The organism is Streptomyces sp. NBC_00984 (genome assembly GCF_045162475.1).
In the GTDB taxonomy this organism is placed as follows: domain Bacteria; phylum Actinomycetota; class Actinomycetes; order Streptomycetales; family Streptomycetaceae; genus Streptomyces.
The window spans coordinates 3,387,061-3,442,601 of record NZ_CP108734.1; the positions used below are offsets into that span (position 1 = coordinate 3,387,061).

The following is a 55,541-nucleotide window of genomic DNA, read 5'->3' on the forward strand; positions in this document are numbered from 1 at the left end:
CCGACGCCTGCCGCGCCTCCGGCGCCCACTAGTCAGCAAACAAAGGGAGGGTGTCTAAAATATTGGCCAAATTTCATCCACCCTGAGACTCCTTCACTGCTTTGCAGCAAATAGATCAGCGGCTGCCCGCCTTCGCCCGGTGCCCCCGAAGCAGCCACTGCGGGCGAGCCGGCAGGCGTACAACGCGCGTGCCCCGCCGACCGCCACCGCCACCGAGAGGAACAACCCGGCTCCGACGGCGGAGCCAGTCACACAGAAGCCCCGCAGCCACACACGGTCGACGACGGCGATACCGGTGAACCCCTGCCGCCGGATCGGTGGACGGCCTCCCGTCCGCTCCTCGACCACCCCGTGGCCGTCAGCGCGGCAGCATCACCCAGGACTTGATGCCTGCACGCGGCGAAGATGCCTCGCTGACGCCCCACTCCCCACCCCAGTCGTCCACCACGGCCGACAGCAGCCAGAGTGCCCGTCGACGCCGCGTCTCGCAGAGGGCGGCCAGGTCCGGTTCGGCATGGTGCGGGTGCTGGTCCCAGACGAGGAGACGGACCGCGTCCTCCCGTTGACGCAGGGATACGTAGAGCTCCCTCCCCGGGCTCATTCTGGCGGTGACCGCGACCAGCTCGTCCACGACGTGCGTGGCTGGCCAGACGTACGGGGTGAGCCCGTGTGCCTCCAGCGCGGCGGCCACCGCGGTCCGCCCGATGAACGCGCTGCGGACGTCACCCGGCAACGTGAAACTCAGCCCGAGCCCACGCCCGGAGTGGCCTTTGGGGCGCAGATAGGGCCGGGGGTGCGACTGCGAGTGCGTTCGCAGGGTGGGATGCGGATACGGGTGCGTGAACGGGACCGGCATACGTGTCTCGGCGGCGGCCGGACAGAGTGCGGCGATCGGAGATGAGTGCATGGCTGACTCCCCTGATACGGGCGGCGAGTTGGCGGTGTCTCTCGTTTCGCGTGGGCGCGCACGGGTGGCTCACGTTGTTGTGTTGTGGACGAGCAGTGGCCTGTCTCCCTGACGCGGGACCGCCCCTCCCAGGGCAGGAGGTTGCGGGCAGGACCGCGTGATGCACTTCCGGCTCGTCTTCACTGAGTGAGCGGTGCGTGACCTAACGTAGCGTCTGAAGGGCAAAATTACCCTCTCACATTGGAGAATGAACCCTTTCGTGGCCGAGTGACACGCACACGCGGCAGACTGCCGGTGACCGCATGCGGAAAGGAACGGCATGGCAGCAAGGACGTCTCCTACCGAACGTCAGAAGCGGCTCGGCGCCGAGCTGCGGAGAATGCGTACATCGGCCGACGTCTCCGCCGAGTTCGCGGCCGGCCTGCTCGGCGTGGACCGGGGCAAGATCTCGAACATCGAGGCAGGCACCCGTCCCATCAGCCCCGATCGACTGCGCACTCTGACCTGCAACTGCGACTGCACCGACGAGAGATACGTCGATGCGCTGGTCGAGATGGCTCAGTCAGGCGGACGCAACTGGTGGGATAGATATCGAGGTTCGCTTCCCCAGGGACTGCTCGACATCGCCGAATTGGAGATGCACGCGGTACGCATGCGGGCTGCGTACTCCGTGCACATCCCCGGGCTCCTCCAGACCTCGGACCACGCCCTGTCCCTCTTCCGCGTGGTAATCCCGCAGCTACCGGAGCGAGAGGTAGCGCTGAGGCTGGCACATCGCGTGGAACGGCAGGAGGTCCTGGACGGGAACGCCCCGCCTCCGTACACAGGCATCGTCCACGAGGCCGCACTCCGAATGCAGTTCGGCGGTCGTGCCGTGGCACGCGCCCAGCTGGACCACTTGTTGAAGAAGTCCGAGCAGTCGAACATCACCTTGCTGGTCATCCCGTTCGAAGCGGGCGCCTTCCCCGGTGCCGGACAGACCGTCCTGTACGCAGAGGGGCCTGTACCTCAGCTCGACACCGTGCAGATCGACAACTCTCACGGGCCCGCCTTCGTCCACTCGGACGTTCAACTGGCCAAATACCGGGCTCACTTGGACTGGATGGAAGACATCGCACTGTCACCGGACAAGTCGCGGGCCTTCATCCACAACATCGCACGCCAACTCTGAGGGGATGACCGATGTCGGACGTCAACTGGGAAGACTCGTTCTGCGGCGAAGGGAACTCCTGCTACCGGATAGGCACCGATGAACGGGGCAACAGCTACATCGCCGTCAGCGGCGCGGAGGAGCACTTCCTCACCGACAGCCGCGAAGCGCTCCAGCAGATGATCCGCGACATCAAGGCCGGCAAGGCCGACCACCTGCTGTAAGCGCAAAGGGCCCGGCACCGCGATGCGCTCGCGGTGCCGGGCCCCTGGTGTGGCGCGGTTCCTCAGGAAGACGTGCCGCGCGGGAAGGAGACCTCCACGCGGCGGTTCTTCTTGCGGCCTTCTTCCGAGCTGTTGTCGGCGATCGGGTACTGCTCGCCGTAGCCGCGGATCTCGAAGGTGACGGTCGATCCGAGGTCCTTGACCAGAACCGACTGCACAGCATTGGCGCGTTGCTTGGACAACACGTCTCCGTGTGCCGAGGAGCCGAGATTGTCCGTGAAGCCGAAGACCCGCACCTTGGCGGCCTTCTGCTTCTTGATCTCAGCTGCGATGGCAGCGATACGGGAATGGGCGGCGGAACTCAGCTTGGCGCTGTCCTTGCCGAAGAGGACCTCGGCCTGGAGCGCGAACTTGATGTCCGCGTTGGTGTCCTCGCGACGCTCCTCGCCGCCCTCGTCCTCGATCACCTGGACGATGTCGAGCACCTTGGCCGGCGCGAGCGTGCCCCCCTCGGGCATCTTCAGGTCGGGGTCCTTGGGGTCGAGCTCGACCGGGGGCACCGACGTCGCCTCGGTGCCCGGGGGCACGCTCGGGCCGTCGTCGGCGAGCGCCGGGGCCACCCCGAACAGCGTGGTGCTCGCGACGACCACGGCTGCCGCGACGGTGAGTCCGGCAGCACCGATGGGCTTCAGTCGGGTTCGGGTTCGGGTCTGGGTCATGTCGGCCGTCACCCTGAGATCTTCAAGGAGGTCGTCGCGAACGTCGGCAGGTTGAAGTCGACCTCCGTCGTCGTGCTCGGAGGTGCCGGGAACTGCATGAAGATCGGGGTCGACTCCCCCGGCGACACCGGGAGGATGTTGGTGGTGCAGAGACAACGGCTCTCCGTGTCCCGGAGAACGTAGTAGCGCTTCTTTCCCGCCTTGTCCACCAGCGTCGCACCGGCCACGGAGTTCGGGTTGTTCTTGGCAACCGAGCTCTCCGTGCCGGCCCACGCACTGGAGTTCTGCGTCCGGTCGCTCGCGTTCTTGATCTCGCCCTGAACCGTGACGAATCCCCCGGAGTCACGCTTCACCTGATTGATCACGAGAGTCAGTCCGCTTCCCCTGATCTCGGCGAGCTTCACATTCGGGTCCACGTTGTCCCCAGCAGCGGTGTCCTCCTTCTTGGCCGCCTTGTCACCGTCCGAAGGCTTGGACGGCTCGGAGGACGGCGACGAACCGACGTCGTTCGTCTTCTCGCCACCACCGCCAGTGCCGCAGCCCGTGACGGCCAGAGCCAGGGCGGCCGCCAGGGAGACCGCAGCCACTGCCCTTCGGGACTTGGTGGAGCACCGAATGCTCATGGATTCTGGTTCCTTTACTCGTCGTTCGCCGTCAGTTGTCGACCAGGTGCACGTCGTAGAGAGTCTTGCTCACCTTGGACCAGGGCGGCGGACTGGCGGGCTCGATTTCGAGCATCTCGCCGCCCCTGCAGGTGAAGAAGTACATGTCCTGGACGCCGTCGTCATTGAAGTCCACGGACTCCCAGTCGGGGCAGCGAAACTCGATGACAGCGGTGGCCTTGGCCTTACCCACCACGTTCTCCGTATCGCGAACGACCGGCGAGTCCACCGAATCACGCCCCTTGACCTCAACCCTGATCCGGTCCCGTTGACCACCGAGCGTCGGATAACAGCCCGTGACGGTTGCCCGATTCGCCGAGGCGAGCCCATAGGCCGCAGGGCAGCCGAGAATCGGGTGGGCATTAAGAAAAGGGTCCAGCATCTTCCCGGGCAGCGAAGCGTAGAACGGCGCCCCGAACTGCTCGCGGGTCGACTGCGCGGCAGCCAGGGCTGCGGCGTCCGCGGCCCCCTGGGCTCCATTGCGCAAGGCCGAGGCCTTGCCGACGGCAAAGAATGCGAACGCGAGGAAGAGCAGGCCCGCCACCATCGCTACGTAGATGGGGAAGGCCTGCCCTGCATCGGTACGAGTACGACGCCGCATTACTTGGTCGCGATAGTGTCCACGAGCTTCTTGATCTTGTCGCTGATCGCGCTGCCGATGCCCGTGGCCACGATCGCACCGATGATCGCCACGACCACCAGGATGATGCCCAGGTACTCGAACGCCGTCTGGCCGCGGTCCATGTTCTCGTAGCGCTTCTGCATCCGGCTCACGGCGGTGTTGGCCCAGCCGTTGATGCGAACGGCGGTCTTCAGGGTGATGTCCGACATGGTGTTCCCCTCCGGGTTCGGCCGACCGGTAGCCGGCCGACTCGCACGTTTCCTGGGTGCCGCCTGCGGTACCGGCTTCCTCCTGGCCGGTGCCGCTGGCGACATGAGAAACATACGGCGACGCACCACGCTCGCCGGAGGGTCCCAGGACCCATTCCCGGGCCCAAAGCATCAGTTGGGCCTCTGACGCCGGTGCTTGCGGGGCCCCACGCCCCGCACCCGTCACCGACGAACCGTTCTCCCGCTCAACCACGATGACCACCGGCTCCCCGCGTCCCCGGTCCCGCCGTGGGAGCCGTGCCGAGCCAGCGGGCGATGGCCTCGCTGCGGCTCGCGCTGTGCAACTTGGTGAAGATGCGGTTGATGTGGTTCTTGACCGTCTTCTCGCTGATGAAGCAGGTGGCGGCGATCTGCTGATTGCTCATGCCCGACGCGATCAGCTCCATGACCTCCACCTCCCGTGAACTCAGCCCGTATTGCTGCCTGTTGAGCGTCGTGACCGGTTCCCCGGTCATGGAAGACTGTGCCATAACTGGTTGCAGATGCGAAAGACCCTGAGATGACTGGATGGGGCGCGGCGCAGGTGGAGACGGTTCGGGCTTGGGCGCGTGTGCAGGCGCACCGTGTTGCTGAGCGGAACTCGGGGCGTGGCCGTCGTAGCCGGACCCCTGGGACGGAACGCCCGTGGTCAGAGCCGTCCCGAGCCCCTCGGGAAGCGGTCGTCCCAGCGGGCCTGGGCCCTGGCGCATGTGGGCCAGCAGGGCGTTGGCCGCGGTGGCCGTGAAGTGGGCGCGGCCGTCCTTCGTGTCGCGTACGGCCTGCACCAGCTGGTCGGCCGTGAATTCGCCGTGGACCAGATAGCCGCCGGCGCCGAGGCGCAGGGCCTCGTGGACGATCTCGCTCTCGCGGCTGTACGTCAGCATCATGACTGGTGCGACCCGTACGAGGTGGGGCAGCGCGGAGATGCCGTCGACGCCTGGCATACGCACATCGAGCAGGACGACGTCCGGGCGGTGCAGTACGGCCATGTCGTAGGCCTGGCGGCCGTCCGCGGCCTCCGCGACGACCTCGATGTCGTCGCGGCCGGAGAGCAGGACGCCGAGGCCGGCCCGGACCACCGGGTTGTCGTCGGCGACGACGACCCGCAGAGCTCCGGGCACGGGTATGGGCGGCGCGGGGAAGGGAGGCATGGACTCGGATGCCGCGGACTGCTGGGGGACGGGGGTGGTGAGCGCATACGAGCTGGGCTCCGGGTCGAGCGGAGTGACGTGCGAGGACGTGTGCGGGAAGGCGTGGTTCTGCGCTGCCCGGTTCTGGCCCGACGCGCGGGAGATGTCGTCCGGCATCTGCGACCTCCTCTCAGGGTGTCATGGGGGGTGAGGGTGGAGTAGGAACTGTTCGGTTCGATTGCTGTTCAGCCGAGTTGCTATCCAATTGCGGGGACATCGAGAGCGGCGATCGGAAGTTCCAGGCGTACTTCGGTGCCTTTGGCCGCCTGGCCCTTTCCGATACGGATGCGGGCGCCGATGGATGCGGCGCGTTCGACCATGCCCACCAGGCCGAAGTGGCCGGCGTGGCGAAGGTCGTCCAGGGTGATTCCCGCGGGTAGACCTCGTCCGTCGTCGTACACGCTGACGCGCAGGACATCACCCTTCACGCCTGCGAGTACGACGAGGTAGGTGGGTTGTGCGTGGCGGTGGGCGTTCTCCATCGCTTCGGAGGCGATGGTGAGCAGCTGACGCGCGACGGCCTGCGGGACGTGCGGGATCGGTGCCTCGTCGAGGAGTCGGAAGGTGGCCGTGAGGCCCTGACGCCGGGTGAAGTCCGCGGCTCGGGCACGAAGTTCGCGCACTACGTCCACGCCTCCGTCGAGTCCGGACTCGCGGCGCAGGTCGGAGAGGAGCTCGCGGGACTCGGCGGCGGCCCGGCGGGCGGCGCGGGCGACCAGTTCGGCCTGGTGCTTGACGACGAGCGGGTCCACGCGGTCGGAGGAGCGGGCCAGGCCGTCGGCGGCCAGGGCCAGACCGTGCAGGGTCTTGGCCACCGAGTCGTGCATCTCCCGGGCGAGTCGCGTGCGTTCGCCCTCGATGGCCTCGCTGACGGCGAGCCGGGCCCTGGTCTCGGTGAGGGCCTGGCTCGCCGTCCCGAAGCGGAGGAGCAGATTGCGCAGGGTGACGCCGACGGCGCCGGCGATCACGCAGAAACCGGGGAGCAGGAGCGCCGTGGCGTCGGCGGGCTGCAGTTTCGGGTTGGTTCCGTACACCCCGAGGACGATGACGATCTGGAGTGCGGCGAAGACCGCCGCCCCGCGCCAGCCGTAGACAAGTCCGGCCAGCAGGGGGGTGCAGACGGTGACATAGGCGAGGGTGGACTCGGGACTGGCGGTGATCAGCAGCAGGGCGCCGAAGAAGGCGTCTATGCCCAGCAGCCAGGGGTGGCGCAGGAGTACGGGGCCGAAGCGATCCCAGTCGCGGAACAGGACGTACGAGCCCATGAACGTGACAAGGATGGCCGAGCCGATCAGCCAGGTGGCCGGACCCGACGCGGTGTGGCCGATCGCGAACGGTGTGGCTATGGCGATCATTGCGAGCCGGAAGCCGAAGACCTGCCGGCACATCGCCTGGAGGGCGTTGAGCTGGATCGCGAACGCCGGGCGCGATCCGGGATCGGTGATGGCCCGGCGCACCTCCGCGTTCAGTCCGGTCTGGATGCCGCCGAGTTGGAAAGACATGAGCCTGTCACCTCCCTCTGACCGTCCTGCCCGCCGTCCGCGTCGTTCACGTCATCAGCCCGTGAGGAAGCTGAAGTCGACGTTGGCCCCGTAGACGAAGCCGACGGTCAGCAGCACCAGGGTGCCGGGGAGAAGGAAGGTGGTGACGGCGAAGGTGGCCTTGGGAACAGCCCTGGCCGCCTTCCGGCGGGCATTCTGGGCGTCCGTGCGCCGCATGTCGTTGGCTATCTGGATCAGTGTCTCGACGATCGGTGCGCCGAGTTCCTCACCCTGTTGCAGCGTGGTCACGAACATCGCCACCTGCTCCGAGTCATTGCGCTTGCGCAGCTGCTCGAACGCCTCACGGCGGCTGACGCCCATATCCATCTGGCGCAGTGTGATGCGGAGTTCGTCGGCCCAGGGGCCCTCGTACTTCTCGGCGACGCGTCCCAGAGCCTGGCGGAAGCCGAGGCCCGCCGACACGACGACGGCGAGCACGTCGAGGAAGTCCGGGAGCGTCCGGTCGATGTGGTCACGGCGGACGCGGACCGCCGACCAGAGGCCGACCTCCACCCAGAAGATACCGAAGGCGATCAGCACCAGGGAGAGAAAGAGCTGCCCACGTATGATCATCGTGAACGCACCGAGCCCGCCGAGGGCGCCGTAGACGGCGCGACGTGCGGCGTAGCGGTCGAGGGTCAGACCGCCCGGGTTACCCGCCATGTCGATCTGGCGGCGCTTCTTGTTGACGGCCTTCGGGCCCATCATCCGCAGGACCGCGGGGGCCCAGCGCATGCCCAGCCGGTCGATGCCGGAACCGACCGCGCTGGTGCGGGTCGCGCCGACCTCCAGAGCGATGGCCAGGTCACCGGGGAGCTTCGCGTCGGCCCGGTACATGCGAATGCCGGCGATGGCGCCGTACACGGCCAGAGCCATGCCGCCCGCGAGCAGCAGGTCCATGTGCGCCCCGCCCATCAGACGTCGATCCGGGACAGACGGCGGATCACGATGAATCCGATCGCGTAGAGGGTGATGGCGATGACCACCGCGACCTGGCCGATGAAGGCACCGGTCATGCGGTCGAGGGCACCGGGCATGACGGCGTTCATCAGGAGCATGGCGCCCAGGCCGAAGATGGGGACGGCGTAGGCGGTGACGGTGACCTGGGACAGCTGCGTCTTGACCTCGCGCCGGGTCTCCTTGCGCTCCTCCAGCGTCTCGGTGAGGTTGCGCAGGGAGCTGACGACCGTACCGCCGGCCCGGTTGGACAGGACGAGGGTGGTGACGAGGACGACGAGTTCGCGGGAGGGGAGCCGGTCGGTCAGCTCGCTCAGCGCGTCGTCGAGAGGTTCACCGACGGCGAGGCGCCGGGAGACCCTGGCCAGTTCCTCGCCCGCCGGGTCCTCCATCTCGTCCGCCGCCATGCTGATGGAGGTACGCAGCGCCAGGCCGGCCTGGGTGGCGTTGGCGAGGATGCGGGCGAGCTCGGGAAGCTGGTTGATGAAGCGTTCGGTGCGCTTGGTCCGCTCCCAGTTCAGGAAGGCGTTGGTGCCCCAGAGGCCGATCAGGGCGGCGACCGGGCCGAAGAAGCTGGCGAGCATCGACGAGGCGATCATCCAGAGCCCGGCCATCGCGGCGAGCGAGCAGACGAAGAACTCACCCGGGGTGATGTCGAGGCCGGTGGCGGCCAGCTTCAGTTCGAGCTTCCGGCCGAGGCCGGTCCTGCGCAGCCTGGCGTCGAGACCGCGGAACCGGCGGTGCCGCCCGGTCTCGGGGATGTGACCGGTGTACGACAGGCGGTCCACCATGGCGTCCCGGTCGGCCTTGCCGCCGGAGTAGGCGTGCAGGCCCATGACGCCCGTGACGCCGCAGAGCAGCGTGGCACCGATGCTGAGAAGAGGAAGATTCGTCATGGCACGTACCTAGTTGGCCTCTCGGGTGGCGAGCTGTTCGGCGGATTCGGCGACCCCGAAGGCCTGCGGGACGGGCTGGCTGGCCATGTAGAGACGCTCGGCGATCTTGCGCGGGATCGGGAGGTACTTGAACTCGCCGTGGATCCGTCCTTCGGCGTCCATGGGCTGGGCGTCGAACCGGGCAACGGACACGATGCGGTAGGGGTCCCTGCCGTGCGAGTCGAGAACGGCGATCTCGGTGATCTTTCGGGAACCGTCGGCGTGCCTGGTGAGCTGGACGATGACATCGACGGCGCTGTTGATCTGGTCGTGCAGCGCCTCGAACGGGATCTTGATCTCGGACATCGAGGCCAGGGTCTGCAGACGCATGAGCGCGTCCTCGGCGTTGTTGGCGTGCACGGTGGCGAGCGAGCCGTCGTGACCGGTCGACATCGCCTGGAGCATGTCGAGCGATTCGCCACCACGGACCTCACCGACGACGATGCGGTCGGGGCGCATACGCAGGGAGTTGCGGACCAGGTCACGGATGGTGATCTGGCCCTTCCCCTCCACGTTCGCCGGCCGGGACTCCAGCCGGATGACGTGGCTCTGCTGGAGCTGGAGCTCGGCGGAGTCCTCGATGGTGACGATGCGCTCGCTGTCGGGGATGAGGCCGGAGAGCGCGTTGAGGAGGGTCGTCTTCCCGGTACCGGTGGCTCCGGAGACGATGACGTTGAGTTTGGCCTGGACGAGTCCGGCCAGGAGGATCAGCATCTGCTCGTCGAGCGAGCCGACGTTGATCATTTCCTGGAGCGTGAAGGCCCTCGGGAACCGTCGGATGGTGAGCGTCGCGCCGGTCAGCGACAGCGGCGGGATGATCACGTTGACACGCTCACCACTGGGTAGACGCGCGTCGACCATGGGGTTCTGCTCATCCACACGACGGTTGACCGTCGACACGATGCGCTCGATGGTCTGCATCAGCTGCTCGTGCGAACTGAAACGCATGGGCAGTTTCTCGACCTTGCCGCTGCGCTCGACGAAGATCTGGTCCGGCCCGTTCACCATGATTTCGGTGATGGACGCGTCTTCGAGCAGCGGTTCCAGGATGCCGAGGCCGAGGGCCTCGTCGACGACCCGGCGGATCAGCTGGGTGCGTTCGACGGTCGAGAGGACCGGACCCTCACGGCTGATGATGTGACTGAGTACGCGCTCCAGCCGGGCCCGCCGGTCTGCGGCGGCGAGCGAGGACATCTCGGCCAGGTCGATCTCTTCGAGCAGCTTGGCGCGGTAGGACGCCACCATGTGGCTGTCTTCCCGCGCCCCGCCGTTCTTCTCGGGGGCGGTCATGCGTGCCCGCAGACTCATTGCGTAACTCCTCGCTCAGACGTGCTTGTGGTGCTCCGGTCGTGCGATGCGGGCCCCGCTCACCCTCGCGGCATGGTGGAACTGCGCTTGGCCCAACCCCAGTCGTCGATACCGGGCACAACGGAGGGGATCCTCACGCGAGTGGTGTACGTCACTTTTCCGGTCCCGCCGTGGCGACTGAACTTCGCGTTCTTGTAGCTGCCGAGCCAGTCACTCATCGCCTCGCGCCCCGCCCGCTCGGAGTCCCCGCGCGGCACGTCCTGGCTGGCGGAACGCGCCGCTGTGCGGGCGCCGGTGCCCGCCTGGCTGGCGGCGTACGCGGCGACCCCCAGCTGGATCGCGAAGAGACCCACCAGAAGCATCAGCGGGATGAAGCCCATGTACTCGATGGCGACCTGCCCGCGGTCCCGGCGGGACGCGGCGGTCCTCCGGCCCGGTGTGTGCGTGCGCATGCTCATCGCTCGGCCTCCAGCGGCGACGCGGCGTTGCCCTCGATGGTCATCGGCAGGTTGAAGACTCCGGGCACCAGGACCGGCACCCGCAGCTTCACCGTGGCCTTGTACAGCCCGGACGAGTCATCGCACTTCGTCCGCTTCATCGCCTCCCGCCACACCTTCGGCAGGTTCTTCTCGGCCGCTTCCCGGCAGGCGCGGCCCCGCGAGCCCTCCGAGATGGCCCCCGTGTGCGCGGCCTCGTCCGCCGAGTTCCCCGCCAGGGAGAACGTGTAGCCGATCAGCGCGCACTGCCAGAGCGCGACGCACAACAGGATGATCAGCGGCGTGACGCCCAGGAACTCGATCGCGGTCTGACCGCGGTCACGCCCCCGGCCGAGCAGCCGGGCGCGCATCCGTCCCTGTGTCAGGCCCCGCTCGGGCGGACCCGCCGGGGCGGCGTCACCGTAACGCCTTCCCCGTATCTCCGTGTCTTTCGTCTCGGTAAGTGCCATTGGTCAACTTGCCCCCTAGGTCGTCAACGGTTCCGGGAGTCGCCGTCACGGTCGCGTCGGCGCCCGATCGAGCCTCGGTCGTTCTTGAACTTCGCGCCGCTCTTCGCGCCGTTCTTTTCCGCCTTCTCAGGAACCTTGACGATGCCGAGCTCGCCCGCAAGGGCCCAGAGGGCCTGTTTGACGGTGCTCTTGGAGTCGAGTTCGTGCAGCCGGCCCGCGTCGACGACGCTCTGGAGCTCCTTGAAGTTCGCGGGAACGGCGGTGTTGGCCGTCGTGGTTCCGGTGATCTTCTCGATCAGCTGCGGCTGGATCTCGGTGTTGCGGATGAAGCGGTTGACAAGGGTGACCGTGTCCTCGGCCTTGCGGATCTGGAGCCGTTCCCACATCCGTACGACCCGCTTCGCACCGCGCACCGCGATCACATCGGGTGTGGTGACCAGCAGTGCCGTGTCGGCCATCTCGATGGCCGCCGCGCTGGCGCCCTGGAGCTGGCTGCCGCAGTCGATCACCACGACCTCGTAGCGTGAGCGCAGGGCGCTGACGATCTGCCGGGCCGAGCGGTCGCTGACCTCCTCGGCGCTCTCGCCCTCGCTGGGCGCCAGCAGCAGCGCCAGGCCGGTGCCGTGGCTGAACACGGCGTCGGACAGGACGCGCGGCGATATGTCGGTGATCGTCGACAGGTCGACGATGGAACGCCGGAACTGCACATCGAGGTACGAGCCGATGTCACCGGCCTGGAGGTCCAGGTCGACCAGGGCGACGTTGCGCCCGGACGTCTGGGCCGCCAGGGCGATCTGTACGGCGGCGACGGTGGTCCCGACGCCGCCCTTCGCTCCGCTGACGGTGATGACCGTACCGCCGGGGCCGGTGAAGACATCGGCCCCGGTGGTCAGGTGGCGGCGGACGCCGACGGACCATTGGGCCGCGGATTGAACCCTGCTGGCCAGTTCTTCGTAGCTGAGGGGGAGGGTGACGACGCCTCGCGCACCCGATTCCATCGCGGACGCGAACAGGCCGGGGGTGACATCGGCGGTGATCAGCACGACCCCGATGGCGGGGAAGCGCAGCGAGACCTCCCGGATCAGTTCCAGGGCCGGCACCGGTCCGATCCGCTCGTGGACCAGCACGACCTCGGGCAGATCGTCGAGCGATTCGCCCGCGAGCCGGGCGAGGGTGTCGATGAGCTGGGTCGAGTCGGTGACCGGAGCGGCCGGCTCGGCGTCGGGGAGCTGGCTGAGCAGGGTGGTGACGGATCTGGCCGCGTCGACGTCACCGACGGCCGGGAGGATCCTCGTGGTCATTCGATCCTCACTTGTCCTTGTCGAGCGTGTAGGTGCGGTCGCCCGGACGGATGGTGCTGTCGCTGCCGGAGGCGAGGAGCGCGAGGCGTACGTGCTCCGCGAAGGACTCGGCGTAGGCGATGCGCTGGGTGTCGAGCGTGTTGAGTGCGAAGGTGATCGGGACGGCCTCGGTGCCCATGTTGGACTTGCCGTCCTGGCTGGGCTCCAGGGCGGTCAGCTTGCCGACGTCCAGGACCTTGGCGTTGGAGACGATGACCTTCGACTGGGACGGGTCACCATCGCGTTCACCGGGGAAGGTGGCGTAGATGTTGACGGTGGCGCCGGGGGTGATCTTGCCCGCGACGCCGGTGGCGGCGTCGATCATGATGGCGATCTCCTGCTCCCCGGGCTGCAGTTCGGGGCGGCGCTGCATCATGTCGGACTGGAGCAGCGAGCCCTTGCGCAGCTGGGTGACGGCGATCTTGCCGTTCACCTCGGAGAGATCGGTGACCGCGTTGTGGGAGAGCCAGCGCTTGGGCATCGAGATCTTCTCGAACTGCCCGGAGGACAGCGCGGTATAGGGCGCCACGTCGGACCTCAGCTGGTAGGCCGAAACCTCGGGCCCCACCTTGGAGTTGACATCGCTGATCACCGAGAGCACGCCGGCGAAGGCGCCGAAGGCGCACAGAACCGACAAAAGCAGGAGTATCACGCCGCGGCGCTGACGGGAGTTCATGGGCCGGACAACCTCGTTCGATTCGGATGCGTGGGGCAGCGGACAGAAGGGCGTCTACGGAGGAAAGCGGAAGCGCTAGGACTGCGGTGGTGCGAGCGCTTCATGGCTGAGGACACCGGCGGTGTGCATTCGGTTCTCGGCCGCGGGTAGCGGGGAGGAGCAGAACCCGCAGCGATCACCGATGAGTTCCATTCGGCACCAGCGGCAGTTCTCACGGCGTACGGAGGACACCAATTGGTACAGGACGGAGATGTCTGGCAGGTAGGCGGCGAATTCCACCAGTTTTCCGGTTCCCCACCATGCCGGGGATTCGGACGGAAGTGCGGACTCATGAATGGACTGGACCTGCCACGCGGGCGCGAGGGTCTCCTTCACCCACTCCGACTGCGACTGCCCTTTGGCGGTCATCAGGTGGGTGGCGAATTCCGGACCGGTCGGCGGGTCGGCCTTCGGGCCGACCCTGACGAGCTGCGGCTCGGGTCCCGCGACCACGGCGAACTGGGAGCCGGGCACCCAGGACTTCGCATGGGTCCTGAGGTCGACCGGGACCCGGTCGAACTTGGTGACGGAGTGGAGCAGGGCGCCGGCGTGGATGTAGTGCGTCAGCAGCCGGGCGGCGGAGGCGACCACTCCGGGGCTGAAGTCACAGATGGACAGCTGGCGCAACTGCCTGACGAGTACGGCGACGCCCAGCGGCGGGAGGTCCACCTTGACCAGGGCGATGCGGTCGCTCTCCAGGACCGAGCGCACGGAGTAGAGCCGGCGCTCGTGGGCGGGCGAGATGCCGGTCGGGTAGACGGCCACGACATAGCCGTGCTGTTCGAGCAGCACATGCATGTCACCGATGGCCATCTCCAGCGCCTGGGCATCGGGCGCCTGCAGCAGGGCGGCTGTCGGTGTCTGCTGATCGGTCGGAGGTAGTACCAAGTCAGCACTGGTCACTGCTATTGCGGTCGGCACGCTGTTCCCCGTTTCGGCTTCCGGCCGGACGCCGGTCATGACGTCGGCCGCAATCGCTCCTGCTCCGCGGTTCTGCCTCAGCACTTTATCCACGTCCTACCTGGCAGAGAACACTTTTCGGAGGCCAGTCCGACAACGTGTGCGAGGCGCCCGCGTAACGCCCGCGTGCTAAATCGGATCAAATCGAAAATCGTCAACTTCTGTACAACTGCGGAGGGTTACCGGTCCACCTTCCCGTCACCTGGGGCCGGGAATTCATCTCCGCACGTCAGCACGGATGCGGAACCTCCCGCACCACCCCCCGCGGAGGGCCGGTCCGTCACTGTCCGAGCACTCCCGCGGCATCACCCGCGCGGGACCCCGAGAGGTCAACAAAACGTCAATTCACAGGCGCGCCGCCTGGACTTCGGGGTCCCGCGGAGGGCTTCGCGGGACGGAAGCGGAGCGCGTACGGACCGACTCGGCGCACTCGATCGCCGCAGGTCTCGTTGCCAGAGGTCTTGACAACTTGATTGGTCTGGACCAGTTTATCGGCCAGCGGTGGCCACCGTTCCTCAACTCCACATCCCCTTCTTCTCCCCGTCACCTCCCGGACGGCCCGGAGTACCGCCGGTCCACCCCGCCGGCTCGTCCCGGGTACGCCCGGCAGGCATCCCCAACTCCCCCACGGAGGCAGCAAGTGGAACGTTCCCCCCTCAGCGGCCACAGAATCCACGGGCGCCGCGGCCGGGTCCGGATCGGCGCCGCCATGGCCGTCCTCGCGGCCGGCGCGCTGACCGCCACGGGTCTCGCCGGAAGCGCCCAGGCCGCCGACATCAACGTCGCCAGGAACGCGGGCTTCGAGTCCGGCCTCGCCAACTGGACCTGTACCGGCGGCAGCGGCGCCACCGTCTCCTCCCCCGTGCACGGTGGCACCGCCGCTCTCAAGGCCACGCCGTCCGGTCAGGACACCGCGCGGTGCGCCCAAACCATGGCCGTGAAGCCCGATTCGACGTACACGCTCAGCTCCTGGGTGCAGGGCGGGTACGCGTACCTCGGCGCCAGCGGTACCGGAACCACCGATGTGTCGACCTGGTCGCCCGGCTCCGGCGACTGGACCCAGCTCACCACCAGCTTCAAGACCGGCCCGAAGACCACCTCGGTCGAGGTCTACACGCACGGCTGGTACGGGCAGGCCGCCTATCTGGTGGACGACGTCTCGGTCAACGGCCCCGACGGCGGGGGCGGCACCGCCCCGGAGCCGACCGTCCCGTCCGCCCCGGCCGGGCTCGCGGTCGGCGCGACCACCTCCTCCTCCGTGGCCCTGTCCTGGAACGCGGTGTCCGGCGCGACCGGCTACACCGTCTACCGGGACGGCCAGAAGGCGACCACGTCCACCGGGAGCTCGGCGACGGTCACGGGGCTGGCCGCCGACACGGCGTACCAGTTCGCGGTGACCGCCACCAACGCGGCCGGTGAGTCCGTCAAGTCGACCACGGTCAGCGGCCGTACGGCCAAGGAGGGCGGCGGCAACCCCAACCCCGGCACCTCCGTCCCCAAGCACGCGGTGACCGGCTACTGGCAGAACTTCAACAACGGCGCGACCGTGCAGAAGCTCAGCGACGTGCCCGCGAACTACGACATCATCGCGGTCTCCTTCGCCGACGCCACGAGCACACCGGGCGCCGTCACCTTCAACCTGGACACGGCGGGCCTGAACGGCTACACCGTCGACCAGTTCAAGGCCGACATCAAGGCGAAGCAGGCGGCCGGGAAGAACGTCATCATCTCGGTCGGCGGCGAGAAGGGATCCGTCTCGGTCAACAGCGACGCCTCCGCGACCAACTTCGCCAACTCGGTCTACTCGCTCATCCAGGAGTACGGCTTCAACGGCGTCGACATCGACCTGGAGAACGGCCTCAACTCCACGTACATGACGAAGGCACTGCGCTCGCTGTCGCAGAAGGCGGGCTCCGGTCTCGTCATCACGATGGCCCCGCAGACCATCGACATGCAGTCCACCGGGGGTGAGTACTTCAAGACGGCCCTCGGCATCAAGGACATCCTGACCGTCGTCAACATGCAGTACTACAACAGCGGTTCGATGCTCGGCTGCGACGGCAAGGTCTACTCGCAGGGCTCGGTGGACTTCCTCACCGCGCTCGCCTGCATCCAGCTGGAGGGCGGCCTCGCCCCCTCCCAGGTCGGACTCGGTGTCCCCGCCTCCGCCAGCGCCGCGGGCGGCGGCTACGTCTCCCCGTCGGTCGTGAACGCGGCCCTGGACTGCCTGGCCTCCGGCACCAACTGCGGCACGTTCAAGCCCTCGAAGACGTACCCGGGCATCCGCGGTGCGATGACCTGGTCGACCAACTGGGACGCCAAGTCGGGCAACGCCTGGTCGAACGCGGTGGGCCCGCACGTGCACGGCCTGCCGTAACCACCGATCCGCACACGCACGGCCCGCCGTGACCACCGGCCGGCATCAGTGACCAGCAGCGCCGCCGCTCCCCCGGCGGCGCTGCTGCACCTTCCGGGTCCCGGCGGCCGACCCGGCCCTGTCCCGGACCCGCAACAGCCTGCCCGGGACCGCGAAACTTCCATGGCTGTTCGGGCATGTTCATGGCACCGTTGTGGGGCGCGGTGGCGGTGCGACAGGGGGAGGGACATGGCCGGGGCGCGGATTCAGACGCTGGGCGGGGACGATCCGGCGGTGCTCGGGCCGTACCGGCTGATCGGACGCCTGGCGTCCGGCGGCATGGGGCGGATCTATCTGGCCCGCGGCGGCGAGCGCGGCGGGCGGGGGCTCGTCGCCGTGAAGACGCTGCTGGCCGAGGGGACCGTCAGCGAGATCGACCGGCGGCGCTTCGCCCGCGAGGTGTCGCTCGCGCAACGGGTCGACAGCGCGTACACGGCTCGCGTACGGGACGCCGACCCCGACGCCGAGCGGCCGTGGATGGCCATCGACTACATCGCCGCACCGCCGCTCTCCGAACTCGTGCGCAGCTGCGGGGTGTTACCCGCTTCGGCCGTACGGTGGATCGCCGCCGGGACCGCGGAGGCACTGGTCACTCTGCACGGAGTGGGCATCGTCCACCGCGATGTGAAGCCGCAGAACGTGCTGCTGCCGCTGGAGGGTCCCCGGGTCATCGACTTCGGCATCTCGCACGCAAGTGACCTCACGCTCACCGGCCTCACGCTCGGCACGATCGCCTTCACCTCCCCCGAACAGGCCCGTGGCGAGGCGTCGACCGCCGCATCCGACGTCTACTCCCTGGGTGCCACGCTGTTCCTGCTCGCCACCGGGCGGGCGCCCTACCGCGCGGACGGCGACACGCTGCGGCTGCTGGCCCGTGTCCAGCGCGGCGAGCTCGACCTCGACGGTCTGCCGAAGGAGCTCGTCGCGACGGTCCGGCCCTGCCTGGCCGTCGACCCGGCCCGGCGCCCCGAGCCCGCGGAGCTGCTCGCCCGGTTCCGCGAGGACCAGGCCGGTCTGCCCGCTACGCACAGCGGCACCCGGTGGCTGCCGCCGCGATGGACGGCGCTGATCGGCGCGTACGCGACACAGGGCCTGGAACTCGCGAACGACCGCCACGCGCACCCGGTGGCCCCGACCGTCGACCAGCGCACGAAGGTGGTGCCGCCCCCGCCCCCGACACTGGTCTACCCGCCGGAGCGCGAGGCCCGCGCGGCCCGTGACCGCGCCCGCCGCGAGCGTGCGAGGCAGGACCTGGCGGTGCTCGCGGAGTTGGCGGAGCGGCAGCGGGCGGAGCAGGCCGAACGGGAACAGGCGGAGCGCGACCAGGCCGAACGCGTCGAACGGGAGCGGGCGGAACGGGAACGCGTGGAGGCGGCCCGGCTGGAGGCCGAGCGCGTCGAACGGGAACGGGCCGCGCAGGAGCGGGCCAGGCGCGAACGGGCCGAAAGGCAGCGCGCCGAGCAGGCGGCCCGTGCCGCTCGGGCGCGTGCGGCCTCGTCCACCACCGCCTCGTCCACCACCGCCTCGCCCACCCCGGGCACGACGCGCGCGACGCCCCCGTCGGCCGCGCCTTCGGGCGGCTCCTCGAACTGGGGCTGGCTGGTCGCCGTGGCCGTCGTCGTCGCCCTGGTGGTCTGGCAGCCCTGGGAGGCGGGGAAGGGGAGCGGCAGCGGGGCGTCCTCCGCCGGCACCACCAGTGCCGGCGCCGTCACCTCCGGCAGCGGCCTCGACACCCATACGGACGGCAGCGGCGGCGACTCCGACAACTACGGCGACAGCGGTTCCGGCAGCGGCGGCGACAGCACCGACGACTCCGGCGGCGGCACCGAGGAGTCGTCACCCACCCCCACGCCCACCCCCACTCCGACTCCGACTCCCACTCCGGACGCCACCGACCTGGCGTTCGCGGCGGTGCGCGCCGGTGACTGTCTCGACGTGTACAACGACGGGCACGGCAACATGAGCGCCACCAGCCCGGTCCGGGTGGGCTGCCGGGCGTCGAACGCCTACATGCATGTCAATCGCGTCAGCACCGCCGCCGGGGCCTCAAGCTCCTGCGACAGCGGGCCGGGCTTCACCTGGTGGCGCAAGTCCGGTGCGGACGGTGTCGTGAGGACGCTCTGCCTCGACCGCGTGTACCAGGTGGGCCAGTGCTTCCCCGCGCAGGTCAAGGGGGCCACCAACGCCGATCTGACGGTGGTGTGGGACTGCAACGCGTCGACCGTGCCCCGGGCCGGCCAGTCGATCCTCCGGATCACCGGCTACTACAAGGCGCCCGCGCCCGGCACGAACTGGACCTGTCCGGCCGGGCGCGGCGAGCGGTTCTGGTACTGGCCGGTGAACAACGGCCGGAGCATCATCTGTGCGTCGGGGGCCTGAACCGGCCCGGTGCGGCGCCTCCGGCACGATCCGGGCAGGCCTTAGATCACCAGGCTGAGCAGCGCCGCCACCGCGAACCCCGCGACCGACAGGACCGTCTCCAGGACCGTCCAGGACTTCAGGGTGTCGCGTTCGGAGATGCCGAAGTACTTCGACACGATCCAGAATCCGCCGTCGTTCACGTGCGAGGCGAAGATCGAGCCGGCCGAGATCGCCATGATGATCAGGGCCAGATGGGCCTGCGAGAGGTCCTGGCCCTCGACCAGGGGGACGACGATGCCGGCGGTGGTGACGATGGCGACCGTCGCCGAGCCCTGGGCGACGCGCAGCACCACGGAGATCAGCCAGGCGAGCAGGATGACCGGCAGTCCGACGTCGTTGAAGGTCTTGGCGAGGGCGTCCGCGATGCCGCTGGCCTTGAGGACGGCGCCGAACACACCACCCGCGCCGACGACCAGCAGGATGTTGCCGACCGGCTTGAGGGACGAAGTGGACACGGCTTCCAGGGACTTGCGGGACCAGCCGCGGCGGATGCCCAGCAGGTAGTACGCCAGCACCAGCGCGATCGTCAGGGCGACGAAGGGGTTGCCGAAGAACTCGATGACGGAGCGCGGGGTGGAGGGGTCCAGCGCGATGGAGGAGAACGTCGCGGCAAGGATCAGCACCAGCGGGGTGCCGATGATCGTGAGTACGGTGGCGAGCGCAACCGGCTCCTCGCGCGGGGTGACCCCGGCGGCCCGCTGCTCGGCGACGACCGCGGCCCTGGCCTCCTCGGCGGCCTCGACCATGTCCTGCGGTACCGCGACGAATATTCGCTTCCCGATCCACGCGGCGTAGCCCCAGGCGGCGAGGACGGACGGGATGCCGACGACGATGCCCATCAGGATGACCCAGCCGAGGGAGACGTGGAAGAGTCCGGCGGCGGCGACCGGTCCCGGGTGCGGCGGCAGGAAGGCGTGGGTCATCGAGAGGCCCGCCAGCAGCGGCATCGCGTAGAGCAGGATCGACTTGCCCGAGCGTTTGGCGGCGGCGTAGACGATCGGCGCGAGGACGAAGATGCCGACGTCGAAGAAGACCGGGATGCCGAAGACGAGGCCGGTGAGGCCCATGGCGAGCGGGGCGCGCTTCTCGCCGAAGAGGTTCAGCAGACGGCTGCTCAACACCTCGGCGCCGCCGGAGACTTCGAGGATCGAGCCGAGCATCGTACCGAGGCCGATGATGATCGCCACATGGCCGAGGATGCCGCCCATGCCGGATTCGATGACGGAGACGGCGGCGGACTTCTGGACCGTGCCGAAGAGTTCGGTGACGGAGAGACCGGCGCCCAGGCCGACGGCTATGGAGACGGCGAGCAGCGCGACGAACGGCTGCAGCCTGACCTTGATGATCAGGAAGAGGAGAAGCGCGATTCCGAGGGCGGCGACGGTCAGCAGACCGGCGGTGCCGTCGATCAGCGGAAGGATGCCACCGGTGTGGGGCGGTGTCTCGGCCGGTGGTGGGGTTGCGGCGAGCAGCATGCGTAACTCCGTTGTCGGAGACGGTTTTCGGGTGTGGGGGAGCGCGGCACGGCGCTCCTGCGAAGCGGAGCGCCGTGCCGCGCGCATGGAGCGGGAGCGGCAAGTGGATCAGCTGGTTCAGCCGAGGACCGCGAGCGCGTCGATCTCGATGAGCAGGCCCTTGGGGAGGCCGACGTAGACCGTCGTGCGGGCGGCGGGGGCGGCCTTGAGGTCCTGCTCGCCGAAGTAGGCGTTGTAGATCTCGTTCATCTCGGCGAAGTGGTCCACGTCCGTGAGGTAGACGCGCATCATCATCACGTCGTCCCAGCTCGCGCCGCCCTCCTCCAGGATCGCCTTGACGTTGGCGAAGGTCTGGAGGGTCTGCTCGCGCAGCGTCGGGCCGGCGGGGGTCGGGGCCTGGCCCTCGACTGCGGGCAGGAAGCCGACCTGGCCGGCGACCTGGAGGATGTTCCCCTTCTTCACCCCGTGCGAGAACTTCGCGGGGGGCGTGGTGTGGGTGCTCGGGGTGAGGGCGATCTTCTCGGTCATGGCTGTTCAGGCTTTCTTGGGTCGGGTGGTGCCGGAGTACTCCCGGCTGATGGAGTCGGCGGTGCGGCGCACCAGCGGGAGCAGGGTGAGGAGTTCCTCGGCCGTGACGACGACATTGGGCGCGGAGACCGACATCGCGGCCACGACCCGCCCGTCCGCCCCCCGGATGGGGGCGCCGACGCAGTTGATGGACTCCTCGTGGCCGCCGAGGTCGGTGGCCCAGCCCTGTTCGCGGACGACGGTGAGCTCCTTGAGGAAGGCACCGGCGTTCGGGGTCGAACGGGACGTGTACATGGGGTAGTCGAGCTTCTCGGCGATGGCGCGCCGCTCGGGCTCGGTGAGGTCGGCGAGGAGCAGCTTCGCGACGGCGGCGACGGTGATCGCGACGGGCTTGCCGATCCGCGAGTACATCCTGACCGGGTAGCGGCTCTCGACCTTGTCGATGTAGAGGACCTCCTGCTCCTCGTACACCGCGAGATGCACGGTGTGACCGCAGCTCTCGTTGAGTTCGACGAGGTGGGGGTGGGCGATCTCCCGTACGTCGAGGTTCTCGACGGCCTCCTGCGCGAGGGCGAAGAGGCGGGCGCCGAGGCGGTAGCGCTGGTCCTGCTGGCGGTAGACGAGTCCGTGCTCGTGGAGCGTACGGAGCAGACGCAGCGCCGTGGACTTGTGGACGCCGAGCCGCTCGGCGACCTGGCCGAGGTCGGCGGGTCCCTGGGCGAGCAGCGGCAGGATGCTCAGCGCCCGGTCGACGGTCTGACTCATGTCGTACGTACCTCCTGGTCGTCCCCCGTCCACCCGGGGCCGAGACGAAGTCTCCCCCAGGCCTCGTCGTCCAGGGCGGCAAGGGCGTCGGCGTGCGCGCGGGCCGGCGGGGCGGTGAGGTCGCCGGGGACGGTGAGGACGGCGGCGGCCATGAGGTGGCCGTGCCGGACGCGGTCGCGTACGGGGAGGTCGCGGAGGGTGGCGGAGAGGAACCCGGCGGCGAAGGCGTCGCCGGCGCCGACGGGCGCGACGACGTCCACGCGGAGGGCGGGGACGGTGGTGACGTCTCCGGCGTCCGAGAAGACCGTCGCCCCGGCGGATCCCCGCTTCACGACCAGGACGGACGGCTCCGGCAACGCCGCGCGGATCGCCTCCGCGCCCGTCACCCCCCACGCCTCCTCCGCCTCGTCCTCGCCGACGAAGACCAGGTCGCTGCGGCGGGCCAGGTCGAGGAGCACCCCGGGGGACGCGTCGGCGTCGCGCCACAGGCCCGGCCGGTGGTTGACGTCGAAGGAGATCAGCGGGCGGCCGGGCCGGGGCGCGGTCAGGTCGTGGAGCAGGGCCAGGCAGTCGGCGGAGAGCGCCGCGGTGATGCCGGACAGGTGCAGGACCCGGGCCGCGGGCAGCGTCTCGTACGGGATGTTCCGCGGGGACATCGCGGACGCGGCGGACCCGGCCCGGTAGTAGGCGACCTCGTGCACATCGGCGGCCCGGTCGGTCGCGGTGCGGAAGTAGATCCCGGTGGGCCGCGACGGATCGCGCCGCACACCGGAGGTGTCGACCCCGTATCCGGTGATCGCCTCGACGAGATGGTCACCGAACCCGTCCGCGCCGACCCGGCTGACCCAGGCCGCCCGGTGCCCGGCGGCGGCCAGCGCGCAGGCGACATTGGACTCGGCGCCGCCGATGCCGCGGCCGAAGGAAGGCACGTCGGCGAGGCGTCCGGGCTGCGACGGCAGGAACGTCACCATGGACTCGCCGAGGCACACGACTTCGGCGGCCGTGGCGGCTTCGGCGGTCCTGGCCGGGGTTCCGGGCACTCGGGGCTCCTCGCGGGTTGGGCGGTTCGGCGGTTCAGTAGGGGGCGGTGCGGCGGTTCAGTGGTGGGGCGGTTCGGCGGGCAGTGGTTCGGGGTGCGGCGCGGGCACTCGCCATTGACCTGGCGTCGGCTCGGATGTTAGACAGCGTTAAGCGATATACGCAATGGGTGTTGCATATGATGCAACGATGACTTCGATCGAGGAGGCCCCCTTGGCTGCCGACCGTCCTGTGTCCGGACTCGCCGACGAGCTGGTCGACCACCGCTTCAAGGCACTCCCGCCCGATGCGGAGGGCCTGACCGTCGGCGCCCTCGCCGCCGAGCGGCGCAACCTCTTCACGGGCGGCTTCACCACCCCGGTGCTCGCCCTGTCCGCCGAGTCGGTCGAGCACAACCTCGCCATCCTGGAGACGTACGCGGAGCGCCACGGGCTCGCGTTCGCCCCGCACGGCAAGACCTCCATGTCCCCGCAGCTCTTCGCCCGCCAGCTGGAGCACGGCGCCTGGGGCATCACCGCGGCCGTGCCGCACCAGGCGCGGGTCTACCGGGCGTACGGAATCCGGCGGATCTTCCTCGCCAACGAGCTCGTCGACGCCGCGGCCCTGCGCTGGCTCGCCGGCGAGCTGGACTCCGACCCGGAGTTCCGCTTCATCTGTTACGTCGACTCGGTGCGCGGCGTGGAGCTGATGGACGAGGCGCTGCGCGCGGCGGGCGCCTCCCGCGCCGTCGACGTCGTCGTGGAGCTGGGCGCGGGCGAGGGTGCGCGCACCGGCGTCCGCACCGAGGCCGAGTGCGCGGCGGTGGCCGACGCGGTGGCGGCGACCGGGACCCTGCGTCTGGTGGGCGTGGCCGGTTACGAGGGCGAGGTGCCGGACGCGTCCGGCGAGCGGGTACGGGACTGGGTGCGCCGGCTCGTCGCGCTGGCCGTCGACTTCGACCGCGCGGGGCGCTTCGCGGCGGCCGACGGAGAGATCGTGATCAGCGCGGGCGGCAGCGCGTGGTTCGACGCGGTGGCGGACGTCTTCGCGGAGATCCCGGAGCTCTCCGCGCCGGTGCTGAAGCTGCTGCGCTCGGGGGCCTATGTCTCGCACGACGACGGCCACTACCGCCATCTGACCCCGTTCAACCGGGTGCCGGAGGAGGGCGTGCTGCAGCCCGCCTTCCGGCTCTGGGCGCAGGTCGTGTCGCGTCCGACGGCCGAGCAGGCGTTCCTCAACGCGGGCAAGCGGGACGCGGCGTACGACCTCGACCTTCCCGAGGCACAGGTCGTGCGGTCCGGCCGGGACGGCGCGGTCCGGCCGGCTGCGGGTGTCTCGGTCAGTGGCCTGTCGGACCAGCACGCGTGGGTGCGTACGGAGCCGGGCGCCGAGCTGGAGGTGGGCGACTGGGTGGGGATGGGCCTGTCGCATCCGTGCACGAGCTTCGACAAGTGGCAGTTGATTCCGCTGGTCACGGCGGACGGCACGGTCACGGACTACATCCGCACCTTCTTCTGATCCCCCGTCCCCTGCCGGCGTCCGGGGGCTCCGCCCCCGGACCCCCGCTCCTCGATCGCCGGAGGGGCTTGAACTGGAGCCCCCCATGGACCTGGTCATCCGCAACGCCCATGTCGTCGACGGCACCGGCACCCCCGGCCACCGCGCCGACGTGGCCATCGCCGACGGCCGGATCGCCGAGATCCGCCCCGAGGGCTCCCCCGGCCCGCGCCCCTCCGCCCGCCGCACGCTCGATGCCGACGGGCTCGTCCTCTCGCCCGGCTTCATCGACATGCACGCGCACAGCGATCTCGCGCTGCTCCGCGACCCGGACCACAGCGCCAAGGCCGCGCAGGGCGTCACCCTCGAAGTCCTGGGCCAGGACGGTCTGTCGTACGCCCCGGTCGACGACCGGACGCTCGCCGAGGTACGCCGTTCCATCACCGGCTGGAACGGCAACGGCGACGACATCGACTTCGACTGGCGCACGGTCGGCGAGTACCTGGACCGTCTGGACCGCAACTTCGAGGGCCGGGGCATCGCGGTCAACGCCGCCTATCTCATCCCGCAGGGCACGGTCCGGATGTACGCGGTGGGCTGGGAGGACCGCCCCGCCACCGGGGCCGAGCTGACCCGGATGAAGGAACTCGTCGCCCGGGGCATGGCGGAGGGCGCGGTCGGCATGTCCTCCGGCCTCACGTACACCCCCGGCATGTACGCGAACGACGCCGAACTCACCGAACTGTGCCGGGTGGTGGCCGAGTACGACGGCTACTACTGCCCGCACCACCGCTCGTACGGGGCGGGCGCGCTCGGCGCGTACGAGGAGATGGTGCAGCTCACCAGGAACGCGGGCTGCGCCCTCCATCTCGCCCACGCCACCATGAACTTCGGCGTGAACAAGGGCAGGGCCCCCGAACTGCTCACCCTGCTCGACCGGGCCCTCGACGCGGGCGCCGACATCTCCCTCGACACCTACCCGTACACCCCCGGCTGCACGACCCTCGTCGCGATGCTGCCGAGCTGGGCGAGCGAGGGCGGGCCGGAGTCGGTGCTCACCCGGCTCGCGGACGACGCGACGGCGGAACGGATCCGGCACCACTTGGAGGTGCTGGGCTCGGACGGCTGCCACGGCGTGCCGATCGAGTGGGACACGATCGAGATCTCGGGCGTCGGTGTGCCCGCGCTCACCGACCACGTCGGACGCACAGTGGCCGAGTCCGCCCGGCTGCGCGGCGAGGCGCCCTGGGTGACCGCGCGCAGACTGCTCATCGAGGACCGGCTCGGCTCGACGATCCTCCAGCACGTGGGCCACGAGGAGAACGTGCGGCAGATCATGCGCCACCGGGTGCACACCGGGGGCAGTGACGGCATCCTCCAGGGCGACAAGCCGCACCCGCGCGCCTACGGCACGTTCCCGCAGTATCTCGGCAGGTACGTACGGGAGTTGGGCATCCTGTCGCTGGAGGAGTGCGTCGCCCACCTCACCTCGCGCCCGGCCCGGCGGCTGCGCCTGACGGATCGCGGGTACGTCCGCGAGGGCTACCGCGCCGACCTGGTCCTCTTCGATCCGGCGACGGTGGCGGCGGGCTCCACGTTCGAGGAGCCGCGCACGCTGCCGGTCGGCATCCCGCACGTACTGATCGACGGCCGGTTCGTCATCGAGGACGGCCGCCGCACCCAGGTGCTGGCGGGCCGGGCCGTCCGGGGAACGGGGCGCGTCGCCGGGTAGGGCGTCGTTCCTTGGGGCGTTTCGCCCTCACTCCCCCGCCTGCTCCCCCGCCTGCTCCTTCGCCCAGGCCAGGTCCTCCTCGGTCGGGGCGTCGTCCTGGGTGAGGTTGCGCCGCCAGTAGCCGCTGAACTGCACGGCCGCCCGGGGCAGCCCGCGCTCCTCGACCAGATGGCGGCGCAGGGCCCGTACCGCCCCCGCCTCACCGGCCAGCCACGCGGCCCCGGGCCCGTCGGGCAGCCGGGCCGCCCGCACCGCGTCCGGCAACGACCCGCCCCGGTCCCGGTGCACCCAGTGGACGGTCACATCGCCGGGCGAGCCGAGCGACTGCTCCTCCGCCGCGTCGGCGACCTCGGCCCAGACGAGCGCCCGCGCCCCGGCCGGCAGGGACTCCAGCAGGGTCCCGATCGCGGGGAGCGCCGTCTCGTCGCCGGCCAGCAGCAGCCAGTCGGCGGCGGGCAGCGGCCGGGCGTACAGCGAAGACGGGCCGACCATGCCGAGCACATCGCCGGGGCGCGCGTCCCGGCCCCAGCGGGTGGCGGGGCCGTCGTCGCCATGGAGCACGAAGTCGACCGCCATCACATCCAGTCGGCTGTCGTACCCACGAACGGTGAAGCTCCGCATCAACGGTCGCTCCGGCTCGGGGATCGCGAGGTACGCCTCGTACCACCGCATGCCGTACGTGTCGTCGGCGTCCGGCTCCGGCAGCCGGGGCACGCCCTGCCCCTCCCTCGGGAAGCAGAGCTTCATCTGCTGGTCGGGCCGGTCCTCCATGAGCTCCGCCAGCGCGTCCCCGGTGAAGGTGACGCGCGCCGTCCGCGGAGTGACCCGCTCCACGCCGACGACCCGCACATACGAAACGGTCAACGCCTGCCCCATCGCGGCTCCGCCCTCTCCGACTGATAGTTTACGCCGTAAGGAATTACCCGGGTGAAGTTACTTTACGGCGTAAGGAGTCGCAAGTGGTGGTCTTTGCCGGACAGGGCGACGCCCGTCGTTCGATGTCCCTGCTGTGGCGCGCCGACCGTCCGGAGCAGCGGGGCCGGCGCCCCGGCCCCAGGCCGGGGCTGAGCGTCGACGCGATCGTGACCGCCGCGATCACCGTCGCGGACGAGGACGGCATGGCCGCGCTGTCGATGCGCGCGGTGGGCGAGCGGCTCGGCCGTACCGCGATGGCGCTCTACACCTATGTGCCCGGCAAGAGCGAGCTGCTGGACCTGATGTACGACGCGGTCCACGCCGAGCTGCCCACGGAGTACGACGACACCGGCAACTGGCGTACGGGGCTGACCGACTGGGCGCGGGACAGGCTCGAATTCCACCTCCGCCACCCCTGGGTACTCCAGGTCTCCCAGGCCCGCCCGGTCCTCGGCCCGCACGAGTACGCGGGGCTGGACACCCTGGTACGCCTGCTGAACGCGACCGGGCTCGAAGCGCAGATGCTGCGGCGGCTGGTCGGCACGCTGTCCCACTTCGTCCGCGGCTGCGCCGGGACGGTCGCCGAGGCGCGGCAGGCGGCGGCGGTGACGGGCGAGTCGGACGAGGAGTGGTGGTTCGCCCGCACGGCGCTGCTGGGCGAGGTGGCCCCCGACTTCGCGGACCGCTATCCGAGCCTGACCGCGATGGAGACCGGGTCCGCCCCGCAGTCACCGGCCCCGGCGCCGGCGTCCGGCGAGGAGGCGGTGCCGTATCTGGAGCGGGAGGCGCGGGAGACGTTCGACGTCGGGCTCGGGGTGCTGCTCGACGGGATCGAGGCGGCGGTCCGGCGCACGACGGCGCCATGAGCCGCCCATCGCGAACCATGAATGGTGAACCACGAACGGTGAATCGCCGCCGCGACACCCGGTGGAGGGCATCGCGGCGGCGACGGGTTCACGGGATCACGGCTTGGGCAGGGCACACCCCGCACGGTCGAGGTCGAACTTGTTGCCGGCGCCGATGCACGGCACGATGCCGTACGTCTCCTGGGCGTAGTTGATGCCCTCGCGCACCGTCACATTGCCGCTCTCGTCGACCTCGCACGGGTTGTTGTCCGTGCACTCCTGGCCGTCCTCGTTGCCGGTGTTGTTGACGGCGACGACCTTGCCGGTCGCGTTGTCGATCACCGGGGAGCCGGACGTGCCGCCGATGGTCTGGCAGGCGGAGGTGTAGCGGACCGAGTCCTTCCAGGTCCACTCCCCTTCCTTGAGGCGGTAGACGAAGCCGTCGACGTTGCAGGCGTACGTGCGCTTCCAGTAGCCGGACACGACCGTGATCGCGGTGCCCTGGACCGGGTGCGCGGTGTTGAGCTCCAGCGCCTTGATGCCGTAGCTGCTCTCGATCTGGGCGTAGGTGCTGGTGAGTTCGTACACCGATATGTCGGTGTCGGTCATCGTCCCGTACGCGATCTTGCTCGCCCGCAGTGTTCCGACACCGCTGCCCGAGGCGTTCAGCAGGGTGAAGCTGCGGGTGGACGGCTGGTCGAACACGACCTCACCGGGGCCCGGGAACCCCGACTCCATGCAGTGCCCGTTGGAGAGCACGAGCGCGTGGTCGCCGGGCTGGGAGTCGGGAGTGCGGACGACGGAGCCGGAACAGTTGCTGAGCGCCACGGTCCCGGCGAAGTTGACCGCCTTGGGCCGGACCTTCTCCTTGACCGCGGTGGGCGACGCCGCTTCGTGGCCGGTTGACGCGGTTGCGGGCGCGACACCTGCCCCGAGGAGCAGGACAGCGAACAGCGCACCGACGAGAGGCTTCTTCATGTGGGGGTCCCCTCAAGTGACCTGGGCAGGGTCCTGATGGCCCCCACCCACCGAAGTTTCCTTCGGATTTGACATGCGCATGTTGGCGCACTGAAGGGGCCCCCACAAGGGGCGGTTTCAAGCCATCGGGCCCAGGGCCCGTCAGGCGACGACCGGCTCCACCGGGATCCACAGCTCGGCCGCGGCCTCCCCCGCGACCGGCGACGGCCCGACGCGCAGGATCTCGGGACCGGGCCTGCTCCGGTACGGATTGGACGGGAACCACTGGGTGAACACGTCCCGCCACAGGTACTGGAGCGCCTCGGGGAAGGGCCCGGAGTTCTCGAAGACGGCCCAGGTGCCCGCCGCGACCACCAGCACGTCCAGGTCGTCGGGCGTGTCCGCACCGGTCACCACGGCGTGGTAGTAGTCGAGTTCGGTCCCCTCCGCACGGCTCTCCGCGAGGTTGTCGCTCACCTGGACGATGCCCTCCGGCTGCTGATCGGACAGCGCCGCGATGCGCCCCACGGTCTCCTTGTCGATGCCCCGGATGAACTCGGCGATGGCCGAGTTGACCCCCTTGTGCACGAGAGGAACCCGCGCCTTCCTGCCGGCCACCCGGAACTCGTCCTTGGCCACGATCCGGTATTCCATACTGCTGCTGCCTTCGACCACGAGACGGAAGGACATCCGGGGCTGGGACCGCAGAACCGCACCGGCCCGCCGGGCCTCGCCCGGACCGACACCATGCATGGCACGGAACGCCCGAGCGAACGCCTCGCCCGAGGAGTAGCCGTAGCGCACGGCGACCTCCAGCAGCGTCCGCTCCCCGTTCAGCACCTCGGCACCCGCGAGCGTCAGCCGCCTGCGCCGTACGTACTCCGACAGCGGCATCCCGGCCAGCGCGGAGAACATCCGCCGGAAGTGGTACTCCGACGCCATGGCGATCCGGGCCAGCTCGGCTGCCTCGATCCGCTGATCGAGACGGCCCTCGATGTGCTCCATGGCCTGGTTCAGCTTCTCCAGCACCCCGGTCTCCTTCTCTTACGGACACTCACATGAGGAAGAATGCACCCCGGCCCACCCGACACTCCGTGCCCGTCACGGTCGGGACGGTCGCGGCGGTGCGCCGAAGCGCGCCAGACAGTGCCAGACCTTCTTCAGCGACTGGAGGTCGTGGCGGCCGGAGCGGGCCGCGTCACCGATGATCCGCGGGTCGAGGACCCCGTTCTCGGCGATCTCGGCGCCGAGGTCGACGAACTCCCCTCCCCGGTAGTCGGGGTGGCGCCGCAACTGCTCGACGGTCAGCCGGAATCCCGCGTGCCACTCCGTGCGGCAGGGCAGCCGGCGGGCCGCCTCCTCGACCGGGGTGGACCGGTAGCAGGGGTCGAGCACCAGGGCCTCCACATGGCGGTCGAGGACGACCGGGCCGTGGATCTGCGCCTCGATGTAGTCGTCGAGCGCGTCCCGGTCGTCGGCCTCGGCCAGCTCGATGAGATGCATGCCGGACGCGACGCCGAAGTCCACCGGCTCGGCCGCACTGTCCGGATAGCAGAACGTGGCACGCGGGAGGGTGTCCGCGGTCAGCCGGAAATACGCGGAGCCGAACCTGGGGGCAGCACCGACGGTGGAGTCGCGGAAGTCCAACGCCCCGTAGACCGGCCGCTGTTCGCCCGGCACCCCGTCGTAGGCCCCGTCGAAGATCCGGCTCTCCCAACGCCATCGGTCCCCGCCCGGGTGCGCCGTGAGACCGCCGTTGCTCGTGCCGGTCACGAACTGCGAGTGGTAGACGCCGTCCTGCGCCAGGGCGACCAGGACGGGCCGGCCCGCCGCCTCGCGGTCGGGGTGGAAGTTCAGCGTCAGTCGCAGCGAGGTGTCGAGCGGTCTCCCCGACGAAAGGGACGCGACATGGCCGAGGGCCCGGTCCTGAGGGGACGGGGACGGAGACGGGGACGGATACACGGCCGGGGCCGGAGACCGGGGCGCGTCGTCGTGCGGCGGTGCGGTGCGGGGCATCAGGGCCTCACGGTCCGGGTGTCCGGCCGCGCCGCCTTCAGGGCGTCGTAGCCGACGAAGTCGAACATCCGGTGTCCCGGGGCGAGTTCGCGAGGCTCACCGGTGAAGCGGTGTGCGCCGACCCCGTACCCCGCGTCCGGCTCGGACAGCCACCGGCGCTCGAAGCCGCGCTCCTCGAACCAGTCGCAGACCAGCGGCACCCGGTCGGGCGCGGCGCGGTTGCGGGTCCAGACGACGGTGCCGCCGGGCCCGCACAGCCGGGTGCAGATGTCGATGGTGCGCTCGATGTCGGCATCGACGACATTGCCGAACACACCGCAGACCAGCACGAGATCGGCCGGTGCCAGATCGAGATAGTGATCGGTGAGCGAGGCGTCGCCCGTCACCACGTCCACCCGCGTCAGCCCCGCGTCGCGGGCCGACTGCCGCGCCACCGAGGCATTTCCGGGGTCCAGCTCCACCAGGCGGCCCCGCACGTCGTCGCGCCGGGGGTGGTCCGCCAGCACGCCGATGAGATCGCGGCCCTGCCCGGCGCACACGCTGATCGCCCGCAGCGGACCGGGAGGTGCGGTGTCCAGGACGTCCCGGATCCGGTCCTCGACGGCCCGCAGCCGCCGGGCCAGCCATGAATCGGGGACATCGTATGCGTCGTGCCATGCCTGCCAGTCCATGGCCGGGACCCTACGACCGGGTCACCGGGCACGTCATGCGAGTTCTGCCGGGCCCGTCGCACCCGTACGACGGTTGCGGCCGCCACAGGGCTAGGGCCTGTCCGGCGGATCAGGGTCGGACAGGGCGCGGCGGCTGGTGCGGTGCATCGCAAGGCGCCGGAGCGTCCTGATAGCGGAGCTATTCGGACGTTTCGGCAACGCTGCGAGGTGCCGTGTCAGCCGCCGCGACCCCGGCCATGATCCGCCGGACAGGCCCTAAGCGGCCTCCGTCGCGGCCGCTTCCCTCGACAGCTGCACCGCCTGGCGCAGGCTCAGGCCCGGCTCGGCTTTGCGCAGTGCCTTGACCGCCGCGACCGCGTCGAGCGGACCCTGGTGGCCGCCCGCCCGGATCCGGCGCCCCGCCCAGCGGCCCCGCATCTCGGCGTCGGGTGCGCCGGCCGCGTCGGCGACCACGGCGAGGGCCCGCTCCAGGCCGGGGCGTTCCTCCGCGCCCGCGGTCTCCAGCGCCTGCCGCAGCGCCGCGCCGATGGCTTCCGCGTCGCGCACCACGACCACGGCCATGTCCTGCTTCCCGTTTCCGATCATGCGGTCATGGTCCCCGGGGAGAGTCGCTCTCTCACCCGATTTGAGCCACATCTGAGGTACGCAGGAGGCGCCTGGGTCCCGAGGACCCCTCTGTTCCGCCTTCCGCACCCGCATATCCCTCGGTCAAGCCGCGTGAGCCTCGAACCAGAGAGAGCCGAGGTCATGGCCGGGCGTGAGGCGCACATCGGCGTCCAGGGCGGCCGTAAGGCTCCTGAGGAGTTCGATCGTCGGCTCTGTACCGCCCTCCTCGATGCACTCGATGTCGCCCTCCTCCATGCCGGTACGTCCGGCCAGCTCGGCCACGCTGAGCCCAAGCGCGGTGCGGCGGTCATGGAGAGCCTTACCGAAGGCCAGGGCCTCTCGAATGGCAATCCGTTCCGGATCCTCCGTCCGGACGCCCGAGGCAATCCAGCGGCTGTGCTGTCCGGCCATCACGCTTTCCTCTCATACGTCGCGGACACCGCTTCATGATGCGTGCTTTCGCAGACTTTCGAAGTCGTACGGATCGCTCGTACGACGGCCAACCGGACGACGAGCCCATACGTCACGCCCGCACGCCCCGAACGCTTCCCGCGTCGTGGCGCATCTCACCCGTCCGTGTCCGTCACGCCCCTGTTCCACCGCATTCGAAGCCCCGCCCCCGTCCCCGCCCGGCGTTCCCACGGTGCCGGGCAGTGGGTGCATGGCTATGGAAGACGGTGCGGGGCGGGGGAAATACCCGGGTGGGGCAACCTGAGGGGAAAGGCCGGGCGGCTCGCGGGGTGCGGTCGTAAGCTCCCAGACATGCAGGTCATCCAGTCCACGAAGCTCGCCAATGTCTGTTACGAAATCCGGGGCCCCGTGCTCGAGGAGGCGATGCGGCTGGAAGCAGCCGGTCACCGCATCCTCAAGCTGAACACCGGCAACCCTGCCGCGTTCGGGTTCGAGTGCCCGCCCGAGATTCTCGAGGACATACTGCGCAACCTCTCCGGGGCGCACGGCTACGGCGACGCGAAGGGGCTGCTGTCCGCGCGGCGGGCGGTGATGCAGCACTACCAGACCAAGGGGATCGAGCTCGACGTCGAGGACATCTACCTGGGCAACGGCGTCTCGGAGCTGATCCAGATGTCGATGCAGGCGCTGCTCGACGACGGCGACGAGGTCCTCGTACCGGCTCCGGACTATCCGCTGTGGACGGCTTCGGTGTCGCTGGCCGGCGGCACGGCCGTGCACTACCGGTGCGACGAGCAGGCCGACTGGATGCCGGACCTCGCCGACATCGAGCGGAAGATCACCGACCGCACCAAGGCCATCGTGATCATCAACCCGAACAACCCGACGGGTGCGGTGTACGACGACGAGATGCTGCGCGGGCTGACGGAGATCGCCCGGCGCCACAATCTGGTGGTCTGCTCCGACGAGATCTACGACCGGATCCTGTACGACGGGGCGACCCACACCCCGACCGCGACGATCGCGCCCGATCTGATGGTGCTCACCTTCAACGGGCTCTCCAAGAACTACCGGGTGGCCGGATACCGGTCGGGGTGGCTGGCGGTCTGCGGCCCGAAGGCGCACGCCTCCTCGTACATCGAGGGGCTGACGATCCTCGCCAATATGCGGCTGTGCGCCAATATGCCCTCGCAGCACGCCGTGGCCACCGCTCTGGGCGGGCGGCAGTCGATCGAGGACCTGGTGCTGCCGGGAGGGCGGATCCTGGAGCAGCGCGATGCGGCGTACGACCTGCTGACGCAGATTCCGGGCGTGACCTGTGTGAAGCCGAAGGGGGCGCTGTACCTCTTCCCGCGCCTCGACCCCAAGGTCTACAAGATCAAGGACGACCGGCAGATGGTGCTCGATCTGCTGCGGGCCGAGAAGATCATGGTCGTGCACGGCACCGGGTTCAACTGGCCGGAGCCCGATCACTTCCGGGTCGTGACGCTGCCGTCGACCGAGGATCTGACGGACGCGGTGAGCCGGATCGCGCACTTCCTGGACGGGTACGGCCAGCCTTAGACCGACCGGCAAGCCTTAGGGCCTGTCCGGCGGATCAGGGTCGGACAGGCCCTGGACCGACCGACGATTTCACGGACACCAGAATCGATTGCGGATAACTTTAGACTGAATCCAAGGTAGGATGGTTCCACTGCAACACCAGGAGGCCATCCATGTACGAACCGATCCGCACCAAATCGGTCCACACACCGGCCGACCACGCCGACGACTTCCCGCACCGTTCCCGCGAGGAAGAGCTGGACATCCAGCTCGCCGGGCACCTGGCCGCACTCCTCGCGGTCACCGACGAGCTGGGCCTCGGCGAGGCGGGCGACCGCATCGCCGAGCAGGTCGCCAGGCTGCGCGGCGCGCCGCCCGCCCGGCACGCCGGCCTGACCGACGCACCCGCACCGGCGCTGCACCGCCGCGCCCACGCCCTCGCGGGACGCGCGCTGGTGGTGGCCGCGTCCCGTGCCGACACGGCCGTCGCGATTCTCGCGGCCGAACGCATGGACGCCCACACCGCGGCGCTCGCCGCCGCCCCCGTCGCCCCGACGCGACTGGTCGGCGCCCACTGACGGCCCCGGTCCACGTGCCGTCGAGGCGCGTGGGCCGGGTGCCACCCATCCCCGCAACGCGCGGGCAGCCGTTCCCGTCCCCGTTCCGCCTCCGTTGCGTACTGGGATGATTGCTTAACCTTCCGTCCACCCAACTCCGCCTGGAATGTGGGTTTCCGCGAGCAGGCTTCGCGTGTGAGACGCATCGTGGGAATCGTCCTGGCGGTGCTGCTGATCGGCGGAGTGGCAGTAGCCGTCGCAGCAGGCCGCGACAGCAAGGACAAGAGCACGGCAACGAAGACCGTGCGTGGAGTGATCGGTTCGGAGAAGGCCGAGTTCTTCGCCGATCCCGACGTGGTGAAGGCCCTTGCCGCCAAGGGGCTCACCGTCAAGGCGGAGACATCCGGGTCCTGGGCCATGGACCAACTTCCCCTCAAGGGTTACGACTTCGCCTTCCCCGGCTCGAAGGCCCCGGCCGACGAACTGCAACGCGGTTCCGCCGTCAAGGGCGGGCCGCTCAGGCCCTTCTACTCTCCGCTGGTCGTCGTCGCGCACCGCGCCGCCGCGCAGGTCCTGGCCGACAACGGGCTCGTGACCCTGAGCGGAAAGTCCAGCGGCAAGCTGCTCATGGGGCCCTACCTCCGGGCCGCCCGCACGGACCGGACCTGGCAGCAGCTCAAAGGGGCTGACAAACACGCCGAGTTGACCGGAACGGTGTTCATCACCAGCACCGACCCCGTCTCGTCCAACTCCGGCGCCCTCTACCTCGCCGCCGCCTCGTACGTGGCCGACGGCGGCCGGGTCGCCGCGGACGAGGCCGCGATCGACCGCACCGCACCGCTGCTGAGGAAACTGATCCAGGTGCAGGGGGCGCAGCAGACCAGCAGCGACGCCCCGTTCCGGGACTTCATCAGCGGGGTCGGCAATCCGCTGGTGCTGGTGTACGAGTCGCAGGTCGCCTCGCTGCTGATGCAGCGGCAGGACGCCGGGGACCTGGTCCTCCTCTACCCCGACACCACCGTATCCAGCGACCACACCCTCGTGCCGCTGACCGCGACCGGCCGACGGCTGGGCGAACTGCTCTCCATCGACCCGGAGTTGCGCAAGCTCGTCGTACGGCACGGTTTCCGGCCCCAGGGCGCCGCGGCCGAGTTCACCGCGGCCACCGCCGGCCACACCGACTACATCGACCAACAGCTGACCGGTGTCCGCCAGGCGCCCGTGCCCACCGCCACGGTGCTGCGCGCGATGGCCCGGCGGACCCGCGGCTGACGACATACGCTCCCTGGAGACCCCCGCCATGACCGAAGAGCCGCAACCGCTCGCCCTCACCCCGCCGGGCGACTCCGCCCCGCCGCTCGTCCTGACCGCGCCGGAGCCGGTCGCCCCGGTCCGTGCCGAGCAGGCCGCCGGTCTCGTACCGGTCGACGAGTCGGTACGGACGGAGATGACACGCCGCGCCACCGAGTACGTCGGCGGCCTCGCCGGGCTCGATGCCCGGTCGCCCGAATTCACCACCCGGATCGGGGAGATCGCCGCACTCGGGCAGGGAGACATCCGCAGTGCCGCCCAGCAGTCCAACCGGATGCTGGACCGCACCGTCCGTTCGCTGGCCGGGTCCGGGGCCGGGGGCGTGGACGCGCAGACCCGAGTCGGCTCGTCCCTGGTCGAGCTGCGCCGCACCGTCGAGGACCTCGACCCGCGCGACACCCCGGGCCGCGGTGCCCGTCGGCTGCTGGCCAGGCTTCCCGGCGGCAACAAGCTCCGCGACCACGTCGCCAAGTACGCCTCCTCCCAGGCCACCCTGAACCGGATCGTGGGCTCGCTGCGCGGCGGGCAGGACGAGCTGCGCCGCGACAACGCGGCCCTGCACACCGAGCGCACCCGGCTCTGGGAGACCATGGGCAAGCTCCAGGAGTACGTCGTGCTCACCGAGGCGCTGGACGGCGCCGTCGAGCAGCGCATCGCGCAGGCCGCGGCCCCCGACCCGGCGCAGGCGGACGCGCTGCGGGCCGATGTGCTCTTCCCCGTGCGGCAGAAGCACCAGGATCTGCTGACCCAGCTCGCGGTCTGCGCGCAGGGGTACCTCGCGATGGATGTCGTACGGCGCAACAACGACGAGCTCATCAAGGGCGTCGACCGGGCCGCGACCACCACCGTCTCCGCCCTGCGGATCGCCGTGATGCTCGCCTCGGCGCTGGAGAGCCAGCGCAAGGTGACCGAGCAGGTGCAGGTGCTGCGCTCCACGACCGAGGACCTGATCCGCGGCAACGCGGAGATGCTGGCCGGCCAGAGCGGCGAGATCCAGCGCATCGCGGCCGATCCGGCGGTGGGCGCGGAGACGCTGCGCACCGCGTTCCAGCAGATCTACCGGACCCTCGACGCCATCGACACGTACAAGGTGCAGGCCACCGAGTCGATGGCGGCGACCGTGGAGTCGCTGACCGCCGAACTCCAGCAGGCCAGTGCCCATTTGGAACGCAGCCGGTCGGCCGGTCCGCTCGACGGCGGGGGGCTGGGATGAGCGGCCGATCCCGGCGGCCGAGACGGCTGCGGCGCCGGGTCGCCCGTTCGCTCGTCGCGCTGCTGGCCGTCGCGGTGCTCGCCCCGCTCGCCGCCTGCTCCGGATCGGACGACGGGGCGTCCGGCGGGGCGTCCGGCGGGGCGTCCGGCGGGGCGTCCGGCGGGCCCGAGAAGGACGACGGCAGACCGCGGGCCGGCACGCTACGGGTCCTGGCATCCAGCGAACTCGGCGATATGAAGCCCCTGTTGGAACAGGCCAGGAAGGCCACCGGAATCACCGTACGGCCCACCTGGACCGGCACCCTCGACGCCGTCGAACTGCTCGGCTCCGGGAAGGCGGACGGAGCGTACGACGCGGTCTGGCTGTCGTCGAACGACTATCTGCGGCTGCGCCCGGACGTGGCGAGACGCATCACCTCGGAGACTCCGCTGATGGCGTCGCCGGTCGCCCTCGGGGTCCGCCCGGCGACCGTGCGGCGGCTGGGCTGGCAGCCTTCGGACGTGACCTGGTCGCAGGTGCACCGGGCGGTCGCCGAGGGCCGGCTGACGTACGGAATGACCGATCCGGACCGTTCCAACTCCGGATTCTCCGCGCTGGTCTCGGTCGCCTCCGCACTCTCGGGCGCCCAGTCCGCGCTGACCGACGCCGATGTCCGCGGGGCGAGCGGAAAGCTGACGGAGTTCTTCGCGGGGCAGCGGCTGACCTCCGGCTCCTCGGGCTGGCTGGCCACCGCGTACGCCCGGCGCGGCACCGTCGACGCGCTGATCAACTACGAGTCGGTGCTGCTCTCGCTGAACCGCGACAGCCACACCGGGCTGACCGTGATCCGTCCCCGCGACGGGGTGGTGACGGCCGACTACCCGCTCAGCGCGCTCGCCGCCGCCGCTCCGGACGCCAAGGACTCGGTCCGCGCGCTGACGGAGTACTTCCGGACCCCGGCCGTCCAGCGGAAGCTGACCCGGGACACCTTCCGCCGCCCGGTCGTGCCCTCGGTACGGCCCGCGGCGCCGCTCGCCGCCGACGCGCGCCGCGAACTGCCGTTCCCCGGCTCGCGATCCGTCGCCGACGGGCTGCTCCACAGCTACGAGAACAAGCTCCGCCGGCCCTCGCGCACCGTGTACGTGCTGGACACCTCCGGCTCGATGGCAGGGGAGCGGCTGACGGCGCTGAAGGCGGCCCTGACCGGGCTGACCGGGGACTTCCGGGAGCGGGAGGAGGTCACGCTGCTGCCGTTCGGCTCGTCGGTGAAGCAGGTCCGTACGCACACGGTCGACCCCGCCGACCCGCAGCGGGGCCTGGCGGCGATCAAGGCGGACACCGCCGCACTGACGGCCGGTGGCGAGACGGCGATCTATTCGAGTCTGAAGTCGGCCTACGAGCAGATCGGCGACGGCACCGAGTCCGCGTTCACCTCGATCGTGCTGATGACGGACGGCGAGAACACGGCGGGCGACACGGCCGGCGGATTCGCCTCCTACTACCGCGCGCTCCCGGCCGCGCGCCGGGTCACCCCGGTCTTCCCGATCGTCTTCGGCGACTCGGACCGCAAGGAGCTGGACCGGATCGCCGAACTGACCGGCGGCCGGCTCTTCGACGCGACGAAGGAGCAGGGTCCCGGCTCCCTGGACGGCGCATTCGAGGAGATCCGTGGATACCAGTAGACCGCCCTGCGGTCCGGGAGGCAGGCCCACGAACAGGGTCCTGGCGTATGTCGAGTCGCGGAAGAACCTCACCGGGAGCGCCTGCGGGATCGCCGGTCTCGCCCTCACCTTCACCGGGCTCGCGGGGGCGTACTGGCCGGTGGTGGTCCTCGGGCTGTACGGCGCGGGCGCGCTGATCGCCCCGCCCGAACGGCCGCCGGTCCCGGTCTTCCCCGATCCGTCGACCCAGCTGGACGCGCTGCGCACCGACTACCGCGCGCTGTGCGGGTATCTGGACGAGGTCGAGCTGCCGCCCGCCGCGTCCGGCCGGCTCACCGAACTGACGGACCTGCTCGACGGGCTGCTCGCCCCCGGACCGGTGGCCGAGGCCCTGGCCGCCGACCCGGAGGGCATCCATGTCCTGGCACGCGCCGTGCGCCAGGACATCCTGGAGTCGGTCGACACGTTCGTACGGATCCGCCCGTGGACGCGGATGGTTCCGGGCACGGAACCGCCCGAGCGCCATCTGGAACAGCAGCTGACGCTGTTGCACCGGGAGGTCGAGGGTCTGGCCACGGCACTGCGGGAGGCGGAGGCGCGGCGCCAGCAGACCCATACGCGCTATCTGGAGGACCGGGGCCGGAACGGGTAGTGCGTGTGGCGAGGGTGGAAGAGCGCGGCCCTCCGGAACCGTGAGGGGGTTCCGGAGGGCCGTACCGCGGCGGGCTGTCGACCCCACAGGTCAGGGCGGATGTCCGAGGCCCGGCCGCGGGGTGTGCGGGGCGCACCCGCGCGGGGTGCGCCCGGGGGCGTCAGCCCAGGCGCTGGACCAGCGCGCGGTACTCGTCCCACAGCTCCTTCGGCGTGTGGTCGCCGAAGGTGTTGAGGTGCTCGGGTACCAGCGCCGCCTCCTCGCGCCAGACCTCCTTGTCGACGTCGAGCAGGAAGTCCAGGTCGGACTCGGAGAGGTCCAGGCCGTCGGTGTCGAGGGAGCCCTTGGCCGGCAGGATGCCGATCGGGGACTCGACGCCCTCGGCCTTGCCTTCGAGGCGCTCGACGATCCACTTCAGGACGCGGCTGTTCTCGCCGAAGCCGGGCCACACGAACTTGCCCGCGTCGTTCTTGCGGAACCAGTTCACGTAGTAGATCTTCGGGAGCTTGGCCTGGTCCTTGTCGGCACCGACCTTGACCCAGTGGTTCATGTAGTCGCCCATGTTGTAGCCGCAGAACGGCAGCATGGCGAACGGGTCGCGGCGCAGCTCGCCGACCTTGCCCTCGGCGGCGGCGGTCTTCTCGGAGGCCACGTTGGCCCCGAGGAAGACGCCGTGCTGCCAGGTGAAGGACTCGGTGACCAGCGGGACGGCCGAGGCGCGGCGGCCGCCGAAGAGGATGGCCGAGATCGGCACGCCCTTCGGGTCCTCCCACTCGGGCGCGATGATCGGGCACTGGCCGGCCGGGACGGTGAAGCGGGCGTTGGGGTGGGCGGCCGGGGTGTCGGACGCGGGCGTCCAGTCGTTGCCCTTCCAGTCGGTGAGGTGGGCCGGAGCGGTCTCCGTCATGTCCTCCCACCACACGTCGCCGTCGTCGGTGAGCGCGACGTTGGTGAAGACGGAGTTGCCCCACATGGTCTTCATGGCGTTGGCGTTGGTGTGCTCGCCGGTGCCGGGCGCGACGCCGAAGAAGCCCGCCTCCGGGTTGATCGCGTACAGCTGGCCGTCCTCGCCGAAGCGCATCCAGGCGATGTCGTCGCCGATGGTCTCCACGGTCCAGCCGGGGATCGTCGGCTCCAGCATGGCGAGGTTGGTCTTGCCGCAGGCCGACGGGAAGGCCGCCGCGACGTACTTCGCCTCGCCCTGCGGCGGGGTGAGCTTGAGGATCAGCATGTGCTCGGCGAGCCAGCCCTCGTCACGCGCCATGACGGAGGCGATACGCAGCGCGTAGCACTTCTTGCCGAGCAGGGCGTTGCCGCCGTAGCCGGAGCCGTAGGACCAGATCTCGCGGTCCTCGGGGAAGTGCGAGATGTACTTGGTGGAGTTGCACGGCCACGGAACGTCCTCCTGGCCCTCCGCCAGGGGCGCGCCCAGCGTGTGGACGGCCTTGACGAAGAAGCCGTCGGTGCCGAGCTCCTCCAGGACGGCCTGCCCCATGCGCGTCATGGTGCGCATCGAGACGGCGACGTACGCGGAGTCGGTGATCTCGACGCCGATCGCGGAGAGCGGGGAGCCGACGGGGCCCATGCAGAACGGCACGACGTACATCGTGCGACCGCGCATCGAGCCGCGGAAGACGCCCTTCTCACCGGTGAAGCTGTTTCCCTCTTCCCCGGTAAAGATGGCCCGCATCTCGGCGGGGGCCTTCCAGTGGTTCGTCGGACCGGCGTCCTCCTCCTTCTCGGAGCAGATGAACGTGCGGTCCTCGACGCGGGCGACGTCGCTCGGGTCGGACGCGGCGTAGTACGAGTTCGGGCGCTTGGCCTCGTCCAGCTTCGTGAAGGTGCCCTTGGCCACGAGCTCCCCGCACAGGCGCTCGTACTCGGCCTCGGAACCGTCGCACCAGACCACCCGGTCCGGCTCGGTGATCGCTGCGATCTCGTTCACCCAGGAAACGAGCTCCTGGTGATCGGTGGGGACAGTGAGGGGAGCCGCGATGTCGCGCGCCACGATCGCTCCTTGTTGAGGGTATCTGTTTGGTAGTTGCCCCGTGGGGGCTGCGACCCGGATGCTTCGAATCCCGTTGGCGCTCATCCGGTGCCGACCGCACTCATTTGATCATCCGACCGTTTCGCCCATATGTCCAGAGGGCCGCACACGTGAGCATTGCCACTCGTATCGGTTACCTACGGTCGCGTAGGTACGATGCGGGAATGACTGCTGCCGCCGCCGAGCCCGCGTCCGCCGGGCTGGAACCAGCCGAGTCCGACACCGTCCCGGCGAAGCCGCGGATGCGTGGCTGGCTGCACGCCGGGATGTTCCCCGCCGTGATCGTCGCGGGGGTGGCGCTGATCGCGTTCACGGACAGCGCCCTCGGCCGGATCGCCTGCGGGATCTACACCCTGACCGCGTGCCTGCTGTTCGGTGTGAGCGCGCTCTACCACCGGGGCACCTGGGGTCCGCGCGGCGAGGCGGTGCTCCGCCGGCTCGACCACGCCAACATCTTCCTGATCATCGCGGGCACCTACACCCCGCTGACCCTGCTGCTGCTCCCGAAGTCCACCGGGACACCACTCCTCTGGGCGGTCTGGGTGGCCGCCCTCGCGGGGATCGCCTTCCGGGTGTTCTGGGTCGGCGCCCCTCGCTGGCTCTACACGCCCTGCTACATAGCGATGGGCTGGGCCGCGGTCTTCTTCCTGCCGGACTTCCTGCGGACCGGCGGGATCGCCGTGCTGGTGCTGATCGTCGTCGGCGGGCTGCTCTACAGCGCCGGCGGCGTCATCTACGGCATCAAGCGGCCCAATCCGTCACCGCAATGGTTCGGCTTCCACGAGGTCTTCCATTCGCTGACCCTGGCGGCCTTCGTCGTGCACTACGTCGGTATCTCACTGGTGGCCTACAACCACCAATGAGCACCGCTCCACCCCCGAGCCCCCCGTGGCCGCGACTTCCGAAGTCGCGGCCACTCGGCGTGCGGGGCCGAGCGCGGGAGATTCATTGACACTCGCACTCTTTTGGGAGTTACCATCATTTGACAGTAACCCCCGAAGAAGACGGACATGACCCCGGCGCCCGTCGATGCCCGACAATGGAGGCCATGGCCGCCACCTCTCGTACCCCTTCCGTTTCCGCGCCCGGCGCGCAGCCCGCTCCGGGTCTGCGCGAGCGGAAGAAGCTCAGGACCAGGATCGCGATCCGCCGGGCGACGTACCGGCTGATCTCCGAGCAGGGTTACGACGCGACGACGATCGAACAGATCGCGGAGGCGTCCGAGGTGTCGCCGAGCACCGTCTTCCGGTACTTCGCGACCAAGGAGGACATCGTCCTCACCGACGCGTACGACCCGGCCGTGGAAGCCGAGCTGCGGAACCGGCCGGCCGGCGAGCCGCCGCTGGAGTCGCTGCGGTTCATCATGACCGAGGCGCTGACGGCGTTCCTCGCGAGCGAGGACGAGGAGCTGCGGCAGCGCACCCGGCTGATGGTGGAGGTCCCCGCCATCCGGGCGCGGATGACGGAGACCATGTCGGACACGGCGAAGGTGCTGGCCCAGGCACTCGCCGACCGCAGCGGCCGCAACCCCGACGACCTGGAGGTCCGGGTGCTCATCGCGGCGGTGCTGGGGGCGCTGCGCGAGGTGACGCTGTACTGGGGCGAGCACGGTCAGGAGGGCGACCTGATCGCGATGATCCACCAGGCGCTGGACAGGCTCGAAGGCGGGCTGACGCTGTAGAAGCCGTCTCGTCCGACGAGGTCGTGCGCGAAGCCGTCCCGCCCCACGCGACGTTGTCGCCGCCCGCTCAGCTACGGCCTGGCGACGCGCACCGAGGGCATCGCCGAGCGGCTCCGCCCGCACTCGCAGGTGAAGGCGGAGGCCGGCGTGGGCCGCCGGTCGCCCTCAGTCCTCCGCCGGGCTCGCCCCGAGGCTCCGCGCCAGCTCCTCGCAGTCCGTCGTCGGCGCATCGCACACGAAGTGCCTGCACACATACGCGGTCGGCGCCCCGCCCACCATCGGCCGGTCGGCCAGCAGCGGGAACTCGGCCCCGGCCGTCTCCCCCGCCGCCACCACCGCACCGGGCGCCCGCCCCAGGAGCGCCGTACGGTGCAACTCGCCGCCGACCGGTCCGGCGACCGCGACCTCGCGCGGCCCGTCGAGCAGGGCCTCCGCGACGGCGAGGCCCCAGCCGGTGAACCGGGGAACCCGCGGCCCGAGCGCCTTCACGACACCCAGCGCCCCCTCCGCGGCGGTGCGATGGGCCTCGGAGCCGGTGTGCGCGGCGTACGAGAGCAGCGCCCCGGCCGCCGCCGTCCAGCCCGCCGGGGTCGCGTTGTCGGTGGGGTCCTGCGGGCGGCGGATCAGCCGCTCGGCGTCGTCCGCCGTGTCGTACAGCTGGCCGCCCTCGCCGGTGAAGTGCTGGAGCACGATGTCGAGCAGGAAGCCGGCGAACTCCAGCCAGACGCCCTCGCCGGTGACCGAGGCCAGGGCGAGGAAGCCCTCGGCCACGTCGCCGTAGTCCTCCAGCACCCCGGCGTGCCCGCCGGACCGCCCGTCCTTGGACGTACGGTCCAGCCGGGCGACGTCGCCCATGTGCACCCGTACCAGCAGATCCGCGGCCTCGGTGGCGCGCTCGACGAGGTCGGGGCGGTCGAAGTACGCGCCCGTCTCGGCGAGCGCGGCAATCGCCAGACCGTTCCAGGCGGCGACCACCTTGTCGTCCCGGCCGGGGCGCGGGCGCAGCTCGCGGGCGGCCAGCAGCGCGGCCCGCACCCGGGCCACCCGGTCCGCGTCCGCCCCGGCGTCCGCCCACGGCAGCCGGAGGACCGAGGAGCCCTCCTCGAACGTGCCCTCCTCCGTCACCCCGAAGTGCTCCGCGGCGAAGGCGGCGTCCTCCTCGCCGAGCACCTCCCGCAGCTGTCCGGGCGTCCACACGTAGTACGCGCCCTCCACGTGCCGCCCGGCCCCGTCCTCGCTGTCCGCGTCGAGCGCGGAGGCGAAACCGCCCTCGGCGGTGCGCAGTTCGCGCACCATGAAGTCGGCGGTCTCCAGGGCGACCCGGCGGGCCGCGTCCGAGCCGGTGGCCCGCCACAGGTGCGCGTACACCCGGCAGAGCAGCGCGTTGTCGTAGAGCATCTTCTCGAAGTGGGGTACGACCCACTCCCGGTCCACCGAGTAGCGGGCGAAGCCCCCGCCGAGCTGGTCGTACATCCCGCCCCGGGCCATCGCCCCGCACGTGTCGACGGCCATCTGGAGGGCACCCTCCGCCCTGGTGCGGGCGTGGTGACGCAGCAGGAACTCGATGGTCATGGACGGCGGGAACTTGGGTGCCCCGCCGAATCCGCCGTGCTTCTCGTCGTACTCGCGGGTGAGCCCGAGCAGCGCCTGTGCCAGTTCCGCCTCGCCGGGCAGCCCCTCGCCGCCGTGGACGAGGGAGCGCTGGGTGAGGTCGTGGACGATGCGTCCGGCGACCTCGGCGACCTCGTCGCGGCGCTCGGTCCAGGCGGCCGAGACACCTTCGAGGACCTGCCGGAAGGACGGCATTCCGTGGCGCGGCTCGGGCGGGAAGTACGTGCCGAAGTAGAAGGGTTCGGCGTCGGCGGTCAGGAAGACGGTCATCGGCCAGCCGCCCTGACCGGTCGCCGCCTGCACGGCCTCCATGTATACGGCGTCGACGTCGGGCCGTTCCTCGCGGTCGACCTTCACCGGGACGAAGCGCTCGTTCAGATAGGCCGCGACCCGGTCGTCCTCGAAGGATTCGTGCGCCATCACATGGCACCAGTGGCACGCTGAGTAGCCAACCGACAGCAGAACGGGTACACCGCGCCGCCGCGCTTCCTCGAAAGCCTCCGGCGTCCAGGGCCACCAGTCGACCGGATTGTCAGCGTGCTGAAGCAGATACGGCGAGGTCACACCAGCTAGCCGGTTCATGCGATCCAGCCTCTCACAATGCCCACCCCCGTCGGTGAGGCCTGCACCGGCTCTGCCTCGCTCGGCCGAACTGCGCTGATCCGCCATCACGTGGTGGACGACCGCCTCCCCACTCGTCACAACTCACTTGGGGCAAGCATTCAATCGGGACGGCTCGCCGGGCGGGCTTCGACGAGCACGACAAGGGCCCCACCGGTCCCAGGGCTGTCGGTGCGCCGAAACAGAGAAGAGGCAGAGAGGGAAGGTGATCGCGCTCTTCCGAAATCGGGCGGCTCGGTATCACAGGACAGTAGGCTGAGCCCGGCAGTGCTGGAACTGTTGAGGCTCCTCGAAGGAGGCACACCATGACCGCCGAGATGGTGGCGCCCGCATGGATGCATACGCAGATCAGCGCGGAGCAGTACGAATCCTGGTCCGATGAGCAGTGTGCCGGCATTGAGATCGTGGACGGGATGGTCGTTGTGAGCCCGAGCGCATCCAAGCGGCACAACCGGCTGGCCCGGATCCTGGCCAATGCCCTGGACGCCGCCGCAGGCCCGGACTGGAACGCCGACACGGACTTCGACGTCCGCCTGCAGGACGTCCCCCTCACCAACCGCCGTCCAGACGTCGTGGTCTACCGGGCTGAGACCATCGACCTCGCGCCCACCCGCCCCGAACACGTACTTCTGGTCGTCGAGGTCGTATCGCCCGGCTCGGAAACCACCGACCGGATCGTGAAGGTGGACCAGTACGCCAAGGCCGGCATCCCCTTCTTCTGGCGGATCGAGCAGGCCGCCACCGGCGTCCCGATCATCTACACCTACGTTCTCGACCCCGCCACCAAGGCCTACAGGGATGGCGAGATGTTCACCGGCGTGATCAAGGCTGCCGCGCCCTTCTCCGTCACTGTCGACCTGGGGACCGTCTGACGATCAACATTCGCTCGGGCAGCATCATGCGAAATGCTGGAGGCGCCCACAAACCCGGAGCAACACACCTCTCCGATTCACTACTGGTCGACACTTCAGCAAGCGCACTGGCACCAGTGGCAGCTCGCGTAGCCGACGCTGAGCTGCACCGGCACGTTCCGCCTGCGTGCCTCCTCGAACGCCTCGGGCGACCAGGGCCACCAGTCGACAGGATTGTCGGCATGCCGGAGGAGGTACGGGGAAGTCTCACGGTCCAGGCGATTCGGCATGGCCACATCCTCTCTCAGCCCCGGTTGATCGCATCACTCTCTCGCGCTGACGCGCCGTACGCAGGAGACTGGGCGGCGATGCCGGCCGATGCCGTCGCAACCGTCGTATCCGGAGGGGGACACACATGCGGGACAGCCATCGGGCCGAAGCCGAAGGGCTGTTGGTGCGCGCCGTGGAGGAAGAGGTGCGGCGCTCGGGCGGCCGGGCCGACGCCGGGACGCTGACGGCGCGCGGGCGGGCCGCGCTGGATTCGCTGGCGGCCGCCGCGGACGACGAGTACGCCGCGTATCTCCAGGCGCTGGACGCCGCGGAGGCCGGAACGCAGCCGCTGTCGCAGCGGTTCAGCCGGGCGGCGATGGGAACACCCCTGCTGGTCACCGGAGTTGCCGCGGTCGCCGCCTTCGGCGCGGATGTCGCGTTCGGCACGGCGACGGGACCGGCGCTCGGCGCGGGCGCCGTCGTCGCGGTCGCCGGGGCCACCGCCACCGTCGCCAAGGTCACCGCCTCGCACTGGCCCGCCGCCCACCGCAGGGCCGGCGCGCTAGGGCAGCCCGGCGGCGCCGAACAGCTGCGGCTCCAGTGGCTGGCGGCGCTGGAGGTGCGGGGCATCCGCCCCTTCATCGACCAGCAGCGGATGCTCACCGCCTCGTCCCGCACCCCGGCGAAGAAGGTCCCGCCGCAGTCGCGGACCGCTCCGTCGCTGCGCCGTACGGACCGCAGCGCGGCGGCCCGTACGCGCTCGCTGCTGGAGCAGTCGTCCGACCATCTGCCCGCGTCCGACGGACCGTTCGCGGGGCGGCGGGCCGAACTGGAGCAGATCGCCCGGTGGGTGCGGGAGGCCCGCGCGTCGACGGAGACCAAACCGACCGTCGTCGTCCTGCACGGCACGCCCGGCTCCGGACGCACCACGCTCGCGGTGCGGGCCGCGCACGGCCTGAAGGACCTGTTCCGCGGCGCCTGCGTGGTGGACCTGCGCGGCGATGTGGCCGGTGAGGCGCCGCTGCCGACCCGTGACGCGCTGCTGCACCTGCTGAACCGGCTGGGCGCGCCCCGTGAGCAGCTGCTGTTCCGGGACGGGGCGTCCCCCGGCGGGGCGGCCCCGTCGGCGCGGGGCAGGGCGTCCGCCGAGCAGCAGGTGCGACGGCTGAGCGAGCTGTACCACCAGCATCTGACCGGCACCCCGGTGACGATCGTGCTCGACGACGCGGGCGACGCGGAGCAGGTCCGCACGCTGGTCCCCGAGCGTTCCGACAGCCTCGTCCTGGTCACCGCCCGCGAGCCCCTGGAGCTGCCGGCCGACATCCCGGCCCGGGTCCACCACCTGCCGGTCGGCGCGCTGGACGCGGCCGGCGCGGAGGAGCTGCTGCGCGAGACGGCCGGGACGGAGGAGGGGCCGTACGACGCGCGGGCGACGGACACCGTCGCCGAGCTGTGCGGTGGGCTGCCGCTCGCGCTGCGCATAGCGGGCTCCTCGCTGGGGACACGCACCCGCGACGCCCTCGCCGCCGATCTCGCCGGGTACGGTCCGGTCGCCCCGGTCGAGCGGGCGCTGTGGCTGCGTTACACCGACCAGTCCGAGCAGGCCCGGCGGCTGCTGCGCCGGCTCGCGCTGGCCGGGCGGGCGAGCCTCGGAGCCGCCGCGGCGGCCGCGCTGCTGTCCACCGACGAGCAGGAGGCCGAGCGGCTGCTGAAGGCCCTGGCCGGGGCCGGGCTGCTGACCCATGTGCGCGGCTCGCGCTACCGGCTGCACGACCTCGTACGGGGCTTCGCCCTGGCCCGGCTGCGGGACGAGGAGGAGGCGGCGGACCGTACCGCGGCACAGGAGCGGCTGATCCGGAACTACGCGGACCTGGCCGGTGCGGTGATCCGCATGGTGGACGGCAAGATGTCCACCCGGGCCGGGCAGTTCGGCTCGCACGGCTTCGGTTCGCTGGACTCGGCGCTGCGCTGGCTGGACGACGAGTCGAGCTTCATCACCTCCGCGCTGCGGCACGCCGAGGGTGTCGACCAGGGGGCCGTGCTGGACCTGCTGGGCGCGTTGTGCGACTACTGCCTGCTGCGCGGCGACCTCTACCGGCTGGGCGAGATCAGCGAGTTGACGCAGGCGGTGGACCAGGGGCTGCTGGAGCGGTCCGTGCAGTGGCGTACCGGCATCGCGGCCCGTCAGCTCGGCGAGCTGGACAAGGCCCGGACCACCCTGTCGTCGGTCGTCGGCCTGTACCGCGAGGCGCAGAACGGGGCGGGTACGGCGCTGGCCCTCTGCTCGCTCGGCATCACCTTGCACCACCAGGGCAATCTGACCGAGGCGTCGGCGCGGCTGCGCGAGGCGATCGAGCTGCAGTCCTCCGAGGAGCAGGCGGAGGACCGGGCCTGGTCGTTGCACGCGCTGGCGGCCGTCGAGCGCGACCGGGCCCGGCTCGCGGAGGCGCTGACCCTGCTGGACACCGCGCTGGCCCTGCACCGGGAGGGCGAGTCGCTGCACGGCGAGGCGTGGACCCTGTTCCAGCTCGGCCAGACCCTGCTGCGGATGGGCGAGGTGGAGCGGGCCGAGGACGCGCTGCGCGGGGCCCTGGACCTGTACGGCCGCACCCGTGACGAGCGGGGCGAGGCATGGGCGCTGACCCAGCTGGCCCGCGCCCGGCTCCTGGCCGGCGACCCGGCCCCGGCCGTGGAGCAGCTGACCGGGGCGCTGGCCCGCCACCGCGACAACGAGGACGCGCGCGGTGAGGCGTGGACGCTGTTCTACCTGGGCCAGGCGCTGGAGGAGAACGGCGACACCGACCCGGCCGTCCGGCAGCTGGAGCGGGCCCGCACGATGTTCTCCCGGATGCGGGACGTGTACGGGCTGGCGTGCGCCCGCCACCACTCGGGCCGGGTCACCCGTGACCAGCGGGCGGCCCAGACCGGGAACCTGCGCAACTCCGGCTTCGCCCGCCAGCTCCTGGTGGACGCCCGCGCCGACTTCCGGCGCATCGGGGTCGCCCACGGCGAGGCGTGGACGTGCCTGGAGCTGGCGCTGATCGACGCGGGCAACAACCGTGCCCCGCAGGCGCTGGAGCTGTGCGGCGAGGCGGTGGAGCTGTTCGACTCCTACGGCGACGCGCGGGGTGCGGACTGGGCGCGTTTCCTGCGCTGCACGCTGCTGCCCTACGCGTCACCGGGCGGCAGCGAGGTGGGCACGGTGGTGGCCCAGCAGGAACTGGCCGAGCTGCTGGGGGCCGGGCATCCGGCGCGTGACGGCAAGCTGGAGGACTGCGCGGAGGCGTTCACGGTGGTGCTGAACCGCGGTGTGGACCTGGAGGACGGCTGGCAGGCATGGCGCCTGGGCATGACGCCGACGCGTCATGCCCGGGAGGTCATGGGCGTACCGGTCCCGGCCGGGCACGGCCCGTCCGGCGTGTGAGGACGGCGTCGGGTCCGGTCCGGCCATGAACCGGCCGGACCTGCGCCGGGCGACGGGGCGGCGGCCCGGGACCTTCCGGGCCGCCGCCGCCCGCTTCCGTCGCTACTTCCGCTTCGCGGAGCCCGCCCCGGCGGTGGCGTCGGCCGCCACCGCGTCCGGGTCCGGGGCCTCCTCGAAGTCGACCTTGCCCATGTGCCGGTTCATGGACTTCATCAGCAGCCACACGCCTGCGGCGAGCGCCGCGAAGACGATGAAGCCGAGAACGCCGGGGGTCACCTTGTTCTTGTCGAGCTCAGCGGCAAGCGGAACGAGGTCGGTCAGTGCCTGGGTCGCGTACATATCAGGCATTGTCGCGGATGCCCGCGAAGAGGTCGCTCTCGGGGAGGGAGGTATCGACGAGGGACTTCGCCAGCTCGTACTCCTCGGTCGGCCAGACCTCCTTCTGGATGTCCATCGGAACGCGGAACCAGCCGCCGTCCGGATCGATCTGCGTGGCGTGCGCGATCAGCGCCTTGTCGCGGATCTCGAAGAAGTCCGCACACGGAACGTGCGTGGTCAGCGTGCGTTCGTCGCGCTCGAACTCCTTCCAGCGCTTCAGCCACTCGCCGTACGGCGACTCCAGGCCGCGGGCCAGCAGCGCCTCGTGCAGCGCCACCGTGCGCGGCCGGTTGAAGCCCTGGTTGTAGTAGAGCTTCTGCGGCTGCCAGGCCGGGCCGAACTCCGACTCGGGGAACTTCTCGGTGTCCGCCGCGCCGTCGAAGGCGATCATCGTGATCGTGTGGGTCATGATGTGGTCGGGGTGCGGGTACCCGCCGTTCTCGTCGTACGTCGTGATGGCCTGCGGACGGAACGCGCGGATGCTGCGGACGAGACGGCCCGCAGCCTTCTCCTCGTCCTCCAGCGCGAAGCAGCCTTCGGGCAGCGGCGGCAGCGGGTCGCCCTCGGGCAGGCCTGAGTCGACGAAGCCGAGCCACTCCTGCTCGACGCCCAGGATCTCCCGGGCCTCGTCCATCTCCTTCTTGCGCACCTCGTGGATGTTCTCCTCGATGTACGCGTCGCCCTGGAGCTTCGGATTGAGGATGGAGCCGCGCTCTCCTCCCGTGCAGGTCACCACCAGCACGTCCACCCCCTCGGACACATACTTGGCCATGGTGGCCGCGCCCTTGCTCGACTCGTCGTCGGGGTGGGCGTGGACGGCCATCAGTCGCAGCTGCTCGGTCAAGACTCGATCCTCAGTGATTCGGCACATGGGCAGGCTTCTATAGTGACCGAACCGGGGGGTGGAAAATTCCTCGATCCCCGGCCCAGGAGGAACGATCATGACCGCGGTGCCCGAGGCGCCTCCGGAGAACCGCTACGGCCGCTCCGCGGACCAGCGCGCGGACCGCCGGCTGAAGATCATCGGCTCGGTGCTGGGCGTCGTGCTTCTCGGTGTGGTCGGCTGGATCGGTTACGACTACGTCGCCGGCCAGGGCATCAGCGCCGAGGTGATCAAGCGCAAGGTCGTCTCGGACGAGCGGGTCGACATCCACCTCGAAGTGCGCAAGGACAAGGACGTCGAGGGCTACTGCACCCTGCGCGCGCAGCAGGAGGACGGCAGCGACGTGGCCCGCAAGGACTTCCGCTTCGACGAGCGCACGGACCGGATCGACCGGATCCTGACGCTGCGTACGACGTCCAGGGCGACCAGCGTCGAGCTGCTGGGCTGCACCGTCGACGACGGGGCCTCGCATTGACCGGCGCACGCCGGCCCTGACCCACCGTTCCCGGGCCCGACCTGCGCATACGCGGTCCCGTCGATTTACCTTCTCCCCCTTTTCCTGCGGAATTGTTAGGCTCGTGGTTTCGCCCACCCGTGGAAGCACATGCTTACGGGTAGGGCGATGCTTTGTATTCCCAGTACCGACGAGGAGCACCCTGTGACCCAGACCAGCGAAAACGTCACCTGGCTCACGCAGGAGGCGTACAACCAGCTCAAGGCCGAGCTGGAGTACCTGTCTGGTCCCGCGCGCACGGAGATCGCCGTAAAGATCGCGGCGGCCCGTGAGGAGGGCGACCTGCGCGAGAACGGCGGGTACCACGCGGCCAAGGAGGAGCAGGGCAAGATGGAGCTCCGGGTGCGCCAGCTGACCCAGCTCCTGGAGCACGCGAAGGTCGGCGAGGCACCGGCCGACGACGGCGTGGTCGAGCCCGGCATGGTCGTGACGATCTCCTTCGACAACGACCCGGACGACACGATGACCTTCCTGCTCGCCTCGCGCGAGTACGCGAGCTCGGACATCGAGACGTACTCCCCGCAGTCGCCGCTCGGCACCGGCGTGAACGGCAAGCGGATGGGCGAGGACGCCGAGTACGAGCTGCCGAACGGCAAGACGGCCACCGTGAAGATCCTCGCGGCGAAGCCGTACACCGGCTGATCCCGCACCACCGACGCAGGGAGCCTCCGGCCCGTCGGGCCGGAGGCTCCCTGCGTGTGCGGATCAGCGGCGCCCGGACCGGGTGCGCCATCGGCCGGCCGCCCGACGGCGACACACCCGGGTTACCGAAGAGCACCCGGGGCGAGCGCGGCGCGGCCCGGTTCGGCCCGGCCGGTCTTTCCGCGCCTGGCGACACATCGGGACAGGCAAGGGTCAGCTCATCACCAGATAGCCCGCGTCCCGCAGCGCCGCCGAGACCTCCGCGCAGTGCTCCGGCCCTTTCGTCTCCAGCTGGAGCTCCACCTCGACCTCGGTGAGCCCGAGCCGGGGATCGGTCCGCACATGCCCGATGTCGAGCACATTGGCGTCGACCACCGAGAGCACGCCCAGCAGGGTGGCCAGCGCACCGGGGCGGTCCGTCAGGCGCAGCCGCAGACTCAGATAGCGGCCGGCCGCCACCATGCCGTGGGTCAGGATGCGCTGCATCAGCAGCGGGTCCACATTGCCGCCCGAGAGCAGCGCGACCACCGGCCCGCGGAACGACTTCGGATCGCTCAGCAACGCCGCGACCGGGCTCGCACCGGCCGGCTCCACCACCAGCTTCGCCCGCTCCAGACAGAGCAGCAGCGCACTGGACAGCTCGTCCTCGGAGACCGTACGGACCTCGTCGACCAGCTCCCTGACCAGCTCGAACGGCACATCCCCGGGGCGCCCCACCTTGATGCCGTCCGCCATCGTGTTCAGCGAACCGATCGACACCGGATGGCCCACGGCCAGCGAGGGCGGATAGCAGGCCGCACCCGCCGCCTGCACCCCGACGATCCGCACATCGGGCCGGACCGCCTTGACCGCCACCGCGATGCCCGCCGCGAGACCACCGCCGCCGATCCCCACGACGATGGTGCGCACCTCGGGGCACTGTTCGAGGATCTCCAGGCCCACCGTGCCCTGTCCGGCGATGATGTCCGGGTGGTCGAAGGGATGGATGAAGACCGCACCGGTCTCCCGCGCGTACTCCTGCGCGGCGGCGAGCGTGTCGTCGACGACATGTCCGTGCAGCCGGACCTGCGCCCCGTACTGCCGGGTGGCGGCCACCTTCGGCAGCGGCGCCCCGACCGGCATGAAGACCGTGGACCGTACACCGAGCAGCGCAGACGCGAGTGCGACACCCTGCGCATGGTTTCCGGCGCTCGCGGCGACGACTCCGGCCGCCCGCTCCACCGGGGACAGGCCCGCGATCCGTACATACGCGCCACGCAGTTTGAACGAGCCGGTCCGCTGGAGGTTCTCGCACTTGAAATGGACCGGCGCGCCCACGAGGTCGCTCAGGTGGCGGCTGCCTTCCATGGCGGTCACCCTGGCCACGCCGGAGAGCATCTTCTGCGCCCCGCGGATGTCGTCGAGGATCAGCGGGGGGAAGTGGCCGGTCACGCGGAAGTTCATACCGTAAGTCTTGCAGCTCGGCCCGCAGGTCCCGCCGCTCGGCAGGGCGGCGGCCGCCGCGTCCGGCCCCCTCCTGGACCGTTGTCCACAGGTTTGTGCAGCGCTGGTACGCGTTGCCCTGTGGCCGCGTACTCTGTCCCCCACCCATCCGACACCGCACGAAGAGAGCCCCCGGCCATGCCCCCTCAGGACATGACGACAGCTGCGTCTCCTTCCGGGGGCGCCGCCCCCGAACCCACGGGTTCCGACCACGTCCTCGACGCTCTGCAGCACCAGGTCGCGGTATTCGCCCGCCGTGCCGAGCAGACCCGCCTCGGCGGTGTCGGCCAGGTGCGCAATTCCATGGACCGGGCCGCCTATCTGCTGCTCAACCGGCTGGACCGGGAAGGGCCGATGGGCGTCAAGGCACTCGCCGCGGGCATGGGGATCGACTCCTCGACCGTGACCCGGCAGGTCGCACCGCTCGTCGACACCGGGCTGGTCAAACGCACCTCGCACCCCGAGGACGGCCGGGCCGTCGTGCTCCAGCTGTCGCCGCGCGGCCAGGCGCGACTGGACGAGGTCCGCGGCTCCCGGCGCGAGCTCATGACCCAGGTGACGGACGGCTGGACGGCCGAGGAGCGCGAGACCTTCTGCGCACTGCTCACCCGGTTCAACACCTCGCTGGCCGCCCGCCAGACCTCGCACCAGGCGCCCCCGGCCGGCTGACGGAAGCTCCGGGTCCGGACCGACCTGCTGCACACCTCTTGACCGGGAGACCCGCAGCGGCTCGTATGTGGACTGTGCGAGAGCGCCAGACGGGCCGGGAGCGGCGCCGCGCCCAGGAGTTCGAGACCTTCGTCGCGGGCGCGGCCGGCCGTCTGCTGCACACCGCCACGCTGCTCACCGCCGAGCCCATGCGTCCGCCGGGAGCCAATCCCCGGGCCCAGCGGCTGCTCACGGCCGCCCTGGCGCGCACGTACGCGCAGTGGGACCGGCTGCGCGGCGAGGATCCGTACGACCGCACCCGGCGCGAGCTCGCCGTCCGGTTCGCCCACGAGGTCTGGCGGCACCACCGGCCGCGCGGCGGGCTGCTGGACCCACTGACGCCGCAGGAACGCCTCGTCCTCGTGCTGCGGCTGTACGAGGGGGTCGCGGAGGAGCAGGCCGCGGCGCTGCTCGGCCTTCCGGTGGAGCGGGTGCAGGCGATCTGCAACCGCTCGGTGGCCACGATGCGCGGCACCCGCCGGCCCACGGCGCGGCGGGGCACACCGGGTCCGCTGGGGGTCACGCGGTGAGCCGCGGCGGCGACCGGGAGGACGAGGTCCGGCGGATGCTGGACGGCCCGCATCCCCAGGTGCCCGCCGATCTGGCGCAGCGGGTGGCGGAGCGCGGCGGCAGGCTGCTGCGCCGGCGGCTGTTCGCCCGCCGGCTGATGCTGCTGGTGGCGTGCGCCGCGGCGGTGGCCTTCACGGTCTGGGCGATGGCGGCGCATCCCTGGCAGGCACCTCCCGCCGAGACGACGCCGCTGGAGGGCTGGTGAGCGGCAATTCCGGGCGAACTATCCTGGAATGGGCGGCATGCGG

The 55,541-nt window shown here is 70.4% G+C and carries 53 protein-coding genes and 1 pseudogene; 22 read left to right on the forward strand and 32 right to left on the reverse strand.

Features of this window, described 5'->3' with window-relative positions; all coding sequences use genetic code 11:
* Nucleotides 1–358: 358 nt before the first annotated feature.
* On the reverse strand, nucleotides 359–907 hold the full coding sequence (locus OG520_RS14610) for an ATP-binding protein (protein ID WP_406013457.1): 549 nt from the start codon (nucleotides 905–907) through the stop codon (nucleotides 359–361).
* Nucleotides 908–1,226: 319 nt separating this feature from the next.
* On the opposite strand from OG520_RS14610, the gene OG520_RS14615 reads away from it, so the two are divergent.
* Nucleotides 1,227–2,078 (forward strand): helix-turn-helix domain-containing protein, encoded by an 852-nt coding sequence (locus OG520_RS14615; protein ID WP_406013458.1) that lies wholly within the window; start codon nucleotides 1,227–1,229, stop codon nucleotides 2,076–2,078.
* Between the two features lie 11 nt (nucleotides 2,079–2,089).
* Nucleotides 2,090–2,281, forward strand: a complete 192-nt coding sequence (locus OG520_RS14620) for a hypothetical protein (protein WP_266414961.1) — start codon at nucleotides 2,090–2,092, stop codon at nucleotides 2,279–2,281.
* A 62-nt stretch (nucleotides 2,282–2,343) separates the two neighbouring features.
* Here the strand turns inward: OG520_RS14620 and OG520_RS14625 are convergent, their stop codons facing one another.
* The 14 genes from OG520_RS14625 to OG520_RS14690 form a co-directional block, all read right to left on the reverse strand.
* Entirely contained in the window at nucleotides 2,344–3,000 is a 657-nt protein-coding gene (locus OG520_RS14625; protein ID WP_406013459.1) for an OmpA family protein, read from the reverse strand.
* Between the two features lie 8 nt (nucleotides 3,001–3,008).
* Nucleotides 3,009–3,623 carry a hypothetical protein gene (locus OG520_RS14630; protein ID WP_406013460.1) on the reverse strand — a complete coding sequence of 205 codons (615 nt, stop codon included), beginning with the start codon at nucleotides 3,621–3,623 and terminating at the stop codon, nucleotides 3,009–3,011.
* Nucleotides 3,624–3,654: 31 nt separating this feature from the next.
* Nucleotides 3,655–4,263: a pilus assembly protein TadG-related protein gene (locus OG520_RS14635; protein ID WP_406013461.1), complete on the reverse strand. Its 609-nt coding sequence runs from the start codon at nucleotides 4,261–4,263 to the stop codon at nucleotides 3,655–3,657.
* On the reverse strand, nucleotides 4,263–4,493 hold the full coding sequence (locus tag OG520_RS14640; protein WP_406013462.1) for a hypothetical protein: 231 nt from the start codon (nucleotides 4,491–4,493) through the stop codon (nucleotides 4,263–4,265). Before OG520_RS14640 ends, OG520_RS14635 begins: the two co-directional genes overlap by 1 nt.
* 245 nt (nucleotides 4,494–4,738) lie before the next feature.
* Nucleotides 4,739–5,839 (reverse strand): response regulator, encoded by a 1,101-nt coding sequence (locus tag OG520_RS14645; RefSeq protein ID WP_406013463.1) that lies wholly within the window; start codon nucleotides 5,837–5,839, stop codon nucleotides 4,739–4,741.
* An 80-nt stretch (nucleotides 5,840–5,919) separates the two neighbouring features.
* A complete protein-coding gene (locus tag OG520_RS14650; RefSeq protein WP_406013464.1) occupies nucleotides 5,920–7,224 on the reverse strand; it encodes a sensor histidine kinase in 1,305 nt (434 codons plus the stop codon).
* Between the two features lie 54 nt (nucleotides 7,225–7,278).
* On the reverse strand, nucleotides 7,279–8,163 hold the full coding sequence (locus OG520_RS14655) for a DUF5936 domain-containing protein (RefSeq protein WP_406016484.1): 885 nt from the start codon (nucleotides 8,161–8,163) through the stop codon (nucleotides 7,279–7,281).
* A gap of 14 nt (nucleotides 8,164–8,177) precedes the next feature.
* Nucleotides 8,178–9,116, reverse strand: a complete 939-nt coding sequence (locus OG520_RS14660) for a type II secretion system F family protein (protein WP_406013465.1) — start codon at nucleotides 9,114–9,116, stop codon at nucleotides 8,178–8,180.
* 9 nt (nucleotides 9,117–9,125) lie between these two features.
* Complete coding sequence (locus tag OG520_RS14665; RefSeq protein ID WP_266414990.1) at nucleotides 9,126–10,463, reverse strand: CpaF family protein; 1,338 nt, start codon at nucleotides 10,461–10,463, stop codon at nucleotides 9,126–9,128.
* 59 nt (nucleotides 10,464–10,522) lie between these two features.
* Nucleotides 10,523–10,921, reverse strand: coding sequence for a TadE/TadG family type IV pilus assembly protein (locus OG520_RS14670; RefSeq protein ID WP_406013466.1), 399 nt, complete (start codon nucleotides 10,919–10,921; stop codon nucleotides 10,523–10,525).
* A complete protein-coding gene (locus OG520_RS14675; RefSeq protein WP_406013467.1) occupies nucleotides 10,918–11,409 on the reverse strand; it encodes a TadE family protein in 492 nt (163 codons plus the stop codon). Before OG520_RS14675 ends, OG520_RS14670 begins: the two co-directional genes overlap by 4 nt.
* Nucleotides 11,410–11,432: 23 nt before the next feature.
* Complete coding sequence (locus tag OG520_RS14680; protein ID WP_266414996.1) at nucleotides 11,433–12,710, reverse strand: AAA family ATPase; 1,278 nt, start codon at nucleotides 12,708–12,710, stop codon at nucleotides 11,433–11,435.
* 7 nt (nucleotides 12,711–12,717) lie between these two features.
* Nucleotides 12,718–13,425: a Flp pilus assembly protein CpaB gene (cpaB, locus tag OG520_RS14685; protein WP_266414998.1), complete on the reverse strand. Its 708-nt coding sequence runs from the start codon at nucleotides 13,423–13,425 to the stop codon at nucleotides 12,718–12,720.
* Nucleotides 13,426–13,500: 75 nt separating this feature from the next.
* Nucleotides 13,501–14,367, reverse strand: a complete 867-nt coding sequence (locus OG520_RS14690) for a hypothetical protein (RefSeq protein ID WP_406013468.1) — start codon at nucleotides 14,365–14,367, stop codon at nucleotides 13,501–13,503.
* A gap of 766 nt (nucleotides 14,368–15,133) precedes the next feature.
* Between OG520_RS14690 and OG520_RS14695 the strand changes: the two genes are divergently transcribed.
* Nucleotides 15,134–16,801, forward strand: a complete 1,668-nt coding sequence (locus OG520_RS14695; protein ID WP_406016485.1) for a chitinase — start codon at nucleotides 15,134–15,136, stop codon at nucleotides 16,799–16,801.
* Between the two features lie 228 nt (nucleotides 16,802–17,029).
* Nucleotides 17,030–19,219, forward strand: a complete 2,190-nt coding sequence (locus OG520_RS14700; protein WP_406013469.1) for a serine/threonine-protein kinase — start codon at nucleotides 17,030–17,032, stop codon at nucleotides 19,217–19,219.
* Between the two features lie 41 nt (nucleotides 19,220–19,260).
* Here OG520_RS14700 and OG520_RS14705 read toward each other — a convergent pair whose 3' ends face one another.
* The 4 genes from OG520_RS14705 to OG520_RS14720 all read right to left on the reverse strand — a co-directional run bounded on the left by OG520_RS14705 (nucleotide 19,261) and on the right by OG520_RS14720 (nucleotide 23,069).
* The gene (locus OG520_RS14705; protein WP_406013470.1) at nucleotides 19,261–20,736 is read right to left on the reverse strand and encodes a GntP family permease; all 1,476 of its coding nucleotides are present in this window, start codon (nucleotides 20,734–20,736) and stop codon (nucleotides 19,261–19,263) included.
* Nucleotides 20,737–20,853: 117 nt separating this feature from the next.
* The gene (locus OG520_RS14710; RefSeq protein ID WP_385335071.1) at nucleotides 20,854–21,264 is read right to left on the reverse strand and encodes a RidA family protein; all 411 of its coding nucleotides are present in this window, start codon (nucleotides 21,262–21,264) and stop codon (nucleotides 20,854–20,856) included.
* Nucleotides 21,265–21,270: 6 nt separating this feature from the next.
* Nucleotides 21,271–22,029, reverse strand: a complete 759-nt coding sequence (locus OG520_RS14715; protein ID WP_351264086.1) for an IclR family transcriptional regulator — start codon at nucleotides 22,027–22,029, stop codon at nucleotides 21,271–21,273.
* The gene (locus tag OG520_RS14720; RefSeq protein ID WP_406013471.1) at nucleotides 22,026–23,069 is read right to left on the reverse strand and encodes a sugar kinase; all 1,044 of its coding nucleotides are present in this window, start codon (nucleotides 23,067–23,069) and stop codon (nucleotides 22,026–22,028) included. Before OG520_RS14720 ends, OG520_RS14715 begins: the two co-directional genes overlap by 4 nt.
* A gap of 187 nt (nucleotides 23,070–23,256) precedes the next feature.
* Between OG520_RS14720 and OG520_RS14725 the strand changes: the two genes are divergently transcribed.
* Both OG520_RS14725 and OG520_RS14730 read left to right on the forward strand, forming a co-directional pair.
* Nucleotides 23,257–24,564 (forward strand): alanine racemase, encoded by a 1,308-nt coding sequence (locus OG520_RS14725; RefSeq protein ID WP_406013472.1) that lies wholly within the window; start codon nucleotides 23,257–23,259, stop codon nucleotides 24,562–24,564.
* 85 nt (nucleotides 24,565–24,649) lie between these two features.
* The gene (locus tag OG520_RS14730) at nucleotides 24,650–26,275 is read left to right on the forward strand and encodes an amidohydrolase family protein (protein WP_406013473.1); all 1,626 of its coding nucleotides are present in this window, start codon (nucleotides 24,650–24,652) and stop codon (nucleotides 26,273–26,275) included.
* A 27-nt stretch (nucleotides 26,276–26,302) separates the two neighbouring features.
* Here the strand turns inward: OG520_RS14730 and OG520_RS14735 are convergent, their stop codons facing one another.
* Nucleotides 26,303–27,151, reverse strand: coding sequence for a siderophore-interacting protein (locus tag OG520_RS14735; RefSeq protein ID WP_406013474.1), 849 nt, complete (start codon nucleotides 27,149–27,151; stop codon nucleotides 26,303–26,305).
* 83 nt (nucleotides 27,152–27,234) lie between these two features.
* Between OG520_RS14735 and OG520_RS14740 the strand changes: the two genes are divergently transcribed.
* Complete coding sequence (locus OG520_RS14740; protein ID WP_406013475.1) at nucleotides 27,235–28,056, forward strand: TetR/AcrR family transcriptional regulator; 822 nt, start codon at nucleotides 27,235–27,237, stop codon at nucleotides 28,054–28,056.
* 96 nt (nucleotides 28,057–28,152) lie between these two features.
* Here OG520_RS14740 and OG520_RS14745 read toward each other — a convergent pair whose 3' ends face one another.
* The 6 genes from OG520_RS14745 to OG520_RS14770 all read right to left on the reverse strand — a co-directional run bounded on the left by OG520_RS14745 (nucleotide 28,153) and on the right by OG520_RS14770 (nucleotide 32,696).
* Nucleotides 28,153–29,013 carry a serine protease gene (locus tag OG520_RS14745; protein WP_406013476.1) on the reverse strand — a complete coding sequence of 287 codons (861 nt, stop codon included), beginning with the start codon at nucleotides 29,011–29,013 and terminating at the stop codon, nucleotides 28,153–28,155.
* Nucleotides 29,014–29,154: 141 nt separating this feature from the next.
* Nucleotides 29,155–30,021 carry a GyrI-like domain-containing protein gene (locus OG520_RS14750; protein ID WP_406013477.1) on the reverse strand — a complete coding sequence of 289 codons (867 nt, stop codon included), beginning with the start codon at nucleotides 30,019–30,021 and terminating at the stop codon, nucleotides 29,155–29,157.
* 72 nt (nucleotides 30,022–30,093) lie between these two features.
* Nucleotides 30,094–31,008 (reverse strand): DUF3626 domain-containing protein, encoded by a 915-nt coding sequence (locus OG520_RS14755; protein WP_406013478.1) that lies wholly within the window; start codon nucleotides 31,006–31,008, stop codon nucleotides 30,094–30,096.
* The gene (locus tag OG520_RS14760; protein WP_399327525.1) at nucleotides 31,008–31,679 is read right to left on the reverse strand and encodes a methyltransferase domain-containing protein; all 672 of its coding nucleotides are present in this window, start codon (nucleotides 31,677–31,679) and stop codon (nucleotides 31,008–31,010) included. Before OG520_RS14760 ends, OG520_RS14755 begins: the two co-directional genes overlap by 1 nt.
* Before the next feature lie 255 nt (nucleotides 31,680–31,934).
* Nucleotides 31,935–32,264, reverse strand: a complete 330-nt coding sequence (locus OG520_RS14765; protein WP_406013479.1) for a hypothetical protein — start codon at nucleotides 32,262–32,264, stop codon at nucleotides 31,935–31,937.
* Nucleotides 32,265–32,387: 123 nt separating this feature from the next.
* Nucleotides 32,388–32,696, reverse strand: coding sequence for a helix-turn-helix domain-containing protein (locus OG520_RS14770; RefSeq protein WP_406013480.1), 309 nt, complete (start codon nucleotides 32,694–32,696; stop codon nucleotides 32,388–32,390).
* A 351-nt stretch (nucleotides 32,697–33,047) separates the two neighbouring features.
* Here OG520_RS14770 and OG520_RS14775 point away from each other — a divergent pair, with 351 nt between their 5' ends.
* The 6 genes from OG520_RS14775 to OG520_RS14800 all read left to right on the forward strand — a co-directional run bounded on the left by OG520_RS14775 (nucleotide 33,048) and on the right by OG520_RS14800 (nucleotide 39,611).
* Nucleotides 33,048–34,259: a pyridoxal phosphate-dependent aminotransferase gene (locus tag OG520_RS14775; RefSeq protein ID WP_266415026.1), complete on the forward strand. Its 1,212-nt coding sequence runs from the start codon at nucleotides 33,048–33,050 to the stop codon at nucleotides 34,257–34,259.
* Between the two features lie 152 nt (nucleotides 34,260–34,411).
* Complete coding sequence (locus OG520_RS14780; protein WP_399327521.1) at nucleotides 34,412–34,816, forward strand: hypothetical protein; 405 nt, start codon at nucleotides 34,412–34,414, stop codon at nucleotides 34,814–34,816.
* Nucleotides 34,817–34,963: 147 nt separating this feature from the next.
* On the forward strand, nucleotides 34,964–36,067 hold the full coding sequence (locus tag OG520_RS14785; RefSeq protein ID WP_406013481.1) for a hypothetical protein: 1,104 nt from the start codon (nucleotides 34,964–34,966) through the stop codon (nucleotides 36,065–36,067).
* A gap of 28 nt (nucleotides 36,068–36,095) precedes the next feature.
* Nucleotides 36,096–37,319 carry a toxic anion resistance protein gene (locus OG520_RS14790; protein WP_406013482.1) on the forward strand — a complete coding sequence of 408 codons (1,224 nt, stop codon included), beginning with the start codon at nucleotides 36,096–36,098 and terminating at the stop codon, nucleotides 37,317–37,319.
* Nucleotides 37,316–38,980, forward strand: coding sequence for a substrate-binding domain-containing protein (locus OG520_RS14795; RefSeq protein WP_406013483.1), 1,665 nt, complete (start codon nucleotides 37,316–37,318; stop codon nucleotides 38,978–38,980). The genes OG520_RS14790 and OG520_RS14795 overlap by 4 nt, the downstream gene beginning before the upstream one ends.
* 40 nt (nucleotides 38,981–39,020) lie before the next feature.
* Entirely contained in the window at nucleotides 39,021–39,611 is a 591-nt protein-coding gene (locus tag OG520_RS14800) for a hypothetical protein (RefSeq protein WP_406016486.1), read from the forward strand.
* Between the two features lie 160 nt (nucleotides 39,612–39,771).
* Here OG520_RS14800 and OG520_RS14805 read toward each other — a convergent pair whose 3' ends face one another.
* A complete protein-coding gene (locus tag OG520_RS14805; protein ID WP_406013484.1) occupies nucleotides 39,772–41,619 on the reverse strand; it encodes a phosphoenolpyruvate carboxykinase (GTP) in 1,848 nt (615 codons plus the stop codon).
* 203 nt (nucleotides 41,620–41,822) lie between these two features.
* Between OG520_RS14805 and OG520_RS14810 the strand changes: the two genes are divergently transcribed.
* Both OG520_RS14810 and OG520_RS14815 read left to right on the forward strand, forming a co-directional pair.
* Complete coding sequence (locus OG520_RS14810; protein ID WP_406013485.1) at nucleotides 41,823–42,521, forward strand: hemolysin III family protein; 699 nt, start codon at nucleotides 41,823–41,825, stop codon at nucleotides 42,519–42,521.
* 185 nt (nucleotides 42,522–42,706) lie between these two features.
* The gene (locus OG520_RS14815) at nucleotides 42,707–43,339 is read left to right on the forward strand and encodes a TetR/AcrR family transcriptional regulator (RefSeq protein ID WP_406013486.1); all 633 of its coding nucleotides are present in this window, start codon (nucleotides 42,707–42,709) and stop codon (nucleotides 43,337–43,339) included.
* 165 nt (nucleotides 43,340–43,504) lie between these two features.
* Here the strand turns inward: OG520_RS14815 and OG520_RS14820 are convergent, their stop codons facing one another.
* Entirely contained in the window at nucleotides 43,505–45,532 is a 2,028-nt protein-coding gene (locus OG520_RS14820) for a thioredoxin domain-containing protein (protein ID WP_406013487.1), read from the reverse strand.
* A gap of 344 nt (nucleotides 45,533–45,876) precedes the next feature.
* Between OG520_RS14820 and OG520_RS14825 the strand changes: the two genes are divergently transcribed.
* On the forward strand, nucleotides 45,877–46,443 hold the full coding sequence (locus OG520_RS14825; RefSeq protein ID WP_399327505.1) for a Uma2 family endonuclease: 567 nt from the start codon (nucleotides 45,877–45,879) through the stop codon (nucleotides 46,441–46,443).
* A gap of 110 nt (nucleotides 46,444–46,553) precedes the next feature.
* Here the strand turns inward: OG520_RS14825 and OG520_RS14830 are convergent.
* A pseudogene (locus OG520_RS14830) lies at nucleotides 46,554–46,712 on the reverse strand (DUF255 domain-containing protein); the annotation flags it as partial.
* Nucleotides 46,713–46,837: 125 nt separating this feature from the next.
* Here OG520_RS14830 and OG520_RS14835 point away from each other — a divergent pair.
* Nucleotides 46,838–50,116, forward strand: coding sequence for a tetratricopeptide repeat protein (locus OG520_RS14835; protein WP_406013488.1), 3,279 nt, complete (start codon nucleotides 46,838–46,840; stop codon nucleotides 50,114–50,116).
* A gap of 102 nt (nucleotides 50,117–50,218) precedes the next feature.
* On the opposite strand, the gene OG520_RS14840 is transcribed toward OG520_RS14835, so the two are convergent.
* The gene (locus OG520_RS14840; protein WP_266415053.1) at nucleotides 50,219–50,455 is read right to left on the reverse strand and encodes a hypothetical protein; all 237 of its coding nucleotides are present in this window, start codon (nucleotides 50,453–50,455) and stop codon (nucleotides 50,219–50,221) included.
* 1 nt (nucleotide 50,456) lies between these two features.
* Nucleotides 50,457–51,338, reverse strand: a complete 882-nt coding sequence (mca, locus tag OG520_RS14845) for a mycothiol conjugate amidase Mca (RefSeq protein ID WP_406013489.1) — start codon at nucleotides 51,336–51,338, stop codon at nucleotides 50,457–50,459.
* Nucleotides 51,339–51,435: 97 nt separating this feature from the next.
* On the opposite strand from mca, the gene OG520_RS14850 reads away from it, so the two are divergent.
* Nucleotides 51,436–51,852: a DUF4307 domain-containing protein gene (locus tag OG520_RS14850; RefSeq protein WP_266415057.1), complete on the forward strand. Its 417-nt coding sequence runs from the start codon at nucleotides 51,436–51,438 to the stop codon at nucleotides 51,850–51,852.
* 183 nt (nucleotides 51,853–52,035) lie between these two features.
* Entirely contained in the window at nucleotides 52,036–52,533 is a 498-nt protein-coding gene (gene greA / locus OG520_RS14855) for a transcription elongation factor GreA (RefSeq protein WP_266415059.1), read from the forward strand.
* A 213-nt stretch (nucleotides 52,534–52,746) separates the two neighbouring features.
* Here the strand turns inward: greA and ilvA are convergent, their stop codons facing one another.
* Nucleotides 52,747–53,976: a threonine ammonia-lyase gene (ilvA, locus tag OG520_RS14860; RefSeq protein ID WP_266415061.1), complete on the reverse strand. Its 1,230-nt coding sequence runs from the start codon at nucleotides 53,974–53,976 to the stop codon at nucleotides 52,747–52,749.
* 177 nt (nucleotides 53,977–54,153) lie between these two features.
* On the opposite strand from ilvA, the gene OG520_RS14865 reads away from it, so the two are divergent.
* The 3 genes from OG520_RS14865 to OG520_RS14875 all read left to right on the forward strand — a co-directional run bounded on the left by OG520_RS14865 (nucleotide 54,154) and on the right by OG520_RS14875 (nucleotide 55,498).
* On the forward strand, nucleotides 54,154–54,684 hold the full coding sequence (locus tag OG520_RS14865) for a MarR family winged helix-turn-helix transcriptional regulator (RefSeq protein WP_266415063.1): 531 nt from the start codon (nucleotides 54,154–54,156) through the stop codon (nucleotides 54,682–54,684).
* Nucleotides 54,685–54,758: 74 nt separating this feature from the next.
* Nucleotides 54,759–55,253, forward strand: a complete 495-nt coding sequence (locus tag OG520_RS14870) for a sigma factor-like helix-turn-helix DNA-binding protein (protein WP_406013490.1) — start codon at nucleotides 54,759–54,761, stop codon at nucleotides 55,251–55,253.
* Entirely contained in the window at nucleotides 55,250–55,498 is a 249-nt protein-coding gene (locus OG520_RS14875; RefSeq protein WP_399327494.1) for a hypothetical protein, read from the forward strand. The genes OG520_RS14870 and OG520_RS14875 overlap by 4 nt, the downstream gene beginning before the upstream one ends.
* Nucleotides 55,499–55,541 lie beyond the last annotated feature (43 nt).

What these genes read in the sequence shown, in the direction of transcription:
- OG520_RS14775 (WP_266415026.1), top strand. Translation starts at nt 33,048, where the DNA reads ATGCAGGTCATCCAGTCCACGAAGCTCGCCAATGTCTGTTACGAAATC.
- OG520_RS14850 (WP_266415057.1), top strand. Translation starts at nt 51,436, where the DNA reads ATGACCGCGGTGCCCGAGGCGCCTCCGGAGAACCGCTACGGCCGCTCC.
- OG520_RS14615 (WP_406013458.1), top strand. Translation starts at nt 1,227, where the DNA reads ATGGCAGCAAGGACGTCTCCTACCGAACGTCAGAAGCGGCTCGGCGCC.
- OG520_RS14715 (WP_351264086.1), bottom strand. Translation starts at nt 22,029, where the DNA reads ATGAGTCAGACCGTCGACCGGGCGCTGAGCATCCTGCCGCTGCTCGCC.
- OG520_RS14795 (WP_406013483.1), top strand. Translation starts at nt 37,316, where the DNA reads ATGAGCGGCCGATCCCGGCGGCCGAGACGGCTGCGGCGCCGGGTCGCC.
- OG520_RS14710 (WP_385335071.1), bottom strand. Translation starts at nt 21,264, where the DNA reads ATGACCGAGAAGATCGCCCTCACCCCGAGCACCCACACCACGCCCCCC.
- OG520_RS14790 (WP_406013482.1), top strand. Translation starts at nt 36,096, where the DNA reads ATGACCGAAGAGCCGCAACCGCTCGCCCTCACCCCGCCGGGCGACTCC.
- OG520_RS14670 (WP_406013466.1), bottom strand. Translation starts at nt 10,921, where the DNA reads ATGAGCATGCGCACGCACACACCGGGCCGGAGGACCGCCGCGTCCCGC.
- OG520_RS14765 (WP_406013479.1), bottom strand. Translation starts at nt 32,264, where the DNA reads ATGATCGGAAACGGGAAGCAGGACATGGCCGTGGTCGTGGTGCGCGAC.
- cpaB (WP_266414998.1), bottom strand. Translation starts at nt 13,425, where the DNA reads ATGAACTCCCGTCAGCGCCGCGGCGTGATACTCCTGCTTTTGTCGGTT.
- OG520_RS14680 (WP_266414996.1), bottom strand. Translation starts at nt 12,710, where the DNA reads ATGACCACGAGGATCCTCCCGGCCGTCGGTGACGTCGACGCGGCCAGA.
- OG520_RS14700 (WP_406013469.1), top strand. Translation starts at nt 17,030, where the DNA reads ATGGCCGGGGCGCGGATTCAGACGCTGGGCGGGGACGATCCGGCGGTG.
- OG520_RS14610 (WP_406013457.1), bottom strand. Translation starts at nt 907, where the DNA reads ATGCACTCATCTCCGATCGCCGCACTCTGTCCGGCCGCCGCCGAGACA.
- OG520_RS14655 (WP_406016484.1), bottom strand. Translation starts at nt 8,163, where the DNA reads ATGGACCTGCTGCTCGCGGGCGGCATGGCTCTGGCCGTGTACGGCGCC.
- OG520_RS14635 (WP_406013461.1), bottom strand. Translation starts at nt 4,263, where the DNA reads ATGCGGCGTCGTACTCGTACCGATGCAGGGCAGGCCTTCCCCATCTAC.
- OG520_RS14735 (WP_406013474.1), bottom strand. Translation starts at nt 27,151, where the DNA reads ATGGGGCAGGCGTTGACCGTTTCGTATGTGCGGGTCGTCGGCGTGGAG.
- OG520_RS14825 (WP_399327505.1), top strand. Translation starts at nt 45,877, where the DNA reads ATGACCGCCGAGATGGTGGCGCCCGCATGGATGCATACGCAGATCAGC.
- OG520_RS14760 (WP_399327525.1), bottom strand. Translation starts at nt 31,679, where the DNA reads ATGGACTGGCAGGCATGGCACGACGCATACGATGTCCCCGATTCATGG.
- OG520_RS14780 (WP_399327521.1), top strand. Translation starts at nt 34,412, where the DNA reads ATGTACGAACCGATCCGCACCAAATCGGTCCACACACCGGCCGACCAC.
- OG520_RS14835 (WP_406013488.1), top strand. Translation starts at nt 46,838, where the DNA reads ATGCGGGACAGCCATCGGGCCGAAGCCGAAGGGCTGTTGGTGCGCGCC.
- OG520_RS14725 (WP_406013472.1), top strand. Translation starts at nt 23,257, where the DNA reads ATGACTTCGATCGAGGAGGCCCCCTTGGCTGCCGACCGTCCTGTGTCC.
- OG520_RS14665 (WP_266414990.1), bottom strand. Translation starts at nt 10,463, where the DNA reads ATGAGTCTGCGGGCACGCATGACCGCCCCCGAGAAGAACGGCGGGGCG.
- OG520_RS14630 (WP_406013460.1), bottom strand. Translation starts at nt 3,623, where the DNA reads ATGAGCATTCGGTGCTCCACCAAGTCCCGAAGGGCAGTGGCTGCGGTC.
- OG520_RS14810 (WP_406013485.1), top strand. Translation starts at nt 41,823, where the DNA reads ATGACTGCTGCCGCCGCCGAGCCCGCGTCCGCCGGGCTGGAACCAGCC.
- OG520_RS14865 (WP_266415063.1), top strand. Translation starts at nt 54,154, where the DNA reads ATGCCCCCTCAGGACATGACGACAGCTGCGTCTCCTTCCGGGGGCGCC.
- ilvA (WP_266415061.1), bottom strand. Translation starts at nt 53,976, where the DNA reads ATGAACTTCCGCGTGACCGGCCACTTCCCCCCGCTGATCCTCGACGAC.
- OG520_RS14820 (WP_406013487.1), bottom strand. Translation starts at nt 45,532, where the DNA reads ATGAACCGGCTAGCTGGTGTGACCTCGCCGTATCTGCTTCAGCACGCT.
- OG520_RS14620 (WP_266414961.1), top strand. Translation starts at nt 2,090, where the DNA reads ATGTCGGACGTCAACTGGGAAGACTCGTTCTGCGGCGAAGGGAACTCC.
- OG520_RS14660 (WP_406013465.1), bottom strand. Translation starts at nt 9,116, where the DNA reads ATGACGAATCTTCCTCTTCTCAGCATCGGTGCCACGCTGCTCTGCGGC.
- OG520_RS14675 (WP_406013467.1), bottom strand. Translation starts at nt 11,409, where the DNA reads ATGGCACTTACCGAGACGAAAGACACGGAGATACGGGGAAGGCGTTAC.
- OG520_RS14770 (WP_406013480.1), bottom strand. Translation starts at nt 32,696, where the DNA reads ATGGCCGGACAGCACAGCCGCTGGATTGCCTCGGGCGTCCGGACGGAG.
- OG520_RS14745 (WP_406013476.1), bottom strand. Translation starts at nt 29,013, where the DNA reads ATGAAGAAGCCTCTCGTCGGTGCGCTGTTCGCTGTCCTGCTCCTCGGG.
- OG520_RS14650 (WP_406013464.1), bottom strand. Translation starts at nt 7,224, where the DNA reads ATGTCTTTCCAACTCGGCGGCATCCAGACCGGACTGAACGCGGAGGTG.
- OG520_RS14755 (WP_406013478.1), bottom strand. Translation starts at nt 31,008, where the DNA reads ATGCCCCGCACCGCACCGCCGCACGACGACGCGCCCCGGTCTCCGGCC.
- OG520_RS14695 (WP_406016485.1), top strand. Translation starts at nt 15,134, where the DNA reads ATGGCCGTCCTCGCGGCCGGCGCGCTGACCGCCACGGGTCTCGCCGGA.
- OG520_RS14815 (WP_406013486.1), top strand. Translation starts at nt 42,707, where the DNA reads ATGGCCGCCACCTCTCGTACCCCTTCCGTTTCCGCGCCCGGCGCGCAG.
- OG520_RS14625 (WP_406013459.1), bottom strand. Translation starts at nt 3,000, where the DNA reads ATGACCCAGACCCGAACCCGAACCCGACTGAAGCCCATCGGTGCTGCC.
- OG520_RS14840 (WP_266415053.1), bottom strand. Translation starts at nt 50,455, where the DNA reads ATGTACGCGACCCAGGCACTGACCGACCTCGTTCCGCTTGCCGCTGAG.
- OG520_RS14730 (WP_406013473.1), top strand. Translation starts at nt 24,650, where the DNA reads ATGGACCTGGTCATCCGCAACGCCCATGTCGTCGACGGCACCGGCACC.
- OG520_RS14705 (WP_406013470.1), bottom strand. Translation starts at nt 20,736, where the DNA reads ATGCTGCTCGCCGCAACCCCACCACCGGCCGAGACACCGCCCCACACC.
- OG520_RS14640 (WP_406013462.1), bottom strand. Translation starts at nt 4,493, where the DNA reads ATGTCGGACATCACCCTGAAGACCGCCGTTCGCATCAACGGCTGGGCC.
- OG520_RS14645 (WP_406013463.1), bottom strand. Translation starts at nt 5,839, where the DNA reads ATGCCGGACGACATCTCCCGCGCGTCGGGCCAGAACCGGGCAGCGCAG.